The sequence below is a fragment of the Pseudomonas sp. D1-36 genome (assembly GCF_051132205.1).
Lineage (GTDB): Bacteria > Pseudomonadota > Gammaproteobacteria > Pseudomonadales > Pseudomonadaceae > Aquipseudomonas.
Window position 1 is genome coordinate 1261864 of the sequence record NZ_CP071674.1, and the last position, 57671, is coordinate 1319534.

The window sequence follows — 57671 nt, forward strand, 5'->3', positions numbered from 1 at the left end:
TGGCCTATGAAGTCCTCAAATGGGCCGGTGCGCTGTACCTGCTGTGGCTGGCCTGGCAAGCGGTGAAACCCGGCGCCCGCTCGCCGTTCCAGGCCCAGCAATTGCCGGCGGACTCGACCCGCAAGCTGATCACCATGGGCTTTCTCACCAGCGCCCTGAACCCGAAGATCGCGGTGTTCTACCTCTCGGTGTTCCCGCAGTTCATCAGCCCGGAGCACGGTTCACTGTTCACCCAGAGCATCATCCTCGGGCTGACCCAGATCAGCGTCAGTTTCAGTGTCAATCTGCTGATCGCACTGTTCGCCGCCGGCATCGCCTCATGGTTCGTCCACAACCCGACCTGGCTGGCGGCGCAACGGTATTTCATGGGCTTCGTGCTCGGTGCGCTGGCCCTGCGGTTGATGCTTGAGCAACGGCGTTCGGCGTGAGCATCCGACGGCTGAAGGCGGGTGACGCCCAGAGCTATCGGGAGCTGATGCTCCAGGCCTATGAATTCCATCCACAGGCCTTCACTTCCAGCGCCAGCGAACGGGCGACGCTGCCCATAAATTGGTGGGAGTCGCGCCTGACCAGCCGGCTCGAAGTGATCCTCGGCGCGTTCATCGCGCACGAGCTGGTGGGTATCGTCGGCCTGGCCCTGGAGCCTCGGCTGAAGGCGCGGCACAAGGCGACGCTGTTCGGCATGTACGTCGTCGAGGCCCATCGTCACGCCGGGCTCGGCGAACAGTTGATGCGGGCCGCCCTCGACGAAGCCCGTCGCCATCCCTTCCTGCGCCTTGTGCAATTGACCGTCACCGCCGGCAACGACCCGGCCATCGAGCTTTACCAGCGCTGCGGCTTTCTGTTGTATGGCCTAGAGCCGATGGCGATTCGCGTGGGGGACGAGTACCTCGACAAGATCCATATGTGGCTTGAACTCTGATCTCACCGCAAGTTTGAGTGATGGAGCTTTGTGGCAATTACCGCACCGCGCTGACACCGTCGAGTGTGGAAAACGACGTGTCTTTTGCCGTCAGCAGAAAGTCGCGCATATACGGCGCGTCGAGCATGTCGGTGCGCACCGCCGCGTAGAGCGTGGCGAACAAACCTTTTTCCCCCAGCCGCTTGGCCTTCACGTAGCCCCGTGAGCTGTATTCATGCAGCGCCCAATGGGGCATGCCGCAGACGCCACGGCCACTGGCGACCAGTTGCATCATCATCACCGTCAGCTCGGACGTGCGCACCTGGGCCGGTTCGATGTCGGCCGGTTCGAGGAAGCGGGTGAAGATGTCCAGGCGATCGCGTTCCACCGGATACGTGATCAGGGTTTCGCTGATGAGGTCTTCGGGCACGATGTAGGCCTTGCCCGCCAGCCGATGCTGGTTGGCCACCGCCAGCATCGCCTCGTAGGTGAACAGCGGCACGTAGGTGATGCCCGCAAGTTCCAGGGGATCGGAGGTGACGACCAGGTCCAGGTCGCCACGGGCCAGGGCCGGCAGCGGGGCGAAGGCGAAGCCCGAGGCCAGGTCCAGCTCGACTTCCGGCCAGGCATCGCGGAACTGGTCGATGGTCGGCATCAACCACTGGAAGCAGCTGTGACACTCGATGGCCATGTGCAAACGCCCGGCGGTGCCGCCGGCCAGCCGCGCGATGTCCCGTTCGGCGCTGCGCAGCAACGGCAGGGTGGCATCGGCCAGTTGCAGCAAGCGCAGGCCGGCGCTGGTGAAGCGTACCGGCTTGGTCTTGCGCACGAACAACTGCATGCCCAGGCGCTCTTCCAATTCCTTGAACTGATGGGAGAGGGCGGACTGGGTCAGGTGAAGGCGTTCGGCGGCTTCGACCAGGCTGTCGGCTTCGCGCAGGGCGTGCAGCGTCTTGAGGTGGCGGAGTTCAAGCACTGGGTTGCTCCATGAGTAAAACTTGTGATCAACACGAAAAGGTTGAGTTTGTCTCATGTGGGGCTGGCTGTCGACAATGGCGTCATCTTTTACAAGGAGGACATTCCCATGGCCCTGGCCCATACCCTCGGTTTTCCCCGCATCGGCGCCGACCGCGAATTGAACGACCTGGAAGCTGATTGGAAAGGTACGCTGGGCTGGGAGCGGCTGTTCGACGAAATCGACGAAGCCCGCGCCCAGGGCCATCGGGTCAAGCCGGCAGTCATCGGCCCGCTGACGTACCTTTGGTTGAGCAAGGCCAAGCACGGCGGCTTGGACAAGCTCGACTTGCTGGAGCGGCGGCTGCCGGTCTACGGTGATATTTTCCATCGCCTCGATACCCGAGGTGTGGAGTGGGTGCAGATTGATGAACCGATCCCCACCCTCGATCTGCCTCTGCGCGCTTCGGACCCACTGGGCCAGGTGCACCTACAAGATTCTCTCGGCGGGCCTGGTCACTGGCCACGACGACTGGCGTTGCGAACACGAGCAGGCACTTGCGCAGTTGCGACCGGCCCGGGCGCGTTTTGGCGAGAACCTTTGGGTCAGCGCTTCCTGCACAGGCCTAGTCTGGAGCGCGAAAGCCTCGGATTCAAGCGCGGGCTGACGACCGACTACCCCAACGACATCGGCCGGTTGTGTGCAACATCCACTCAACGCTGAGGTCTGTGATTCATGAGGGAAGCTGCATTCTTTGGATCTGAATATGGGTCATGCAAAAATCATTCCCCGTCCCTAACGCTTCATTGTTGATGTAAAGCATGGTCATGGTGGGCGAGGTCGCTACGAAGCTTAGCAGGATTTGCTTTGCAACTTGGAGCGTATCCAGCACCACCTCTGCCGACCGTTCTCCATGGCTGGTTCCCAATTGAAGACGTGTGATCGCTCCGACCGCTGCGTTGTATCGGAAGGCCGAGGAAGACAAGAGGTAGGTGGCTCCAGGTGTCATCCCGGTAAAAGTCCGAGTCAAGAATGTTCCAGCGGAATTGTTTGTCCTGGTTATGTTAAGCATAAAGTAAACGGTCTGGTTGGGGTATGCGTACCACGACAGATCGCTCGAACTGCCGGCCCCACCCCATAGCCATCCGCCCGATAGGCGTTCGGAGAATTTCGCGATGTGCAGTGACAGTCCTTCCAGGACTCGAAACACGCGTGTCGAGCGCTTGCCGCTCCCGTCGACCGCTCGTACGGTGAGGGTGTGGGTTTCTGCGCTGAACAGCCGGCACTGCACCGTCCATTCGTTAGCCGAGTTGACGGGGAAGCGACCGATGGAGACGTTGTTATCCAAGAGCTCTATCTCTTGTCCTGTCGTTCCGGTGCCGCTGCCGGTAATTGTCGCGCTCCGGTAATAGGTCTCGCCTTGGTCGGCCACCACGCCTTCGTCCGTTATCACCGCGGTTATGGTTGGCGTTTGCGTCTCGACCTTGACCGTGAAGGCCCATGCAGGGAACGACGTGGTTCCATCCAGAGCCCTCGCGGTCAGGGTGTGCAGGGCCGGCAAGAACGTCAACGGACCCATGGACCATGTATTACCGGTGACAGTCGCTGAGCCCAGCCGAATATCACCGTCATACAGGTCCACGCCCCGGCTGGGTGTGATGGTGCCGCTCACGGTAATCCGGGTTTCGAACGTATCGCTTCCAGGCGGTATTTCGGTTGCGCCTGCCTTCACTGAGGTGATGACGGGCGCCTGTCCTGCGATGCCGACACGATAGACACGGTCGGGGAAATCGATGTCCGTGCCGGCGTCGTCCCTCAAGTCCAGGGATGCGCTGAATTTAATGATCAGCTGAGTCCCGTCGCCCAGGGTATCGAGGTAGGCACGAGGTACGGTGACCGGCCAGAACCCGTTCGTGATCCATTCAGGGGTCACTTTGCTGCCAGCGCCATTCCAAATCGTTCGATTGCTGGGATTATTATCCGGTGTCCTGCCTTCCAGGCTCATGCGAACCTGCTGTCCAGCCGCAATAAAGGACCAGAGTTTTGCGCGAATAACCGCATCCCCCGTGAAGCTGTTCAGGTTCAGTACGTTGAGTTCTTCGGCATTGTTGATGAAGAACACCGGTAAGTTCAGGCTGGTGGCGGGAAGGGGAGTGACCGTCACAGTAACGGTGCCCGACGCAAAGGTCTCGCCGCCCCGCAGTAATTCGTACCTGAGCGTAAAGGTGGCGTTGATGCCGTTGCCAATGTTCGCAGCGATCACCGACGCGGGAATTGGAATATCAACGCTACCGTCGACTTCTCCGGGAACTGGCGCGAGGTCCGGGGTGCCTTCGCCAGGCTTGCCGGTGAGGATCAACTTGATCATGTCGGTGCTTAGCAAGCCAGCCAACGCGATGCGGACGGTGGCGCCATTGATCGCATCCAGGGGGGCCAGGACCTGACTCGCGCCCATGCCGTCTGCTTCGAGCAGGTTGGGCAGTTGCAGTTCGCCGAAACCGACGACTTTGGCGAACGCGGTTGTGGAATAGCCTTCCCGGTTGAGGGTCTTGAACCGGACATCGTAGGCGCAGCTGACGTCTCTGTCGGCGACGAGCAGGTTATTGGGCACCTGTAGAACCAAGGGTTTGGGCTGGCCGAGCTCTGTTTGGACAATACCAACTGGAACGATGTAGTCGGGATCGGGTGGACTCTTGAAAATAGCGCTCACCTCGTCCCCGGCCCGGTATGACGGGTGGCTGGTACTGATGATTAACGACAAGGGCCGCCCGGCGAGTTTGTCCAGGTCGATCAAGCTGGCATCGTCGTTTTCGTCAGCGAGGTCTTCGCGGAAGATGGGCGCTGGCAAGCGTTCGTTTCGGCGGTCGACATCGATATAGGTTGTCGCCGACCAGATGGACAAAGGATCGGTGCTGTTTTCTATCAAGTCCGTGACGGTAAAGCGGACTGGCAAGGCTCGGCGGTTTTCGATCTGGTCCAGTTCCGATGCCGGGACGATAACCGTCACTGTCGTGGGAGTGATGGACGGTACCGGTGGGGCCTGGTCGGCGGGAACGCTGAAATGGACGATGTGCCCGCCGAAGTCGATGTCGACATGGTCGTACAGCCTGCAGAAGGGGTAGCGGCAATGCACCGTGAGCTGTTGCAAGGTGCCGTCCAAGCCTTCCTTCACTATATCGATGCCGTTGTTTTGCGCGATAGGAAACGCCAGCGCGAGTTCGGAGTGTCCTTCCGTAGCGGGGTCCTGATCGACGTAGCCAGGGCGCACCTCGTGATAAAGCATGGTCAGCGGGCTGCTGAACTCGTCGTTACTGCTTGGGCGCTCCACGCTGTATACCAGCGAATTGACGCCGTTGATGAGACGTTGGGGCGGGACATGCATCGTGAATGGGTCGTTTTCCGTTCCCGGACCCACAAGATGAATGTCGACGGGCGTCGCTTCGCCGTTGAGAAATAGCCGGCACGTTTCGTTGGGTGCCATGCCGTCCCAGGGGTCAATGATGACTGCCAGGCCGGCGGGGTTATCGTCGTAGATCATTTTGGGAATGCCGACCATTGCGAGCCCGCCTTCCACTGGCTCCACCTGTCCAGGGATTATGGGCAACCACAGGACTAATGCCGAGTCGTCCGGGGCTTCAAGAGGTACGACATTCGAAGTGTCGATGAGCAGGAACTCAACCGCCGCAGACGCGTGGAACCCATCACCCGTGGCGGGCATCCATGTGGCAGAAACCCAGCTCCCCACCCATTGGGAAAGCATGGACGGGCTGATGCTGAAAACGACACTGGGCGCTTCGCCTACGGTCTGGTTCAGGGTCAACAGCTGCGGCGGTCCATCGAGTGGCTCGCCGCGCCAGTTGAGCTTGATCTGCTGACCGGCAGTCAAGCCATTGGCCGCGACGTCAACTTCCACCAGGACATCGCTTTCCCCGGTTTTTCCCAGGTCGATCACATTGTCCAGGTCTACATCGCCAATGCGTGGAGCATTGAGCGCGACGCCCATTGTTCCTACCGTTGGCCGGACGCGGATCGTACGGGTCAGGGAGCGGTCGGTCGCTGGATTACCCACCTCATCCCATAGCCTGTAGAACATCAGCACGTCACGATTGCCCAGTTCGGCAATCATCTCCCGGGTCAGGATAAAGACCACAGGTTGGCCCTCTTCCCCAGACTCTACGGTATATGGCAAGCACCAGTTGGCGATTTGCAAATTCAGTTTGTGTCCCGCCCGCATTCCTCGCCACGGGTCAATCGCCACAGGAACATCTTCTGCGCCATCAACTTCGGTGTCAGCGGTTCGAGGTGCCGTTAGCAACCCGTGTCCGGGACGTTGTGGCTCGGGATCTCTCCCCCCCGGCGAACGTTTTCTGGTCAGTATTTTCAGATGTGCCGACTCCGCGCCATTGACCCGATAGAACAGTTCGCTGAAGCCCTCCGGCACTTGTTTGGCATCAATGAAGCCGGACAGTGGCTTGTTGGCGTCATGGTCCTTGGGCACCACGAGCGACAGGACAGGCGAAGACACGTTGGAGAAATAGATATCCACCTTGTCACCGTTGATCAGGTGGGCGGACGGCACATGGACACATAAGCCTGCAGGATCAGCCTTGAGCAACGCCTTATTGATGCCCGAAATTCCCGCATCCAGAACGATAGCGTCGGGAATGTTGAGGGCTCCCATCGACACCACAGCGGGTTTCCCCTGGATTTGCTCATACAGGTTCATGCTGGCGCTCTCTGTGATCGCAAGGCTGAAAGCTATTGCGTTGACCCGTAGTAAACGCGCGCCGGGAGTGCTTGGCTACTGTCAGGTCTGACAGGTAAATGGCCACGCTGGGGGGAGATGAGACGTGCGGTGGTCCAGCGAAGCAACCGTCCTCGCTACGGTTCTTCGCGAAGCTTCAGACTACCACTCGGCAATCTTCATCAAACTGTCACGCAACTGTGGCAGCGCGCTTGAGCGAACTTCATCAGACTCGCGCTCTACTGGGGTTCTGCGTTTTGGTGTTTGTTCATGCGTGTATTCATTTTCCTGGCCGCCTTGTTGTGCGGCTTGCCGTCGTTGGCGGCTTCTCGTTGTGATGTCAATGTCGCGACCCAGCGGGTCGACCTGGATCAGGTAAGCCTGGCATACCAGAGCATCGGGCGTGCGTCCGACCCTGCGTTGCTGCTGGTGATGGGCTTGGGTGGGCAGTTGATCCATTGGCCGGATGAAGTGGTGGTGGCGTTGTGCGAACAGGGTTTTCGGGTGATCCGCTACGACAACCGGGACGTCGGTCTCTCCACTTGGCGCCAGGCGCCCGGCAGCGCCAACCTGGCATTCGAAGCGTTGCGCTACAAGCTCGGTCTGCCCGTGGCGGCGTCTTATTCGTTGACGGACATGGCCGCCGATGGCCTGGGCTTGATGGACGCCTTGCAGGTGCAAAGCTTCCATGTGTTGGGCGTCAGCATGGGCGGAATGATCGCCCAGCACATGGCCGCCATGGCGCCTCAGCGGGTCGAGAGCCTGACATTGCTCATGACCAGCTCCGGCGCCGCGGGCTTGCCGGCGCCCAGTGAAACGCTGGTGCAACTGTTGTCGCGGCGCAGTGCGCCGAATCGTGAAGTGGCGCTCGAACAGCAGGCCGACCTGCTGGCCGCGCTGGGCAGCCCGATGGTGGTCGACGATCGACAGGCTCTGCTGCACCAGGCTGCGGTGGCCTACGACCGGGCCTTCAACCCCGAGGGTGTGAAGCGCCAGATCATGGCCATCATGGCCGAGCCAAGCCGGGTGGCGCTGCTCAATCAGCTGCAAGTGCCGACCCTGGTGGTCCACGGCACGGCCGATCCGTTGCTGCCGGTGATGCATGGGGTGCATCTCGCGGCGCATATTCGCGGCAGCCGCTTGAAGCTGATCCCGGGTCTTGCCCATCGCTTTCAAGAAGCTTTCAAGGAACCATTGCTGGGGGCGGTGCTGCCCTATTTGCAGCAACACCGCGAAAACACCTCGCACTGGGCGCAGGTCGAGCCGGCGCAGGCGCCGAATGTGCTCTAACTGACACCGGGGGGTGCTTTTGTGGCGAGGGGATTTAGCGAAACGTCGCACCGCCCCGCTGGACTGCGCAGCAGGCCCAAAATTTTGGGGTCGCTTCGCAACCCAGCGGGGATAAATCCCCTCGCCACAAAAGGGCTGCAGTGGCGTTACTACCGTGCTTGAGCCTGCTCCACCAACCAGTCCATCAGCTCCCGCAACTGGCCCGACACCTGCGGCCGGCGCGGATAGACCAAGTGATAACCCAGCCCGGTCCTGACCTTCAGTTCGAACGGCATCACCAGCCGACCGGCGCTGAGGTCTTCGCCGATCAGCGACCAGTCGCCAATCGCCACGCCGGTGCCTTGGGAGGCCATGGACATCGCCAGGTCCAGGGTTTCGAAATGCTGGCCTTTGCTGACGTTGCTCAACCGCACGTCGGCCGCGGCCAGCCAGGCGTTCCAGTCGCGCTCGTCGGTGGTGGGATGCAGCAGCAGGTGTTGTTGCAGATCGAGGGGTGAATTCAACGGGACCGGACCTTCCAGCAAGGGGCGCGAGCACACCGGTGTAAGCTGTTCGTCGAACAAGTGCAGGCAGTCAAGCGAGGCGTCGGGCGGCGGGCCGTAAACCACCGCCGCGTCGAATGCCTCACGCTGGAAATCCACGCCGTGCCGGACCGTGGTGGTCAGCTCCACCGGCACGTCCGGGCGCTCTTTTTGCCATTGCAACAGGCGCGGCAGCAGCCAGCGCATCACACAGGTCGGGGCCTTGAGCTTCAGGGTCTGGCGCTTCTCGCCGATCTGCTCGACCGCCTCGCCGATCAGGCCGAACACCTGCTGCACCCGGGGCAGCCACGCCTGGCCCTCGGCGGTCAGGCTCAACCCGCGTGCCTGGCGCTGGAACAACGCATAACCCAGATGATCCTCCAGCCCTGCGATCTGCCGACTCACCGCGCCCTGGGTGATGTGCAGCTGTTCGGCGGCGCGAGTGAAGTTGCAGCACTGGGCCGTGATCAAGAAAGTATGCAACGTCGGCAGCGGTGGGAGTCGTTTCATCTGGATCCAAGCCATGACGTGAGGACATGGCTAGTATGACTTTTTATCCATTGTTGCCGCTACGGCTTGGCCGTCCAATAACGCCATTCCCTCAGAGCAAAAGCGGCCCGCAGGTGTCGTGCGGGGTCCTTTTCAAGATAACAAAAAGGCAATGGCAATGGCGACGTGCGGCGAGGTATTGGTCAAGTTACTGGAAGGCTATGGCGTGGAGCAGGTATTCGGCATTCCTGGCGTACACACCGTGGAGTTGTATCGCGGGCTGGCCCGTTCAAGCATCCGCCATGTGACGCCGCGCCATGAACAGGGCGCCGGTTTCATGGCCGACGGCTATGCCCGTGTCAGCGGCAAGCCGGGCGTGTGCTTCATCATCACCGGCCCGGGCATGACCAACATCACCACTGCCATGGGCCAGGCCTATGCCGATTCGATTCCGATGCTGGTGATCTCCAGCGTGCAGTCGCGCAGCCAGTTGGGCGGTGGGCGCGGCAAGCTGCATGAGCTGCCGAACCAGAGCGCGCTGGTGGGCGGGGTCGCGGCGTTTTCCCACACGCTGATGTCAGCCGCCGAATTGCCAGGTGTGCTGGCCCGGGCCTTTGCCTTGTTCCAGGCCGGGCGTCCGCGGCCGGTGCACATCGAGATTCCGTTGGATGTGCTCGTTGAACAAGCCGATGACCTGCTCGCCAGCACGCCAGTGAGCATCAATCGCGCCGGGGCCGCGCCCAGTGCCGTGGAGCAAATGGCAGCCTTGCTGGCGACGGCCCGGCGGCCGTTGGTGCTTGCCGGAGGGGGGGCGCTGGACGCCGGGACTGAATTGACCGAACTGGCCGAACGCCTCAGCGCCCCCGTGGCGCTGACCATCAATGCCAAGGGCCTGCTGCCGTCCCGTCATCCGTTGCTGATCGGTTCCACCCAGAGCCTGGTGGCCACCCGTGCCCTGGTGGCCGAAGCGGATGTAGTGCTGGCGATCGGCACCGAGCTGGCCGAGACCGATTACGACGTCACCTTTGCCGGCGGCTTCGAGATTCCCGGTGCGTTGTTGCGCATCGACATCGACCCCGACCAGACCGTGCGCAACTACGCGCCAAGACTGGCGCTGGTGGCCGACGCACAAAGTGCTGCGCGGGCATTGCTCGATGCGTTGAAGCGCGGCGTGTCCGGCGCGAGAGACGACAGTTGGGGAGCGATTCGTGTCGAACGGCTGCGGACCGAACTCGATCAGCAATGGGACGTCCCGACCCGCGCCCAGACGGTGTTCCTCGATACGGTATTGCAGGCCTTGCCCGACGCGGTTTTCGTTGGCGATTCCACCCAGCCGGTCTACACCGGCAACCTCACCTTCAATCCCGAACGCCCGCGCCGCTGGTTCAATTCGTCTACCGGCTACGGCACCCTCGGCTACGCGTTGCCGGCGGCCATTGGTGCCTGGCTGGGTGGTGTCGACAACGGCCATGGCCGCCCGCCCGTGGTGTGCCTGATCGGCGACGGTGGGTTGCAGTTCACCCTGCCGGAACTGGCCAGCGCGGTGGAAGCGCGCACGCCGGTGATCGTGCTGCTGTGGAATAACCAGGGCTACGAAGAGATCAAGAAATACATGGTCAACCGCGCCATCGAACCGGTGGGCGTGGACATCTACACGCCGGATTTCATCGGCGTTGCCAAAGCCCTGGGGTGCGGCGCCGAGACGATCGACGGCGTGCATTCCCTGCGCAGCGCATTGCTGGCCGCCAGTCACCGCCAGGGTCCGACGTTGCTCGAGATTGACCAGGCGCGCTGGATGGCGGAGGTGGCCGAATGAATTTCCCGACGACGCAAGACGGCCTGTACATCAACGGCGAGTGGTTGGCGGGCGATCAACCGCTGCGGGTGATCAACCCCGCGACCGAGGCGCTGCTGACCACTGTTTACGGCGGCGATGAATATGCCGTGGATCAAGCCTTGGAGGCCGCTACCCAGGCTTTCGGCCCGTGGTCGAACACCTCGGGTGCCGAGCGCGGCGCGGTGCTTCGGCGTATTGCTGCCAGCGTGCGGGATGCTCGTGAGCGGCTGATGCATTTGCAATCGAGCAACAACGGCAAACCGTTGTTCGAAGCGGCCATCGACGTCGACGACGTGGTCGCGACCTTCGAGTACTACGCCGGGTTGGCCGAAGAACTGGACGTTCGTCAGGACGGTCCGCTGGCGTTACCCAGCGATGATTTCAGCGCACGTCTACGCCGCGAACCTTGTGGGGTGGTCGGCTTGATCGTGCCGTGGAATTTCCCGATGGTCACCACCGCCTGGAAACTTGCCCCGGCCTTGGCCGCCGGCTGCTGCGTGGTGCTCAAGCCTTCGGAAGTCACGCCGCTGCCGGAGCTGGCGCTGGCCTCGATCATCGCCGAATGCGGCTTGCCCGATGGCGTGTTCAACCTGGTCTGCGGCACGGGGTTGGCGGTCGGGGCGCCGCTGGCGTCCGACCCGCGCGTGGCGAAGATTTCCTTCACCGGCAGCAACGCGGTGGGGGTGCAAGTGATGCAACGGGCGGCGGAAACCGTGAAGGGCGTGAGCCTGGAGCTGGGCGGCAAATCGTCCTTGCTGGTGCTGGCCGACGCCGACCTGGACCTGGCGGTGGAGCTGGCCTGTGGCGGCGGTTTCTTCAACGCGGAGCAGATGTGTTCGGCCACCACTCGGGTGTTGATCGCCGATGAGCTGGCCGATGAATTCATGCGACGGCTCAAGGCGCGGGCCGAGGCGATCCGCGTGGCCGATCCATTCGATCCGGACGTGGAGATGGGCTCGCTGGTCAACCAGGCGCAATACCAACGGGTGCTCGGGCACATCGATCGAGGCGTGAGCGACGGCGCAACGTTGGTGTGCGGCGGTCAACGACCTGCGCATCTGCAACGCGGCTTTTTTTTACAGCCAACGATCTTCACCGACGTGCCCCTCGACAGTGCGCTGTGGTGCGAGGAGATCTTCGGGCCGGTGTTGTGCGTGCGTCGTTTCGGCCACCCGGAAGAGGCGATTGCCCTGGCCAATGACAGCCGTTTCGGCCTGGTGGCGAGCGTGGTCAGCCGCGATGCCGAGGCGGCCGGGAAGGTCGCCGACGCCTTGCAGGCGGGGCTGGTGTGGATCAACGCACCGCAAGTGATTTTCCCCCAGGCCGCTTGGGGCGGCTACAAGCAGAGCAGCCTGGGTCGTGAATTGGGACCTTGGGGACTGGCCGCGTTCCAGGAAATCAAACACGTGATCCGGGCGGTCTGAAGGCTGCGAAGCCGAGGCGGCGAATGCCGTGCAAGTCCAGGATCAGACGGTCATCCGCAACCGCGCCAGATCCCGCAACGGCGGCGCGCCAAACAAGCGGCTGTACTCCCGGCTGAACTGCGACGGGCTTTCATACCCCACTCGATACCCCGCCGCCGACGCTTCCAGCCCTTCGGCCAGCATCAACCGTCGAGCCTCCTGCAAGCGCAATTGTTTTTGGTATTGCAATGGGCTCATGGCCGTCATGGCCTTGAAGCGGTGATGCAAGGTCGAAACGCTGAGGTTGACCTCCCGAGCGAGGTCATCGATGCGCAACGGTTGTTCGAAATGGCCGTTGAGCCATTTGATCGCCTGGCTGATGCGATGGCTCTGGCTATTGGCAATGGCGATTTCATACAACCGATAGCCTTGCGGGCTGCGTAGCAGGCGGTAAAGGATTTCCCGGCGCACCAGGGGCGCGAGCATGGCGATGTCTTTTGGCGTATCGAGCAGGCGCGTCAGGCGTAGCACCGCGTCGAGCATCGGCGTGTCCAGGCGTTCCACATACAGGCCACGGCCGGCCGGGCGAGTCGGCACGCCCAGGGGGCCGGCATCGGCGATCAGCGCGGTGATTTCCGCCGGGTCGATGTCCAGGCGCAGCGCCAGGATCGGCTGCTCGGGCGAGACGTCGGCGATGCAACCGCTCAATGGCATCGAGACCGAGACCACCAGGTAATGCAGCGGGTCATAGTTGAAAAATTCGTCCGCCAGGCGCACCTGCTTGCTGCCCTGGGCCATGATGCACAGCGCCGGTTGCGCCAGCACCGGGGCAAACTTGTGTGGCTGGCTGTGGCGCGACAGGTTCAGCGAGCCGATGGCCGTGGCGTAGCTCCCGTCCTCGCTGGTGTTGCGGTCGATGATCGAAGCCAGCTCGGCGCGCTGCTGTTCCAGGTACGTGTCCAGCGGGGCGTGGGCGTGATCGAGTGGCGACATGCCGGGATCCTCATGGCGAAGGGAGCGATAGGACAAAGCATATGTTTGTGCAAGGCATGGCGGTAGTCACATCCTGTTGAAAGCTTGCCTGATCCTGCAAGGCGGGGGGGTGAAGGGCTGTGCAGCCTGGCCGAAACTTGCTTGAAACCTTTTGTTTCAACTCCCGGCAATTCCCACCCATCAGGCACGGATGGGTGAATTCCCAGCCGCAGAATCGTGCAATGAGTCGGCAGGAATCGACTAACGAAGCTGGCGGCAGCCCGCTTAACCTTTGATCCTGTCGCAGCCTGTCCCCGGCTGCCAACGGATGACCTGGGAGGGTTGAACATGACTACACAGATCCCCGTCAGTCACATGGCTTTTGTCCGGGCCCGCGCCGGTTGCTCCAAGCCATTGGGCGCACGCCTCAGCAGCTTGATCGTACCTTCGCGCCAGGCGCCCGGTTGCCTGCACTTTGCCTTGCAACAATCGCAATGCGACGCCGATTTGTGGCTGGTGTCCGGGCTGTGGGTCAACCAACAGGCGATGGACGCTTATTTCAACTCACCGGCCATGGCGATCTTCGCCCAATTGGTGCAAGACCTGGTGGTCAGCAGCCTGGACTTCCACACCTTTCGGGAAGTGTCCGCCGCCCAGGCGACCGAAGGGTGCATGGCGAAGGTACACAAACTGGCCGGTTGAAGGTTTAATGACAGGCATTTCCCACCGCCAGGATGCGAAGTATGGCACGCAAAGCCTTTGAAACTTTTGAAGCTGTTTCCGCTGTTGTTCCCAAGGAAGGTGGCGGCTACTACGCAGCCATCGCCACCAAGGCCATCGGCAGTGCCGAGAAGCCGCGTTTCAATAAAGTGCTCGAAGAGCAGACCTTCGAGACCGCTTTCAAAGCCGATGAAGCGGCTGCCCAGCAGTTGACTCACCTCAAGGGTGTCGACGACGAAGGCGGATTGGTCTGGTAAGCAGCATTTCAAGGATTGCCACAAGTGATCTCACCGCCCATCCTTATCGCGGGCGATGCATCTTGAACAACGCCTCCGGCCCCAGCTGGAAGTAATCCGCCGGCCCGCCGCCGCGCAAGATCGGCTCGGCGGCGGCGGTGTCGTAGACGCCGTCCTTCAACAGCCACTTGGCGATGTGAACGGCGACCACTTCGCCCAGAATCAACCAGCTCGGCACAGGCGCCTTGTCCGCTCGCTGCAACTGGATGATCTGCGTGACCTTGCATTCGAAGGACACCGGGCTCTCGGCGACGCGCGGCACCTGGATGATCCGCGATGCCGCCGGCGTCAGGCCCGCTAGCTCGAATTCGTTGACCTGCGGCGCGACCATCGCGCAGCTCTGGTTCATCTGCTCGGCCAGTGGGCGCGTGGCCAGGTTCCAGGCAAATTCCCCGGTCTGTTCGATGTTGTTGAGGCTGTCTTTGCGACCGACGCTGGAGAACCCAATGATCGGCGGAACGTAGTTGAAGGCGTTGAAAAAACTGTAGGGCGCCAGGTTCAGGCGGCCTTCTGCATCTTGTGAAGAAATCCAGCCAATGGGCCGTGGGCCGACAATGGCATTGAACGGGTCGTGGGGCAGGCCATGGCCTTGGGCGGGTTCGTAGTAGTGAATGTCGTCGGGCATGAAGGATGTAGGTCCGGTGCGTGTCAGAAGGATCCGACGATAGTGCAGCGCCCTGACCCTTTTGTCAGCACCACAAAAAACCGGTGGGAGGTTGCTCGCTCCCACAGGTCTTGGTGTTGCCGGTTGGGATCAGTTGGTCGACGCCGCATCGCTAGGGTCGGAGCCGTCGGCAGCCACGGTGGGCTCGATGGCGTGGTTCTCGTCCTTCTTGGCAACGACGGCGGAACCGGCGCGCTCATGGCTGCTGGCGATGAAAGCGGCCGTGCCGGTACGCTCGAAGCCGTCGTCGGCGAACGCGCTACTGGCCAGTGCGGTGAGGGTCAGGGCGAAGATCAGTTTGGTTTTCATGGTCATACTCCAGGCATCGATAGTTGATGAGCGCAAGGGTGGAGTGCAGCCATTAAGTGGAAATTAATGTAGGAAATGACGCCGGCCCGGAACGACGAAAGGGGCGAACCCGTGCAGGTTCGCCCCTTTTTTTGTACGACTGGCCTGTCAGTCAGTCACGATCCGCGAGTGTTTACGGGTGTCCTTCATGGTGATGTACACCAGCAGCGACACGGCGATGCACGCCGTCACGTACCAGTAGTAGCCGGTCTCCATGCCGATGCTCTTGAACCACAGCGCGATGTATTCAGCGGTGCCGCCGAAGATCGATACGGTCAGTGCGTAGGGCAGGCCGACGCCCAGGGCGCGGATTTCGGTAGGGAACAGCTCGGCTTTCACCACCGCGTTGATCGAGGTGTAGCCGCTGACGATGATCAGCGCGGCCATGATCAGGAAGAACGCGCCCCACCAGGTCTCGATGGTGTGCAGGGTGGTGAGGATCGGCACGGTGAACAGCGTGCCGAGGATGCCGAAGGCAATCAGGATCGGCCGACGACCGATCTTGTCCGAGAGCCCGCCGATGACGGGTTGCAGGCACATGAACAGGAACAGCGTGGCGGCGGAAATGGTGGTGGAGTCGGAGATGCTCATGCCCACCGTGTTCACCAGGTATTTCTGCATGTAAGTGGTGTAGGTGTAGAAGGCCAGGGTGCCGCCCATGGTCAGGCCGACCACGGTCAACAGCTCCTTGGGGTGGCGCATCAGGGTGCGCATGGCGCTTTCCTTGGCCTTTTCCTTTTTGGTGAACGACTCGGTTTCTTCCATGCCGCGACGCAGGTACAGCGCAACGATTGCACACAGCGCGCCGATGGCGAACGGGATGCGCCAGCCCCAGGCGTACAGCTGCTCGGTAGTCAGCAATTGTTGCAGCACGATCAGCACGCCGAGGGCGATGAGCTGGCCGGAAATCAGCGTCACGTATTGGAAGCTGGAGAAGAAACCGCGACGTTCCTTGGTCGCCATCTCGCTCAGGTACGTTGCCGAGGTGCCGTACTCGCCACCCACCGACAGGCCCTGGAGCAAGCGGGCGAACACCAGCAGGATCGGCGCGCCGACGCCGATGGTTTCGTAACCGGGGCTCAGGGCGATGATCAGCGAGCCAAAGCACATCAAGTACACCGAGGCCATCAACGCGCGTTTGCGACCGGCGCGGTCAGCGTACAGGCCCATCAGCCAGCCACCGATCGGGCGCATCAGGAAGCCGACGGCGAAGATCGCGGCGGTGTTGAGCAACTGGGCGGTGGTGTCGCCCTTGGGGAAGAAGGCTTTGGCGAAGTACAGCGAGAACGCGGCGTAGACGTACCAGTCGTACCACTCGACCATGTTGCCGACCGAGCCACTGAAGATCGACTTGATCCGGCTGGCGGTGGTTCTTTCACGGGCGGGCGCGGCAGCCGACCCAATGGGAAGGGCGTTTGAGTTATCCATTGAAGGATCCTTCGTTTAATTGTTTTTGTGGAGCGCGTAGGAACGCAGCCTGCCAGGGCTATAGCAGGAGCTGTGCCAGGTGGAAGAAGGCCGGTCTAGAGGGGATGTGGCTGTTTAGTGAGCGGAAATCCGCTTATTGCAGCCAGAGGTGTGGGCGGGGATCCGCTTATCAACAAGAAATGGGTTGGCTTCATCGCGAGCAGGCTCGCTCCCACATTCGCCCGGTATCCACAAATCCAGTGTGGGAGCGAGCCTGCTCGCGATGAGGCCAGTCCAGACACCACCGATGCCTCAGGGCGAAGAGGTTGAGGGCGTAAATTCCAACTTCAGCTCCCCCCGGTACTGCCCGGAGTTCTTGTCGATCTGATTGAACGGCGGCGTGTCCAAGGTGATGGGCCAGGGCGTACACACCACCGGATACGGCACATTGGGCAGCTTCACGGCGCGGATGTCCGCATTGTTGATGCCGTTGAAGGTCACCGGTTGCCCGGACACATGCTGCGTCTCGCCGAGGTTGGCGGTACGGGTGCGCACCGTGTATTCGATGCGGTCACGCTCGCCGCTGCCGCCGGACGCGTGGCGGACGAAGAAGCGGCCCTCCATGCCGGGCACGGGGTTGGTGCCGGTGACACGGATTTCATAACTCTGGCTGTTGGCGTTGTAGCCGTCGTAGAGGCATGCATCGACCGCGGACCGCCCGGAGACGATACCGCCCGGGGCAGTGCTCAACGGGCGAGTGCGCAGGTTGAGGTCCACCTGCGGCGTGCTGATGCCGTAGGCGGGCAGGTAGATCTGCATGTTGTCGCGGTCGGTGACGTCCAGCTTGAAGTCGACGGTGAAGGTTCTGGCGGCGCCAATCGGCTCCGAGTAATAGCGCTTGAGCTTGATGATCAACTTCGCCGACCAAATACCACCTGAAGGTAGCTTGGCGAGTTCCGATTGCGGAATCCAGACAGTCGACGCGGTGCCCGTGGTTCTGACCTCGTCGCACCAGCCTGACCCGGTTGCGTTCAGTACGTAGTCCTTCTCCCAGATCCCGCAACTGCTGTTCAGCGCATGCATGCGGGTGACGTAACCCTTGACCGACAAGACAGTCGACAGGCCGCTACGTCTCTCGGTAAACCGCAGCGGAATGTCTGTGATGCCATACCTCCCTGTATCGCCTCTGGTCTGACACTGGCCGTTGGCTGGGTTCGTATCGGACAAACAAACGAAGTGCATGGTCGTATAGCCTGCGCCAGGCAAATCTTGCTCTTTCCAGCCATGGACCATTCGGGTCCAAAGGTAGTGATCGGCCGGTGGCGCCGAACGGTCAAAGTTGAGTATCACGGACTGATGATGGTCGCTGGGGATGCTGTCCCCAAGCGTCGGCAATGCGGTGGCTGCAACGATGAGCGCGCTCAGCCGGTGGGCCCAACGGATAAAGAATGTGTTCATTGCGGGTTCTAATGACTGCATTTTTTGAATGGGAAAAAAATCGGCGGCTCCACCGGCCCCATCGCGAGCAGGCTCGCTCCCACATTCGCCCGGTATCCACAAATTCAGTGTGGGAGCGAGCCTGCTCGCGATGAGGCCAGTCCAGACACCACCGATGCCTCAGGGCGAAGAGGTTGAGGGCGTAAACTCCAACTTCAGCTCCCCCCGGTACTGCCCGGTGTTCTTGTCGATCTGATTGAACGGCGGCGTGTCCAAGGTGATGGGCCAGGGCGTACACACCACTGGATACGGCACATTGGGCAGCTTCACGGCGCGGATTTCCGCATTGTTGATGCCGTTGAAACTCACCGGTTGCCCGGACACATGCTGCGTCTCCCCCAGGTTGGCGGTACGGGTGCGGACCGTGTATTCGATGCGGTTGCGCTCGCCGCTGCCGCCGGACGTGTGGTGCACGAAGAAGCGACCCTCCATGCCGGGCACGGGGGTGGTGCCGGTGACTCGAATCTCATAGCTTTGGCTGTTGGCGTTGTAGCCGTCGTACAGACACGCATCGACCACGGACCGCCCGGAGACGATACCGCCCGGGGCGGTACTCAACGGGCGGGTGCGCAGGTTGAGGTCCACCTGTGGAGTAGTCATGCCGTAGGCGGGCAGGTAGATCTGCATGTTGTCGCGGTCGGTGACATCGAGCTTGAAGTCGACGGTGTAGGTATAGGCTCTTTCGATCGGCTGTGAAGCATACATCTTGAGTCTCAAGATCATCTTCGCCGTCCAGATACCGCCGGTGGGTAACTTGGCGAATTCCGACTGAGGAATCCAGAGTGTTGATCCTGTTCCCTCCGATCGGCGGGTGATATCTTCCTCTTCCTGATTGCAATAAGCAGCGCCGTTGGTAGTCAATACGAATATCCTTCCATCCCAGCTCCCATTGCAAAGATTGTTCGGATACTTGCGGTAGAGTTGGCCTTTGACAACGAGTACGTAGCTCAGGCCGCTGCGCCGTTCGGTGAAGCGCAGCGGTATGCTGGTCGTACCGAGCCGTCCAGCTGTCGTCGTTGAGCACTGGCCGTTTGCCGGGTCCGTGTTGGACAGGCAAACAAAGTGCATGTTGGTATAACCGGCCCCCGGTTTGTGTTGTGCGCTCCAGCCATGGATCATTTTTTCCCAAAGGTAATACGTTGGATTCGGCGTTGAACGGTCGAACTCGAGAACGACGGACTGGTAGTAGTCGCTGGGATGAATGTCTGCGAAGGCTGGCAGTGCGGTGACCGCAGCGATGAACGCGATCAGGCGCCGCCCCCAATGTATGGCTCCGCTCATGGCTGGCTCCTCTTATCTAGTGACAACGCGGCACTGCGACGCGCGGTCCAGCGTCCCAGGCGGTCGGGGTCGTTCAGGTCCTTGGGCAAGGCATCCAGGGTGGTGCTTTCGCAGGTCAGCGTGCCGACCCGCCGCAGGCTGCTCTGGGCGGCGCGGGTCTGTACGGTGCAGGCGTGTACGCCGTTGAGGTCCAGGGCGAACAAGGGATCGGGGTGGTGATTGAGGTCGACGACGAAGCTGCCGTCCTCGCCGGTTTCCATCATCGATGCATTGAGGATCGCGGCCTGGGCCAAGGGCTCTCCCCGAGCATCCACCAGGCGGCCGACGTAGGTATAACTGAGGGTGGACTCGATCCGTTGCACGGCCAGCTTGCCCGGTGGCAGGAACCACTCGCGGTTGCCGTTGCCGACGTTCACCGTGCTGAGGTTCTGGCGCGAGGCATCGGCGTCGCTGATGCGGGTGTGGGTGGCTTCGAAACCATTGACCGGGATCAGCCGCTTCTCACCGAAGCCGATGCTGGTCTGGGCGCCGTAGCCGCCGCTGACCTTGGCCGCCGCGCCCGTGGCATTTTCCACCGGCGCGGCGATGATGCCCACCGCCGCGCCGGGGCCTGTGCCGCCCTGGCCTTGACCCCAGAAGAAGCCGTCGCGGCCCAGGGCCAGGGACGAAGAATGGTTGCCGCTGAATCCAGGTCGCGAGTCTTGTTGGTCGCCGCCACGCTGGGCCACCGTCAGGCTGGTCTCGCCCCAGTTGCGCTCGATACGCCCGCCCAGCTCGGCGTCCCAGCGGCCCAGGTCATCGTAGCCAACGCCGGTGTTCACTTCGTTCCTGCCCTGTTCGCCGTCCCAGGCGCGGGTATGGCCCAGGCTCGTGCGCAGGCTGTCGGGGGCGTTCTGCTCGCGGCGCGCGTCCAGGCTGATGTTGCTCTGGCGGTAGCCGCCGGTGGGCGAGCGTTCGTTGTGGGACAGGCTCAGGCTCAGGTACAGGCCATGATCGGTCTCGCGGTTGCCGCTTGCATTGCGGAACGCGCCGACGCGATGGATGAGCTGGAACGGTCCCAGGGCATGGCCTCGGGAAAAACCGACCTGGAAGGTCCGGGCCCATGTCGAGGTGGTCAGGTCGCGGGTCGGGTCGTCTTCTTCGGGAAAGTCGTTCCAGTAGGAAAACGGATTCACCTGGGCGTAGCGGTTGTAGTTGTAGCCGGCACTGAGGGTGCCACCGGCCAGCGGCAACGAGGCGCTGGCGGTCAATGATTCGTTGCAGCCGCTCTGCTGGTAGGCGCGGGTGGTGCGCTCGCAGGATGGGCTCTTCAGCGAGTAGCGGTACACACTCCAGGAGATCCCGTGGGTAAAGGTCATTTGTTGGCTGTTGCCGCTCGCGCCGTCGTTGCCGCGCAACAGGGCGCCGGACAACGACCAACTGCTGGCGCCCAGCGTGCCGGCCCAGTCCAGGCGGCTTTCGTTGTAGAACGCCGAGTCCAGCCAGGTGATCGCGCTGGTGAGCGCCAGGTCATCGCGCAACGGAATGCGCAGGCCGGTCTGGGCCACGCCGGAAGGGTCTTGTTCGTACAGTGAATGCTCCGCCGTGCGTCCGCCTTGCAGGAACCATTGCACGGTGTCGTCACCCAGGCCATTGCCGTCGGTACGGCTGAAAGGCACGGTTTCGGTACGGGTCACCTGACCGTTTTCGATCACCCGCAAGGTCACCGGATAGCTGCCGTTGGGGAAGGTCCGGGTGTCGACATTCTGCACGCCGGCATCCAGGTAGGACGTCGACAACAGCTCCTCGCCACGGAACGCATCGACGCGCGAGCGTTGGGTCAGGATCAGCGAGATGGGCGTGCCTTGGCCGACGACCTCGCGGTTGAGGTAGGCCAGGGTAGTGCCGACTCGGGCACCGTCGATTCGCCCCAGGGGCAACAGGCTGAAGCTGAAGTTGCCGCCCTCGGCGCTGGACAGGTTGCTCATGTCCATGCGCCCGGCCTGGGCGTAGTGTTCGCGCTCGAAATCCTGGCGGTAGTAGGCGTTGTTGAATTCCAGGCTGCTGTCGCTGCCGCGCTTGTTCTGGTAGGCCTGGTAGTTCCAGGTAAAGCCAAAATGGCTGCTTTCACCCAGGCCTACCGCGCCCAGGCCGCTGGCGCCCAGAGCGCGGTAACTGTCGGCCTGGGCGATATTGATGTTCTGTCGATGGACCAAGGCGTTCGCGGCCTCGGTCGGAGTGTGCAGGCGCAGCGCCGCCGTATCGCTGGCCGGCAGCCAATCCTTGCGCATGAGTATTTGCAGGCGCGCGCCGGCCTCGTCGAGAATCACTGCCACCGCGTCGGTGTCCAGGTAACCGCAGCTCGCTTCGCTGGCCAGGCCGTAGGAGCACGCCAACTGGCTGTTGCTGGGCAACGGTTCGGACAGCAGCGGCAGCAACTCTTCGGATGACGCCGATGCCCCTGCCTCGATCAGCAGGGCTGCGATTCGCTCGGGTTGTTGGAATTCGATACGGCCGGGGCGCACCACGACAGGGTGCAGGCCGAGGTTGCGGTTGAGCAGTTGAAGTTCGAGTTGTTCCACCTGACCCTCGACCAGGGCCTCGAAACCGGCCGGCACCTGGGGCAGATCGGTGGACGCGACCGATACGGCATCGGCCAGCGCCCAGGTCAGGGAGATGGAGAGTGCGGTGAAGTGGCGTTTCATACAGGGCCTTGACGAAGGAAAAGGGAAGCACGACGGCGCCGTACTTCCCTCTTGAGGAAAAACCGGCGGTGCTTACGGCTGCTGGGTCAGTACCAGGCTCACGATGCCTTCGTAGCGACCGGCATTGGTGATTGCGCCAGCTGTTGTCTGACGGATGTCCAGAAGTTGCTCGACCGAGCCGCCGGTGGCGTCACCGCCAGGGAACAGGTCGGCGGCGGGCAGCGTGACGCCAGTGGTGTTCAGCGCTCGTCCGCCATAGCTGACGCTCAGCGGGATGCCGGTAGCGGCGGGGTTGGTCATGTTGGCCAGGACCGGATTGGTGATCAGGCGCAAGGTCATGTCGTTGTCGGTGTCATTGCTGTAGATGCGCGTACCCAGCCGAGTCGGTTGCAGACCGGCACCTGGCAGATAAGCCATCTCCATGGACGCCGGCAGCGGGCTGCCGTCCGACTGGAGGATCTCCAGGGTCGGGTCGACATCGGCGTAGACCAGCAGGCTCTTTTCCACCGCCATGGCGGGCAGCGAGGTCAGGGCGGCCAGTGCCAATGGGGCGAATTTCATCAATTTCATGGGTGTTCCTCTTTTGCTGTGGGTGAGCGGGGGCCCAACCACGTGCGCTGCACGTAGCTCGGGTCAATAACGTTGGGGTTACGGCTGAATGGCGAGGGTGCGCGGACGCCTGTCGTCGCTGGTCACGAAACGTACGATGACATTGCCGTTCGAACCGGGGGCGGAGACAGGCAGGGTGTTGCCGGGATACAGGCTGCGGTTGATATCATTCCAGATACAATCCTTCTCACCCGCCATGTCGGTGCAGCGACCGACCTGCAACACTCCGACGCGAAGAGTGCCGTCGTTGCGCAGCTCATTGCCCTTGGGTTGCAGCTTGATGCTGGTGCGGCGCTCGTCGGGTAGTAGCCGTACCAGGGCGCCCCAAACCAGGTTGACGCCGACTTTCGGCTGCACGCCTGACTGTTCCAGGACGTCTTCGTCGATCAGGTCGGGCGCTCCCACCGGCTCGAAATAGACTCGGTAGACAGTTTCCTCGGTGGGCATCGATTGGGCGATGATCCGGACCGTGCGACTGGCGCCGGGAGCCAGTACCGTGCGTTGCGGCGAAACCACGATGCCCAGCGCATCCGCCGGCGACAGCGGGCTTTCATGTTCGTCCGGCGTGCCGGGGCGCTGGATCTGGGTGACGCTGACCTTGATGTACTGCACCTTGTCGGACTTGGAATGGAGTTGGATCTGGCCAATGCCGTCCTGCTCGGTCCCGATGGTACTGTTCATCGGGTAGACCACCATATTCGCGACTGCCGGAAACGACAGGGTGACAGCGAGTGTCATGAGCGCCAACTTGCCCAGCACAGTCCAGCGACGGGTAAACGTTTGATTCGAATGCATTTCAGACCTCAAACAGCGAAGATGTACGGTCAACGTTTCACTGCACTGAGTGCAGCGCGCCTGTTTCAACCAGACCTGTAGAAAAACCGGCGCCTCGACAACGACGCACAGGAACACGCGTCTTGTTTCTTTTCATTTTCAGGCTCCTGCTATTTCCTGTAGGAAATTTCCGGAGTAGATTCATGCTCAATGCACCCAGCGTGCGTGCTACTGCGAAATGGATAGGATTCCGAGTGCGCGCAGTCTCAGCACGGCCAAGGTGCCGATTCCTGTGAGGCGATGATGGTCGTGGTTTATGTCGGCGATTTTGGTGGGATATATCCACCATGTCAATAGTTTTGGTGGAATATATCCACGTTCGCCTGCGCGAAGAGATTGACCGTTGTGGTGTTTCGTTGGCTGCCGCCTCCCGGGCGGCGGGCGAAGCGAGCCCGCAGCGCTTGAAGGAAGTGGTTTGCGGGCGGCAGAAATGCCCGGCCGATCTGGTGGCGAAACTGGCGGCTATCGGAGTGGACGTCCGATACGTCCTGACGGGCGAACGCGTCCAGGCCGCGCCGGCACTGGCGCCTGATGAAGAGCTGTTGTTGGAAAGCTATCGCGCGCTGGATGTGGCGGGGCGCAAGCGCATGATCGCCCGTCTGATCTCGGGTTAGCCGACGGCGCTGGAGGTTCGTGCAAGGCTTGGCGATGGCTTCGCGGCCAGCCGCCACGCCTCCTTAGATGTCCCGCACAAACATTTCCCGACTCAAACCATGCCGCTGCATCTTTTCATTAAAGGTGCGGCGCGGCAGTTGCAGTTCCTCGAGCACGGCTTTTACGTCGCCTTTATGCCGCGTCAGCGCGGCGCGCAGGCATTGGGCTTCGAACGCTTCCTGCTGGGCCGCGAGGGACTGGCCCGGTTCGGTGTCCAGGGCAGGCGGCCGGTCGAGTCCCAGCACTTGGCGTTCGGCGACGTTGGCCAGTTCGCGCACGTTGCCCGGCCAATCGTGGCTGAGCAGATGGCTCAGTTGCGGGCCGTTCAAGGGCACGGCGGGGCGGCCGAGGCGTTCGGCGGCGCCGTGGGTGAAATGCTCGAACAGCAATGGAATGTCTTCGCGCCGTTCACGCAAGGGCGGCAGGCGCAGCTCGGCGATGTTCAAGCGGTAGGCCAGATCCTCGCGAAATCGCCCGGCCCGGGCTTCGTCCAGCAAGTCTGGCTTGGTCGCGGCGATGATGCGCAGGTCCACGTGGATGCTCTGGTTGGAACCCAGGCGTTCGAGCTTCTTCTCCTGCAGGACTCTCAGCAACTTGGCCTGCTGGGCCAGCGGCATGCTTTCGATTTCATCGAGAAACAGCGTGCCGCCGTCGGCGTATTCGAGCTTGCCGATGCGTTTGCCTTGGGCGCCGGTAAAGGCGCCGCTTTCATGACCGAACAGTTCAGCCTCGAACAGCGGTTCGGGGATGGCCGCGCAGTTCAGCGCAACGAAGGGTTTGCTCGCTCTCGGGCCGAAGTCGTGCAGGCAGCGGGCGACCAATTCCTTGCCACTGCCGGTTTCGCCGCGGATCAACACGTTGACCGGCAATGTCGCCAGGTCCAGCACGTGGCGCCGCAGGTTCTGCAAGGCGCGGGAGACGCCCAGCAGCGTGGTGTCGAGCCTGGCCCGAGCGTCGGCCTGCTCGTGCAGGCGGCGGTTTTCCAACACCAGGAAGCGCTTGTCCAAGGCCCGACGCAGGCTGCTTAGCAGCGCTTCGGGGCTGAACGGTTTTTCGAGAAAGTCATAGGCGCCGTCGCGCATGGCTTCCACGGCCATCGGCACGTCGCCGTGGCCGGTCAACAGGATCACCGGCAGGTCCGCGTCGCGCTTGCGCACTTGCGCAAGCAATTGGAGACCACTGAGACCGGGCATGCGTACGTCGCTGAGGATCACGCCAGCGAAGTTGTCCGGTAACCGCGCCAGGCAGTCTTCGGCGCGGCTGAACAACTGCACCTGGAACCCCGACAGGCTCAGCCATTGCTCCACGGCCGTGCGGATGCTGTTTTCGTCATCGACGACTATGACCGAATCAAGCATGCAGCTGCGCCTCCTGATCGATGGGCAAGGTCACGCAGAATACCGCGCCGTTGTCATGATTGTCCGCTGTCAGCCGCCCGCCGGATTCGTGGATGATCGCAAATGAAACCGCGAGCCCCAGGCCGAGGCCATCGCCCACCGCCTTGGTGGTGAAGAACGGGTCGAACACCTGGGCCAGATGTTCTCCGGCGATCCCGGTGCCGCTGTCGCTGACGGTCAGGCGCCACAGTTGTTCATCGGCTTGCAGGCGCACTTCAAGGCGCTTGAGGGGCTGTTCGACCATGGCGTCGAGGGCGTTGCGCAGCAGGTTGATCAACACCTGTTCGAGACGGATGGCATCGCCGCGCACCCACGCCGGACGCGTCAGGTGCAAGACGGTACTGACGTTTTCGTCCCGCAGGCGTGTGTCGAGCAATTGCAGGGCCTGGTCGACTACCGCCGCCAGGTCAAGGCGTTCGCGAAGGCCGCTGGGGCTCTTGCGGGCGAAGGTCTTCAGGTGGCCGGTCAGGGCCGCCATGCGGGTCAGCATGTCGTCCACCGGCTTGAGGGCTTTATAGGCATCGTCGACGCGGCCGTGCTCCAGCAGCAGGCGCAGGGTCGCCAGTTGCATGCGCTGGGCGGTCAACGGCTGGTTGATCTCGTGGGCCAGCGCCGCCGACATCTGCCCCAGCGCCGCCAGCTTGGCCGATTGCACCAGGCCGTCCTGGGCGGTGCGCAATTCTCGGGTGCGTTCGTCCACCAGTCGTTCGAGTTCCTGGCGGCTGCGCTGGCGCAGTTTCGCCAGGCGCCAACGCTGGTTCAGAAACAGCAACAGAAACACCAGCGCCAGCCACAACCCGGCGGCGGCGAGCCCGGCGTTGCGCAGGTCTTCGAAGGCGATCTGTGGTCGACGCAGCAAATGCAGGGTCCAGCCTTCGCCGGCCAACGGCAGGGATTCCCAGAGGTACTGCGCCGTACCCTCGGGCGCCTCGACCCGGGTCAGGTGGCTGTTGTCGTCAAAGCGTCGCAGCGGATCGAAGGCCAGGGGTTGCAACGGTTGCTTGTCGTACTGGCGCGTGGCCTTGAGCTCGGCGCGGTCGCTGTCGGTCAAGGGATGCAGATGGCGATAGCGCCAACCGGGGCGATTGGCGATGAAAATGACCCCGCGCGCATCACTGACCAACAGGGTGTCGCTGCCCTGGCGCCATTCGCGCTCAAGCTCGGGAAACTCGAGCTTCACCACCATCGCGCCGAGGAACTCGCCGCTATCGCCAGTGACCGCGCTGGACAGAAAATAGCCCGGGATGCCGCTGGTCACACCCACCGCATAGAAGCGCCCGGTGCCTTGGGTGCGGGTCTGGAGGAAATAGGGACGAAAGCCATAGTTGTGGCCGACGTAGCTGCTGGGCAACTGCCAGTTGCTGGCGGCGATCGCCAGGCCGGTGTGGTCCAGCAGCTCCAGGGTCGAGGACTGCGCGGCGCCGTTGATTTTTTCCAGCTTGCGGTTCAAGGCATCCTGTTGCGCCGCGCTGACCGGCCCCTTGAGGGCGTCACGCAACTGCGGGTCCAGCGCCAGCACGGCGGGCAGGGCGCGGTAGCGTTCGATCAAGGTGTGCAATGAGTTGGCGTACAGCGCCAATTGCTGGCTCGCGCGGCTGGCGTCTTCTTCCAGGGCCACGCGCTCGGCGTGGCGCACGGCCAGGGTGGCGGCCAGGGCGGCGCCGATGAGGATCAGGGCGATGGCAAGTAACAGGCGCAAGGTACGGGGAGTCGGCAGCATGCAGGCGCGAACCGGTAGAAGTCGGGGCCGAACCATACCATGTTGCTTGCGTGCGCCAAACAGGCTTGGCGTGCTGGCTCCCGATGGTTTTTGTAGCCCGATTGTCCGCGCCGCCGTGTTGTGTCCAGACACAAGTTTCGGCTGGTTCCGACGGGCCGCATCGTTTAGCTTCCCGGGCTCACTTGTCACGGACGACGGCAATACATGACTACCCTGCAAACATTGGTCACGAAGACCTCCCTACTGACCAACCCCCAGCAATGGCTCGTCCATTCGATGCCCGATTGGCTGTCCGGGCTTTCATCACAACAACGCACGGCACTGGCAAAAGCCGTAGGCCCGATACCACCGGGGCTCGCCCAGGCCAGCGCCGCGGATCGGGATCACCTTAAAAGCGCGTTGCAAGCCAGTTGGACATCCCACGGCAAACTGACGCAAATGCTCGGCCGGCTCCGGTCGATCGAGGCATTCGCCGAGCCGCTGTTGGTCGCCGCGTTGAAAAAGCGTTGCAACCTGACGCTGGACGTCAGGCAAACCTATGTGCGGCTCTACATTCCCGAGGGGGTGGCCGTCGCCTACAGGATCCGCACGATTTCCCTGCTGGATGCTGCCCTGCAAAATTTCGAGGCAAAAGAGGCGCGCCCGGGCTACTTCGACGAAGCGTCCTGCTTCATTAGCCAACCCACCGCGAGTGGACAGTTCGATATCTTGTCTGTTGGCTCCACCTTGACCTTGCCGGTGTTCGTCGCGCTTTGCCGGGACTTGGACATTGGCGGGCGCTATCAGGCGTACCTGAAGAGCCTTCTGATTGACGAGCCTGTCGGCAGTGCCGTGGCGCAGGAGTGTTTCCAGAACGATGACAGGGATGCCTTCCGGACGGCCGCGACGTTGGCGCGAATCAAAGGCGATATAAGCCCGCAGGTTTACCAAGCTTTGCAAGGCTTGATGACTGGCCAGCGAAGTGTCAGCCATGGCGGCAAGACGCAGTATTGCCACGACCTTTACCTACTCGACACTCGCCTGACCGGCATCGTGATGATCGCCCCGGATCTTGAGCAGAGCCGGCAAGTCGAACCGGTCGTGGTCTATATCCCTCACGATCCCGAGCATCCGCTAAAACAGTACAGCTCCACGGCGGCGTTCCTGGCAGCGCTGGCCGTTCGATTGCGCGCGCAACGTTACCAGCAGTTTTTCAGCCGCTTCATTTCCCTGGCCCACCGCGAACGTTTTTTCGCCGCGCTGGATGCCCGGTTGTTCAAGGCCCGGCGTGAGCCGGTGGAAAATCCCACGCTGCGGATGACTTGCCGGCGGGTAAAGGACGATCTTTGGGACCATGGGTTCGAACAACGACTCAACCAGATCTTCCAGGACGCTCGCCTGATAGCCGTGCCGACGGGGGACGAAGATCTCAAGTCCCGGTGGGCTCGCTGGGACAGTTTCATGCAGGTGGCCGAGACGGTGCTGGAAATGGCCGCTTTTACGGCAGCGTCGTTTGTGCCGGTACTGGGCGAAGCATTGATGGCCTATACCGCCTATCAACTCCTCGATGACACGTTTGAAGGCATCGTCGATTGGTCCCAAGGCCGACGTGCCGAAGCGGCCGCGCATTTGCTCGGGGTGGCCGAAAACATGGCGCTCATGGGGCTTTTCGTGGCGGGGGGGAAAGTGGTGGGGGCTGTGCGTTCCACGCGGCCTTCATCGTTTGTCGAGCAGATGAAAGTGGTCCAGAGCCACGATGGGCAGTCGCGTCTATGGCACCCCGATCTCGCGCCCTACGAGCAGTCGTTGGACCTCAAGACGAACGCTCGGCCACAAGCCAATGGCCTTTATCTTCATCAGGGACAAGAGGTGCTGTTGCTCGGCGACCGGCCGTTCGTGGTCGAGCAGGCCGCGGACACTGGGCAGTATCGGATTCAACATCCCGTGCGCGTCGATGCGTATGCGCCAAAGCTCGCCCATAACGAGGCGGGTGCCTGGGTTCATGAGGGCGAACGCCCGCTGAGCTGGCAAGGGCCAACACTGATGCGGCGCCTGGGGCACAGCGTCGAGTCTTTTTCGGATGAAACCCTGGAGCAGATCCGTATCGTCAGCGGCGTCGAAGAGGCAAGCCTGCGTCAACTCCACGTCGAACATGCCCGACCTCCGGTGTTGCTGGCCGAAACCGTCAAGCGCTTCCGGGCCGCGCAGGGCAGTCCAACCGGTATCGAGCCGGTCGACGAGGCGGGCAGTGCTGGCGCCCAGGTCTTGCGCAGCGAGTTTCCCCAGTTGCCCCGCGCGGTGGCGGACGAGCTGCTGGTTGACGTCACCGAGGTGGAGCGCCGGCAGATGAGTGAGCGAGGGTACTTGCCTCTGCGCCTGCGCCAGGCGGCCCGTACGGCCATGGGCGAATGGCGAATTGTCCAGGCCTACGAAGGCTTGTATTTGCCCACGAAGGGCAACCCCGACACCTGGCGGTTGGCGTTGCACAGCCTGGAGCATCTGCCGGGTTGGCCGGCGCAGGTGCGTATCGAGATTCGCGACGGGGCGCTGGAGGGGCCGCTGCTCGACAGCGTCGGACCGTCGTCATCGGTGGTGCGCAAGGTGCTCGTGCCGGTGGAAGAAGCGACGCCTGGGTTGTTTGGCGAGCAAGGTAACTCGGTGGACAGTGCCGACGATTTCTATACCGAAATCCTGAGCGCCTTGACCGAGGCCGAGCGTCGGGCGTTGGGTTACAAGCTCGGCGATGGGTCCTTGCTGGGGAAGGCTGTTCAACAAGCGCCGCTAGACCGGACGACGTTTCGCAAAGTCCTTCTGAACGCTGCCGGGACGGCGGAGGATCCACCGATAGTCGCACGTTTGCTCGGGGAGCAACCGGGCTATGGGCGGCTCGATGAGCAATTGCTTGGAACCGGTGATGCGTTGAGTCTGGAGGCGCGGTTCAAGGTGCTGTATCCGGAAGCGTCGACTCAGAGTTTTGCCCGGTTTGTTGAGTCATTCCACTCTGAACAGTTGGCAATACAAAACCTCGTGGGTCGCGAATTGGAGCTTGAGGGGCTGAGCAACTCGCTGGAAAACTGGGTGGCGATCAAGAGGGGCGATGTGGTTGCCATTGATCAGCTCTACCACAAGGGAAAACTCGCTTCGGCGCTCAAGCAGTGTTGGCGGGCTGGAGTGGATACGCCGCCTCAGGGGTATATTCTGAATCTGGATTACTTCTGGTCAAGTAACACTTTCGATTGCTTTCCAACCCTGGAAACGGCGTTCCCCCATGTGAGCGAACTGAAGTGGCGCCATGGCGCGCTGGATACTGATCTGACAGCGTTTCTCGGTTATTTCCCCAATCTCAAGACGCTGGACCTGAGTCATAACGATCTGACGGTGTTACCACGGCTAGAGCCCCATCTTGCAGATTTGCGGGTGTTGGACCTCGCACATAATCAATTGAGTCTCACCGCTCAAAACGTCGCTGACCTGGGAGGCTTGAGTCGCCTTGAGGTGTTGAAGTTGGGCAACAACCCCGCCTTGAACCTGCTGCCCGACATCACTCGCATGTCGGAGCTCGCCATGCTTGACTTGCAACAGACTGGTGTTACTGAGTGGCCGCCAGGTTTACTGACTGTCACACGACCCCGCTCCTTCGAGCTGAATCTGGAGGGTAATTCCATAGACCGTATTCCAGAGGTCACGCCCGGCTCCGAACAGGCCCGGTTGATCGCCCGGACTCGCTTGAGTCGCGACCAGCTTCCAGAAGACAGTTTGCGCCAATTCCAAGGCTATATGCGTTCGGTGGGTTATGACCCGGCGCGCAGCTATCCACCCAAGGGCGAGGAAACCAGCCAATACTGGCTTGAGAGCCTTGCCGATGACGCGCGAGTTTCCCGTCAGCGTACCTGGGACGAGCTTGAGCGCGAACCTGGCGCCCAGGGTTTTTTTGAGATGTTGGAGCAACTGACAGAGGCCGCCGATTACGTCGAAGAGGACTATCGTCCTCAATTGATAGGGCGAGTCTGGAGAATGCTCGACGCCGTGTCCGAAGACGCGACATTGCGCGAGGAGCTGTTCCGCATGGCGATCAACCCGGATTCCTGTGCCGACGCCGGGGCGCAGTTGTTCAACGAAATGGGCATCAAGGTTTTGGTCCATGAAGCGTATCGGGCGAGCGATGCTACTCAGGTCGAGGCCAAGCTGCTGGCGCTGGCCAAGGGCAAGTCGCGGTTGGATCAGGTCAATGAAATTGCCCGCGCGACGATTCAGAATCGATTGCAGGCGGGTGAGACGTTTATCACCCTGGACGAGGACGGGGAGTTCTCGGGAAGCATCGATGAGGTGGAGGTCTACCTGGCGTTCCAGACCGGATTAGCGGAGCGTCTGGGTTTGCCATGGCAATCGCAAGGGATGTTGTTCAGATGTGTTTCCGGCGTGGATGACGCTGCCATGGACCTGGCTTATCAATCGGTCCTGGAACTGGAAACCGGCGACGGATTGGTGGACCAAATCATTGGGCAGCGGTTTTGGCGGACCTATCTTAAAGGTCGGCACCCACACGCCTTTGAGCGCAATGCCTCGGTGTATCAGCAGAAAGCCGAGGCCCTGTTGGATCAGCAAGTCGCGGGCTCGCTTTCGCAAGCCGACTACGAACGAGGCATGAGTGAACTGGCCCATGAACGGAAGGCCTTGTTACGGCAACTGACATTAGATGCGATGGCAGGGCCTAGTTGATGTACGGCCTGGCCAGGTCATTCCACTGTGAATGAGTTGTCTGCACCCATTCGGTCACGATGTCAAATTTCAGCAGATCGTCTGCGGCGTCCGAGGGGCCTCTAAGGATATTGGTGCAGTTGAAGCAGGCGGGAAAGCCTCGACCCAGTTCTCGCTTGCTGCCGGCAATCTTTTGGGTGACGACAATTATCTGCGATGGATCCGTCGCCCCGGTGATGTTCTGCTGGATATTCAGCGCGACGTTCGCGCCGATGCTTTCAGCATGCAGGCCGGGAAGTCCTGCGACCTTAGGAAGGTAGTTGTTGCCCGCACTGATGTGATTTTCGAGCCGCTGTTTGACCAAGGGATGCAACACCGGGGCTTCGTGTTCAATCCCCGTCAAGTTCGTCGGCGTTGGGTTTGATCCCGTGTAGAGTTTCATGGGGCGTTTGGCGTCCCTGAACGTTTCAATGAGCTTGTTTTCCAGGAAAGCTTCGTAACGGGTGATATCTCCAAACTGGAATATGCCCCCCGAGGTCAGGAAATCTTCCTCGGTGTTCTGAACGGGATCACGGGACACCCGAACCCCCTCGGACATAAGTTCCAATGAGTCGGGTAGTGGAATGTTGTAGAGGTCAGTCAAGTAACGGGTTTCGTCAGGGTTATTGCCAGGAATTTCAAAGCCAGCATGGGCACTCAGTATGTCTCTACTGGTTTTAGCGAATAACTCTGCCTCTGGATGTTTTTGGTAATGCTGTTCCCGCGCCTTGAGTTTTTTGGCATTTGAACCCTTGATCTGGTTCTCATCAAACGGGGCATCTCCGCCTTTCAAGATGTGCTGAGTGCGCCGGGTCATCTTGTCCATGAGCTGCTCTCCTTTTATCAGCCCCAGGTTGTCGCTATAGCGAACAGGGTTATTCCCCACCATCGCATACAAATTCAACCCATCCACCGGCCCCGCCGGGTCCGGGTTGATCCAACGCATCATCCATGCTGCGTAATAACGAAACCCGTAGTAATAGAGCCCACTGGCATCGCGCTCCTTGCCGGAATAACGAACGGTCTTGTAACTGGCCTGCACTTGGGAATCCGCCGCCCACCACGCCGTGCCGCCGAAGGGGTAGTAACCTTCATGGCTGATGAGTTGCGCATCCTGGTCCAGTTCCATGACCAACGAGCCCAGATGATCTTCAAGGCAATAGCGCAGTTGGCCTTGTTCGATTTCAGCCGGCCGGCCTTTGACCCAATACAATCCGCGCACGTTGGAGGCAGGGCCTTGGAATGTGCAGACGTGCAGTTCTTCGCTGTCATCCAGGATGCGGATTTCCAGGCCAGGCAAATAACGCACGTCCCGCACATGGACGACGGATGCGGCCTGGGTGGTCTGCCGCTTGTGCATGCGAATGCCCTGAGCGTCGTAGCTGTAGTATTCGGCGTCGTCCTCGGCGTTGTGACGGTGGACCTGGGTCACCTTCTGCAATTGATTGCGCCAGTTCCAGGTCAAGCGTGGTCTGGAGGAGGGCAGGCTCAGTTGATTGCCACCGGCATCGAAGTCCAGATTGTCGCCGGGAGCTGCGTCGCCCTTTTGCCATTGCCGGCAGCGGTTGCTTGACGGGTCCATGGTCAGGCGCAATGTGTGCGCCTGCCCCGGCGTGGCGCTGCTGTGGATCAGTTTCTCCAGATTGCCGCCGTGGTCATACTCGTAGTGTTGGGTGTACGGAGTTCGCAGGGTCAGGTCTGAGGGCGGGACGAGCCCCGGCAATTGCGGTTGCGTACCTGCCCCGGACATTTCCAGTCCCGTGGCGCTTTCCAGGCGATAGAGGCTGTCATACACAAAGGTCCGAACGCCTTCGCTGCGCTGGTTGGCGTGGTAACGCACGACATGGGTGTGATCGGTAATGGAGGTGACATTGCCGACGAGGTCGTAGAGGTAACTCAAGTGTTGGTGGATATCGCTGCCTTTCGTGGCCTTGAGCTCAATCAGATGTCCGCCGGCCGGGTCGTAGGCAAAGGTTGTCTTGCTGCCGTTACCGGCTGTATATGCTTGACGCTGGCCCTCGGCACTGTGTTGGAATTCATGAGCAATCAGCTCTTCAGTCGGGCTGCCGGCCCATTGCAAATGCACGCGCTTGGGTTGGCCGGCCACATCGAACTCGATGCTTTGCTTATGCCCCTTGGCATCCGTCTGGTTCAGGGCTCCCCCCACGGCGTCGTAGCGCCAGCGTGTGTCGTAGCGGGCAGGCTCCAGCAAACGCTCGCGGCCTGCTTCATCGTCCGGCCAGTCGGGTAGCTCCAGCGTGTCCAGGAACCGTTGCCCTTGATCCAGCGGCAAGCCTGCCAGCGAAAAGTCGTCAACGGTGACCAGCCCGGCCGTGTCGTAGTGCTCCACCAATTGACCGCATCGATTGTGCAGGGCGTCTTCGGTCGAACGACTGGCGTAGCGCAGGCGGCCAACCGTGGCCCAGGCTTGGTCCGGGCCGCGCTCGCGGATCAGCGTGGGCCGCAATTGCGAGTCGTATTCGGTTTGCTGCTCGCTGCCACGGGCATCCCAGCTGTGCAGGCGCTGGCCGGCCAGGCCAGGCAGTTCGCAACGCAGCCCAGCATCGATGTTTTCAGTGCGCAGCGGTGTGCCCGACAGACTGTAAATGCTGTGGAGGTTGACGGTTTTCGTGCCGTGGAAGCGAGGGTCCCATTGGTCGACGATGCGTCCGGCGAGGTCATATGCCTGGGCCGTGACCAGCCGTTGGGTTTCGTCGCTGGTCGAACCGCGCAGGTAATCCACCCGCCGTACCGGCCCAGCCCAGCCGTTGAACACCGCCACGACCGGCGTCTTTCGATGAACCTGGGGGGTCATTGGGCTGGCCCCGGATCGGTATCGTTGTAATCGTGATCACACCGGTACCACGGATGGTAGACATGCCAAGCCTCGTGCCCCTTGGCATTGATGACCTTGACCAAGCGTCCGATCGGGTCATAGAACTGCTGGTCGTGATAGCCGTGCTCGCGCAGCGAGGCGTCCTTGATGTAGCGCCAGGCATCGGCGAAGTAGGGGCGATAGACACGGGTCACCAGCCCCTTGTTGTTGTACTCGACCCGTTCGCTGACGCGCCAGCGCGGGTCGGCCTCGTGCTGTATCGGTTTGTCATCGGGGCCCAACAGCAGCGTGCCGTTCTCGGCGACGGCGTAGGCGACGCCGGGCTCCACCAGTTGTTTGGTTTGCAAAGCGCGTCCGAATCCATCGACGGCGCTCAGGGCGATGCGGATTTGTTGCAAGGGGTCGTCCGGGTAGCGATCGGCGCTGAGCACGACACTGTGGGCCGGCTCTTGGGTGGTGGCCTGGATGAGCGCCCACAGCAGTTCTTCGCCGGCGGTGCGGGTTTTAAGCCGGGCCAGGCGCACCCGCGCCGAGGCTCGGATGTGGCCGCTGGGCAGCAGATATCGGGCATTGATCCATTCGTCGCGCTGCGCCGGCAGGACCAGCGACAAATCGAGCTCGCCCATCCAGCTCAGGTTGTCGATGCGCGCTGCGCTGGCGATATCACCCAGGGTGGCTTCGGGGTCCTCGATGGCGTGGCCGGGCGACAAATCATCGGGTGGCTCATAGCCATCGATGGGATAAAAACCTGCGGGGATGCCGTTCTCGGTCCCATGGAAACTGACGCCCAAGGGCACGCCGGAGGGACCATAAAGCGCCTCGCGCACGTTGTCGTTGGCGTCAATGATGCGGCAGGGCAACAGCGAGTGATAGTCGTACTCGACGTGGGTCGCGCAGCCGTCCGGCACAGTGACGGTGATGGGCATCAAGTGAAAAGAGTCGTATTCGGTGCTTGTCAGGCCATGACTCTGGGTTTCTTGCAACGCGCTGATATGGAAGAAGCCTGCGAGTGGCCGGTAGGTGGCGAAACCGACTTTCTTCGACCAGAGATTCCGGGCCTCGTCCTCTTCTGGGTCTTCAGGCAGGAACAGCCTCATCGGCTCGTAGCCGACCATTTCCAGTTGTTCACGGATATCGAACGGTTCGGGCACGACGTCGTAGGCCTCCAGCGCCTGCTTGTCGAACTCGGCCACTTCCAACGGACCGCGCAAGGCTTGGAACGGGGCATCACTCAAGTAGGTTTGCTCCTCGAGAGCGATCAGCACGCGGGCCGTGTTCCAGTGCTCGCTCTCGTGGTGTTCGAGGAAACACTCGTAGCTGACCTGCTGCGGGTTCAGCCCTGCGGGGAGTGAGCCTTTTGGCAATTGGAACCCATTGGTCCGAGCGCGCCAGGGCAGGCCCAGCCGTTGACGCGGCGGTCTTTCTTTCTCGAAAAAGTGCTTATAGGCGGCCAGGCTTTCGGTCAGGTGATACACCTGTTGCTGATCGTCGTGGGCGTCGCGCCACCAGATATCCTGGTCTTCGTCCCCGAAGGGTGGATCGTCCGCCGCGCTCAGGCGCCGCGCGTAGTGGACGACGAAGCCGTGCTCCAGCTGACCGTAGCGGTTCCAGCCGAGGTTGACGATGTGCTGGGTTTGGGGGTCGTTGATAAAACCATCGTATTGATGGCTGATCATTTCCAGTTCCAGTACCTGAAGGCTCTTCTGGCGGTCATGGGGGGAACGCAGTAAATAACGTCGCCGGGCCACTGTTTGGGGCTTGGTCATGTCGGGCGACTCGCCCTCGTGGGTCTCGCTGCGCAGTACGTGACCGCCCAGGGCGTAGGCCATGTCCCGAGCGGTGTCCGGGTCGGAAAAGATAACTTCGTCAGCCTTGTCCTGTTCGTGGAGCCGGGTCAGCAATGTGCGGCCCAGGGGCGGCGCGTCGGGGTCGGCGTCGAAACAGTCCTTCAGGGTTTGGTCGACGGTGCGACCGGTGTGGAACCAGGTCTTGACCAGCACCGGTGCGGTGAAACCGCTGTCGCGCTCAACCGAAGGCAACTCGCTGTCGAGCTGGTACAACCGGCCAAATCCCCGGAACTCACGGTGATAGCCGTCGTAGTCGCCTTCGTAGTAGGTGAAGCGTTGGGTCAGGCAATTTCCAGTGATTTCGTCCTCCTGTTGTTGCCGGGCCACCAGTGGCAAAGCCATGGGCAGGTAGCAGTCCAGCGCTTCGCCCTTCGCCGCGCGCTGAGCTTTTTCGTCCAACCAGAACTGCGCGCTGCTGCGGTGGGCGAGGGTGCTGTTGCAGCCCATGTTGTTGTTGGTGGCGTTAAGCAGGTAGGGCCGCGCGGCGACAAAATCGTAGCGCCAATGGCGCGGTTTCATGTCCGCGCTGTGATGGGGAATACTCAGGAGCAGGCTGGCGCAGCCCAAACCTTGCAGATCGGCCAGGGTGACCTGGCAGAGGTTGTCGTAGCGCATGCCTTGCGGCCAGGGCACCCGCACGGGTGTCTGTTCAAGGCAATTGCCGCCATGGTTCAAGTAGATTTCGAAACAGTCGCTGCGCAGGTAGATCAGCGCCGGCGCGCCGGAACCGTCCAGGTCGGCGATCCGCACCCGTTCGGCGTTGAACTCGGTGTAGGTGAAGGGCAGCGCGCTCATCACAAAGCCCTTGCCGAAACGCCCATGGCCCAGGTTCGGCCAGCACTTGATTTCATTGGAGCGGATACGGCACAGCTCGCTGCTGTCGCTCCCCAGCATGTTGGCGAACAGCACCAGTTCGCTGCGTACATCGCTGAACAAGGGCAGGGTGCTGTCCGGTTCATGGGGAACGTCCACGCCGGCGGCGAACCCGTCCTGGCGCAGGTTGGCGTAGAGCCGCACGCTTTTGGGGCCGACCATCGCCAGGGAGCGCAGGCCGTCGCCGGTCAAATCGCCCAATTGCGCGGCGGGGTGCAGGAACTCCGTGGGGAAGCGCTTGAAGTCGTTGAACGTCGACCAACTGCGGTCCGGGTTGAGCGTGTAGAAACCATTCATGCCGGGTTGGGCGATGACCCAATTGAGGCGGCCATCGCCGCATAGATCGGTCAGCAGTTGCATCACCGGCGTGTTGTCGGCGGCGATTGGAATGTTTGGCAGAAGTGTCCACGGGGTGTAACCGACTTCGTCTGGATCCTCACCGGGGGCGCGCTCGGGCTCGCGGTAGTACCAACCGTTGCTGTAGCGGCATAAAAAGCCGGGAATGCCTTCGCCGTAGAGATCGACGCACTGGTAGCGTCGGCTGTCCTCCAGGGCGGGCATGTTCTCCAGGGCAAAAAAAACCTTGGGTATCAGGTTCGGCTCGAACGCGTTGTATTGGAGTTCTACGGGGGGCGTGTATTCCACCCGATCCCTGGCGTCCCAGTGCTGGTAATGAGCGGCGGTCAACAGGCTGTAGCACAGGGGGGTGCTGGTGTATTCCAACAGCAGCCGGCGCACCAGCGCGGGTTCGTTGTGGGTTTCGGCGGGGAACTGATGGAACATCAACACCTGCTGGCAGAGGCGCCGCGTGCCCACCTCGAAACCATATCGATACACGTGCAACGGGTCGCTGCGCAGTTGCCAGGCGTTTTCGTCCAGGGCCGACCAAGCGGGTTTTTCATCCAGACCGAGGGCTCGTTGGCCATAATCGAACAGCAAGTGGAAGTGCCAGGGGAGGTTCGCCGGGTCTTCATCTTCGAAGCAATACAAGGTTTCGCTGGCCGTGGCGTTGCCGTAGCACACCCGCCGCAGGTAACGCTGGGCACGGTAGTCGTGAGGGCCTTGCGAGGGGCAGGGGTCGGCCTGGTACTCGTAGTAGATGTGTTCGCCCAGGGGGCTGACCTCTTCCAGCAACAGCCACTCGGCGATACGCGAGGGGACTTGCGGGTCGGCAATGCGCGAGTTCGGGCTTTTCCCATAGCAATACACGTGGCCGTTGCTGCCCTGAACTCGCCAAAACGGTGGGATGTTGAAGCTCGTACACAGTTCATAGATGTCGAAGGTGCTTTCGATTCTGGGGTAATAACGCACGACCTCAAAAATATCGTCGCGGACTTTGCGGCTGGTCTGTGCTTCAAGATCCGGCCAAAGATCCACCCCGTCCGGGCCGACCATGACGTCGTCTTGGCTGTAATGCGGGACGCCTTTGCTGGTCTTGCGCCGAATGCTAGAGATCGACAGTTGCATGCCGATGCCGAACACACCGTTGCCGCCCTGGCTGTTGTAATGCAGGGCCAGCGCCGGCGTCAGGTGACGGGCACTCGATATCGGCAGGGGCAACTCGAAGGAAGCGGCGCCCCGCGTGCCGACCGGGCCGAGGCTGTTGCCGAAGGTGGCGATTGACGCACTACCGGCGATTGTTGGCGTGATGATTTGAAGGGGGGCTTGTTCGGCCATTTGTCGTTCATCCCTTTGACCTTGGCCGGGGGCGATTCCCGGCCAGGATGAGGATGCCAAGGGAGAGCGGGGGTGTAACCTGTCAGATCTGACAGGTCGGTGGGTTTGCCCGATGAATAGTGTGCTCAATGACTTTGTGGGAGCGAGCCTGCTCGCGAAAGCGGCGGTACAGCCAACATCTTCACCAACTGACCCACCGCCATCGCGAGCAGGTTCGCTCCCACAGGGGGTTGTTGTGCGCCTATAAAAAAGGCCGATGAGCGTGTCGCTCACCGGCCTTCTTCAGCGCGAGAAAGTGCGTGTTACTGCACTTCCACCGCCAGGCTTTCGCTGATCTTCTGCTGCCAGATCGCCGGGCCTGTGATGTGTACCGACTCGCCTTTGCTGTCCACGGCGACAGTCACCGGCATGTCCTTGACCTCGAACTCGTAGATCGCTTCCATCCCCAGTTCGGCGAAGGCCAGGACTTGGGATTTCTTGATCGCCTGGGCCACCAGGTAAGCGGCACCGCCAACGGCCATCAGGTAGACGGCCTTGTTGTCCTTGATCGCTTCGATGGCGGTCGGGCCGCGCTCGGATTTGCCGATCATGCCCAGCAGGCCGGTTTGTTCGAGGATCTGGCGGGTGAACTTGTCCATCCGCGTGGCCGTGGTCGGGCCGGCCGGGCCAACCACTTCGTCGCCCACCGGATCGACCGGGCCGACGTAGTAGATGAAGCGCCCCTTGAGGTCCACCGGCAGGGTTTCACCCTTGTTCAGCATCTCGACCATGCGCTTGTGCGCCGCATCGCGACCGGTGAGCATCTTGCCGTTGAGCAGCACGGTTTCGCCCGGTTTCCAGCTTTGCACGTCTTCCGGGGTCAGGGTGTCGAGGTTCACGCGACGTGCCGACGGGCCGGCTTCCCAGACGATTTCCGGGTAGGCGTCCAACGGTGGCGCTTCCAGCGAGGCCGGGCCAGTGCCGTCCAGCACGAAGTGGGCGTGGCGGGTGGCGGCGCAGTTGGGGATCATGCACACCGGCAGGGAGGCGGCGTGGGTCGGGTAGTCCATGATCTTCACGTCGAGCACGGTGGTCAGGCCACCGAGGCCCTGGGCGCCGATGCCCAACTGGTTGACCTTCTCGAACAGCTCCAGGCGCATCTCTTCGATGCGGTTTTGCGGGCCGCGGGCCTTGAGCTCGTGGATGTCGATGGATTCCATCAACACTTCCTTGGCCATCACCGCGGCTTTCTCGGCGGTACCGCCGATGCCGATGCCGAGCATGCCCGGTGGGCACCAGCCGGCGCCCATGGTCGGAACGGTCTTCAGGACCCAGTCGACGATGGAGTCGGACGGGTTGAGCATGGCCATCTTCGACTTGTTCTCTGAACCGCCGCCCTTGGCCGCCACGTCCACTTCCACGGTGTTGCCCGGGACGATGGAGTAGTGAATGACCGCCGGGGTGTTGTCCTTGGTGTTTTTGCGCGCGCCTGCCGGGTCGGCGAGGATCGATGCGCGCAGGACGTTTTCCGGCAGGTTGTAGGCGCGACGCACGCCCTCGTTGATCATGTCGTCCAGGCTCATGGTCGCGCCATCCCAACGCACGTCCATGCCCACGCGCACGAACACGGTCACGATGCCGGTGTCCTGGCAGATCGGCCGGTGGCCGGTGGCGCACATGCGCGAGTTGATCAGGATCTGCGCCATGGAGTCACGGGCCGCCGGCGATTCTTCGCGCAGGTAGGCCTCGTGCATCGCCTGGATGAAATCCACGGGGTGGTAATAGGAAATGAACTGCAGGGCGTCGGCAACGCTCTGAATCAGGTCGTCTTGCTTGATCACGGTCATGAGTCGCGCTCCTCTCTAAGACGGGAACATTCAATAAGGTGCCGCCCGCTTGGGTGCATCGGTCGACGGACGGCACCTCTTAAGGCACGCCGGGCATGCTGGCGCGACGCTAAAAAGGCGCGGCAGTATATCGCAGGCAGGGAAGCCTGTGGGGGCGAGGTTGCTCGTGATCACGACGGATTGAACCATTGGAAAGTGGAAACCTGTGCGAGGGAGCTTGCTCCCGCAGGGCTGCGAAGCGGCCACGGATTTTGCGGTTGCTGCGCAACCGAGCGGGAGCAAGCTCCCTCGCCACGGGGGCATCGGCGAAGCCTGGCGATGCGTCAATCTGGGCCATTGCTTTGACGCCATTTTTCTGAGCCAGAATTGAATGGTCATTTGTCGAACACGCCACTAAAGTGGCGTCTGGCCTGTAGCGTAGGACAGCTCTATCAGTTCCTCTTTCCCATGGTGAGTCACCGATTGACCCATAACGCCATTCAACGTCTTTTGCTCAAACGCTTCGCCCTGGCCGCCACGACTTATGCGCTGGCACTGGTGTTGCTGTGGTTGGCGTTTTTCAGTGGCCATTACCTCGACTCGTTGCGTGGCGCCATCATCGGCACGCTGTTGGTGGTGCTGTGCCAGGCTGGTTTGTTCGCGCTGTTCATCACCGATCGCAACCTGCGCTTCGCCGACCCCAGCCTGACGGAAATACAGGTCTGGATCGGCCTGGGCTGGCAGACCTGGATGATGGCGCACCTGGACCAGGCCCGCGGCGTGTTCCTGGTGTTCTATGTGCTGATCCTCTTGTTCGGGCTGTTCCACCTGACGCGGCGGGCCTTTGTGCGCTGCGCCACGCTGGTGTTCATCAGCTTTACCGGCATCACGCTGTGGGACGGTTACTTCTTTCGGCTGCCCGATCCGACGCTGGCCGGTCTGCAGGTGTCCGTGCTGTTCATCGTGCTGGTGTGGCTGGTGTTGTATGCCCGCTATGTCCAGACCTCACGCCAACGCATGCGCCAGCGCCGGTTTGCCTTGCAGGCGCACCAGGATACCCTGCGCGGCATGATGCGCCAGCTCGAAGACCTGGTCGCCACCGACGAACTGACCGGGCTGTTCAATCGCCGGCATTTCCTGCGCCTGGCGAGCCGCGAACTCAATACCCTCAGGCCCGGCGTCGCCCATGGCCTGGCCTTGATCGACCTGGACCATTTCAAGCGCATCAACGATTTGCACGGCCATGCGGCAGGCGACCAGGTGCTCCAGGCGTTTGCCGGTGTCGCCACGGCGTGCCTGCGTGAAGGCGACGTATTGGCCCGCTACGGTGGCGAAGAATTCGTAATGTTGCTGCCCGCCTGCGACCCCGCGCGCCTGACGGCCTGTTGCGAGCGCTTGCGGCTGGCGTTCACCCAAGTGGAATTGACCGACCTGCGGGTGGGCACTCTCAGCCTGTCTGTGGGCATGACGATGCTGGAAATGGGCGATGACCTGGACAGCGCCTTGCAGCGCGCCGACCAGGCCTTGTACCGTGCCAAGCGAGACGGCCGCAACCGTTGTGCCGCCGCCTGGGAGAACGTCGATGCCTGAGTTGAAAGTCGCCGGCCGGCAATGGTCGGTGGCGGCGGGCAGTAACCTGCTGGATGCGTTGAACCAGGCAGGCGTGGCCGTGCCCTACAGTTGCCGCGCCGGCAGTTGCCATGCGTGCCTGGTGCAATGCCTGAGCGGCGACGTGCGCGACAGTCGCCCCGATGCCCTGGCCCCGGCGCAGCGTGATCAAGGCTGGCGACTGGCGTGCCAATGCCAGGTGGTGGAGGACGTGCAAATCCACACCTTCGACCCACAACGCGACGGCCAAGCCGCCAAAGTGGCGGCGGTGGATTGGCTGGGCTCCGACGTGCTGCGCCTGCGCATTACCCCGGAGCGACCGCTGCGCTATCGCGCCGGACAACACCTGGTGCTGTGGGCTGGTGACGTCGCCCGGCCATATTCCCTGGCGAGCCTGCCCGAGGAAGACCGCTTCCTGGAGTTTCACCTCGATTGCCGCGCGCCCGGGCAATTCATCGACGCGGCGCGACAATTGAACAGTGGTGACCCGATCCGTCTCGGGGAACTGCGCGGCGGCGCGTTGCACTACGACCCCGACTGGCATGAAAAACCCCTATGGCTGCTGGCCTCCGGCACGGGCTTGGGGCCGCTGTTCGGCATCTTGCGCGAAGCGTTGCGCCAACAGCATCGGGGCGCGATCCGGTTGGTTCATGTGGCCCGCGATGCCGCCGGGCATTATCTGGACAAACCCCTGGCGGCACTGGCGGCCAAGCATCCGAACCTGAGCATCGAGCTGTTGACCGCAGCCGAGGCGCCAGCGACGCTCGCACAGCTGCGCCTGGCGTCGCGCCAGACCCAGGCGTTGGTTTGCGGCCATCCGGATTGGGTCGAGGCGTTTGCCAAGCGCTTGTACCTGGCGGGGTTGCCGAGGAATCAATTGTTGGCGGATGTGTTTGTTACCCGTGACAATGGCGGCGTCTGACCGATCGCCATCGCGAGCAAGCTCGCTCCCACATAGGATTTGCGGCGCACACAGAACCCCTGTGGGAGCGAGCCTGCTCGCGATAGCGCCCGTCCAGACACCCAACGTCCAAAGGCAAAAACAAAAAGCCCCGCCATTCACATGGCGGGGCTTTTTGTGTTCAGCGACCGATCATCAAACCATCGGGTCGCCAACGTGCAGGATCTTCATCCCGTTGGTGCCGCCGGTGGTGTGGTAGCTGTCACCCTTGGTTAGGATGACCCAGTCGCCTTTTTCCACGACGCCGCGTTTGGTCAGTTCGTCGATGGCTTTCTGGCTGACTTCGTGCGGCTCCAGCGAAGCCGGGTCGAACGGAATGGTGTACACGCCACGGAACATCGCGGCGCGCGCCTGGGCTTCGCGGTGCGGGGTGAAGGCGTAGATCGGCACCGAGGAGCGGATGCGCGACATGATCAACGGCGTGTAGCCACTTTCGGTGAGGGCGATGATCGCCTTGACGCCCGGGAAGTGGTTGGCCGTGTACATGGTCGCCAGGGCGATGCTTTCGTCGCAGCGGGTGAATTCCTTGCCGATGCGGTGGCTGGAGGTCTTACCGGTCGGGTGCTTCTCGGCGCCGATGCAGATACGCGCCATGGCCTGCACCGCTTCGAGCGGGTAGAGGCCGGCGGCGCTTTCGGCCGACAGCATCACCGCGTCGGTGTAGTCCAGCACGGCGTTGGCTACGTCGGACACTTCGGCGCGGGTCGGCATCGGGTTCTGGATCATCGACTCCATCATCTGGGTCGCGACGATCACCGCTTTGTTGTGGCGGCGTGCGTGCAGGATGATCTTCTTCTGGATGCCCACCAGCTCGGCGTCGCCGATCTCCACGCCCAGGTCGCCACGGGCCACCATTACGGCGTCGGACGCCTTGATCAGGCCGTCCAGCGTCTCGTCGTCGGCCACGGCTTCGGCGCGTTCGATCTTCGCCACCAGCCAGGCGGTGCCGCCGGCTTCGTCGCGCAGTTGACGGGCGTATTCCATGTCCGCCGCGTCACGGGGGAAGGACACGGCGAGGTAGTCGACTTCCATTTCCGCGGCCAGCTTGATGTCGGCCTTGTCTTTATCGGTCAGGGCCGGTGCCGTCAGGCCGCCGCCGCGACGGTTGATGCCTTTGTGGTCCGACAGCGGGCCACCGATGGTCACGACGCAGTTCAGTTCGGTGGCGGTGGCGGTCTCGACGCGCATCACCACGCGCCCGTCGTCGAGCAGCAGTTCGTCGCCCACGCCGCAATCCTTGACCAGGTCCGGGTAGTCGATGCCGACCACCTGCTGGTTGCCTTCGGTCAGCGGATGGCTGGTGGAGAAGGTGAATTTGTCACCTATCTTCAGCTCGATGCGCTTGTTGGCGAATTTGGCGATACGGATCTTCGGGCCTTGCAAGTCGCCCAGCAGGGCAACGAAACGGCCGTGCTTGGCGGCCAGGTCACGCACCAGCTTGGCGCGAGCCTTGTGCTCGTCGGGGGTGCCGTGGGAGAAGTTCAGACGGGCAACGTCCAGGCCAGCCAGAATCAGCTGTTCGAGAACTTCCGGCGAGTTACTGGCCGGGCCAAGGGTAGCGACGATTTTGGTGCGACGGACGGACATGCAAGACTCCTCAAGTTCAAGCGCCAGCGAAGGCTACTATGGTCTTTGGGTGTAGTCATTGTTCATATGCACTACTTATTCGTTTCTTTTTCGAAATGAACATTCCTGAAAATTTTTGCGCCTTTAACTGCTTAAGCCGAACATCGCTCTTGTGGCGAGGGAGCTTGCTCCCGCTCGGTTGCGTAGCGACCGCAAAAATCCGGGGCTGCTCTGCAGCCCAGCGGGAGCAAGCTCCCTCGCCACACACGTGTTCACCGTGGAGGTTTTTCGTGCTGAAGATTTTCCCCGCCAGGTCGATACAGAGCTCAAGACAGGAGAACCTCCCCATGCGATTCGTGCTTTTTATTGCCCTGGCCCTGAGTATCACGGGCTGCACCCGTTGGTCGATGAACCACCACATGAACCTGGCCTACAAGGCCTATGAGCGGGGCAACTGCGAGCAGGTGATGCTCGAGCTGTCCAAAGTCGACCGCGCCAGCCGTGCCCGTCGCTACATGCAGCCGGAAGTCTCGATGATGCGCGGCCAGTGCCTGGAGCGGCAGAAGCTCTACGTCGACGCGGCGCAAACCTACCAGTTCATCCTCACCCAATACCCCAACAGCGAGTACGCCTACCGCGCCCGCGCACGGCTCGAAACCCTGCAGAGCCTGGGTCATTACCCCACCCGCAGCGCCTCGGCGATCCGTCCCACGTCGTACTGAATTTGATTTATTCGAAACCCTTCCGCGAGCCAGTTGTCGACCGATGACTGGTATCGAATCCGGCTGGCCGATGCTCGCGCTTGGACTATAGTTGTACAAAACGTGGCTAGAGCCAGAACTCTAATTTCGAAGCGTCACCTGTCACCGGTAGCATTTGGCCGGCCAGAGGGTGTCTGGCATCGGAGTCGGGGAGAGCGGGCAGGGATGAGCCCGTTCCGAAGCACTGGATTGGCCGGGTTATCGGCTACTCAAAAAGTGATACAAGACATGTACAAAGAGCGGCAGATTGCACGACATCAGCTGGCGTATTTCCTTGAGGTGTTCAACGGCATAAACGGCAAACCCATTGGTTTTTTGGGCAACGTTTCGGAAAACGGCCTGATGCTCATCAGCCATTTGCCCTTGATGATCGGTGCGGATTTCGACCTGCGCCTGAAACTGCCCGCCGAGGAAGGACCGCAGCAGCAGATCCGTTTGAAAGCCCATTGCCTGTGGTGCCGCGAGGACGTGACACCGCAACATTTCGACGCGGGCTTCAGCCTGCAGTGGGCACCGCCTGAATACGGACAACTGGTGAGCGCATTGCGGCAGTACTTCAGCTTCTATCAGCTACCAGAATCGGCGTGAGCCCGGTTTTCCCGTTTGTCATCAATCCTGTGGGAGCGAGCCTGCTCGCGATGGCGGTCTTGAAATCGCCATCGCGAGCAAGCTCGCTCCCACAGGTTCTGCATTAACTTCTAGATACTTATTCAGTCGCCTGTGCCTGCGTAGCCTTTAGCGCTGCACCTTCGCCTCGCCATCCAACAACTTCTCCAGCAACAACACCCCCATCTCGCCCATCTGATGAATCGCCAACGCCAGGTTGCGCGGGGCGCCTTCCAGTTCTTCCGATAAATCCAGAATCAGCGTGCTCACCGAGCAGAAGGTTTCGTAGCTGTGTACCAGCAAGCCTTCCGGGTCGGCATCGGGGGCGACGATGAAACAGTCCAGTTGTCGTTGGTTTTTGGCTGGTTGGGTGGGGTTGGGTTTCAGGTAGTGGTCGAGGGCTTTTTTCGCGGCTTTGTCGAGCTTTTGCTCGTCGACGGTTTTACGGGGAGCGGGTTTTGGGGGATTGGGGGTTGGTTTGATCATGAACGTTTTTCCGTAATTAAGGCTGCCACCCGTTTCGCGACTAAACGAGGGGTGGCGGCTGGACGCAGGTTAGTCGACCGGTGGAAAAACGAAGCCCGGCGCGCCCAAGGGCGCCCTGCGAACAGCCACCATCAAGTGCGGGACTTTGGCCCGACTGGATGACGCTTGTGCACACGCGTTTTTCATAGCCGAGCGACTATCCGCTCCCGTCGAGATCACGATAGAGCTGGAATACGGCGACAGTTTTTTAGCGGGTGCTCCGGATGCCCAGGTCTGTCTTAAATACGTGCGGGGGAGTGAGTCCGAGAACCTGGTGTTTGATCCGCCGTTGGGAGAACTTTTGGTAATGGAGCGGGGGAGCAGTCCGTTGAGGTGGACTGTTTCAACCAACACGGTGCGAGACTATTCGTTTGCGTTGCAATTCTTGATGCCCTTGTTCAGAGAGATTTCCCCGTCTCCCCCAGTTTCTGGCACTGTCTTGCGTAAGATCTGACGTTATGTTCGATCACTTCCATTGGCTTTGGGCAACGGCTACCGGGACAGTGCTTTGTTTTTTATGACGACTGAATCGTCTGTTGCCTACAAATCCCCACCCTTCTTCCACCCCAGATACAACGTCACCAGCTCGGCCCCCAACTCCCCGGGCCGAGCTTGCAACACCGCCATCCCATGGGCACTCAACCGTTCATGCAACGTCGCCCGCGCACTCAAATATTCCACCGTCCCGCAATAAGCCAGCGCGTCAGACACGGTGTGCACCGGCGCTTGGCGCAGGCGGTCGAGGGCTTCTTCGCGCAGGCTTGCCACCAGCACGCGATGGCTTTGGCCCAGGCGTTTGACGGCGGCCAGCAATTCTTCGTCGTCCTCGTCCCGCAGGTTGGTCACCAGCACTACCAAAGCCCGGCGTTTCTGCCGGGCGAGCAGTTGGGTGACGGCGGCCTGGTAGTCGGCGGGGTGTTGGCTGCTGTCCAGGTCGTAGACGCTATTGAGCAGGACGTTGAGTTGATCGCTGCCCTTGACCGGGGCGAGGTAGCGGGGTTGTTCGCTGGCGAAAGTGCTCAGGCCCACCGCATCGCCCTGGCGCAGGGCGGTGTAGCTGAGCAGCAGGCAGGCGTTGAGGGCGTGATCGAAATGCGACAACTCGCCGTCCTGGCTGCGCATGCGCCGGCCGCAGTCGAGCATGAAGATGATTTGCTGGTCGCGTTCGTCTTCGTATTCCCGGGCGATGGGCGTGCGGTGGCGGGCGGTGGCTTTCCAGTCGATCTGGCGCAGGCTGTCGCCTTCGCGGAATTCGCGCAATTGATGGAATTCCTGGCCCTGGCCGCGCCGCTGCCGCTGGCGGATGCCGAGGTGGCTGAGCCAGTTGTCCACCGCCAGCAGTTCGCCGTCGTACAGACGGGCGAAGTCCGGGTAGACGCGGGTGCTGTCGAGCGCGTCGATCAGGCGTTTGTCGCTCCACAGGCCCATTGGGCTGGGCAGGTTGATTTCGCAATGTTCGAAGGTGAAGTGCCCGCGCTTGAGCGGGCGGACGCGGTAGCCGAGCTGGGTGAGCCGGCCGGGTTGTAGTTGTGCTGAAACAGGCAGTTGTTCGAAGTCCAGGCCATTGGGCACGTGATCGAAAATCTCGATTTCCAATGGCTGGGGCAGGTCGTGGCGGATGTCCAGGCGCACTTCGCTCCATCGGCCCAGGGCCAGGCTGCCGGGCAAATGGCGTTGGACTCGGGGCGAGGGCAGGCGCCGGACGCGCACCGCGTCGAGTATCGACAGGGCCAGCAGCGCCAACAGTAAGCCCCAGTGGATCGACAGCAAAGTCGAGGGCACCGCGATGCCCAGCGCGCGCAGTGCACCCAGCACAATGCCGACGGTCAGCAGGATCGCGAGCCAGGCGAGCAGCAGGCGGGAGGGTTTCATGGGGGCGTGCCCTTGCAGGAGATGTTGGCCTTGGCAAAGAAATTTACTGCAGTGAGGTTTCCTGTGGCGAGGGAGCTTGCTCCCGCTGGACGCGCAGCGTCCCCTTGCGGTGTGTCAGATAGAACTTGGGGGCTGCTTCGCAGCCCAGCGGGAGCAAGCTCCCTCGCCACAAAAAGCATGCCTGGTACAGAAGACATTCCTGCCATAGAAGGTATTCCTGGCATAAAAAGCACGCCTGGCACAGACGCCTTCATCACAACCTTGGCGCCGACACTTGATCGAGCAACTGCCCCAGCACCTGGTCCACCGAAAGCCCTTCGATGTCCAGCTCCGGCGCCAGCCGTACGCGGTGGCGCAGCACGGCCAGGGCGCAGCCCTTGATGTCGTCCGGCACCACGAATTCGCCGCCGCGCAACATCGCGCGCGCGCGGGCGCAACGCACCAGGGCAATCGAAGCCCGAGGCCCGGCCCCCAGGGTCAGGCCCGGCCAGGTGCGGGTGGCGCGGGCCAGGCGCACGGCGTAGTCGAGCACCTGGTCGTCCATCGGCAGCTCGCTGGCGATGCGTTGCAGCGCTTGCACGTCCTTGGCTTGCAACACCGTGCGCAACGGCTGAACGTCGAGCATGTCGGCGCGGGTCGAGCGGCTGACCTGGCGCACCATGTTCAATTCCTGATCGGCGTCGGGGTAGTCCATGCGCACCTTGAGCATGAAACGGTCGAGCTCGGCCTCCGGCAACGGGTAGGTGCCTTCCTGTTCGATCGGGTTCTGGGTCGCGAGCACCATGAATGGCTGGGCGATCGGCAGCGCGCGGCCTTCGAGGGTGACCTGGCGCTCCTGCATGGCTTCGAGCAACGCCGCCTGGGTCTTGGCCGGTGCGCGGTTGATTTCGTCGGCGAGCAGCAGGTGGGTGAACACCGGCCCCTTGCGCAACTTGAACTGCTCGCTCTGCAAGTCGTACACCGCATGTCCGGTGACGTCGCTGGGCATCAAGTCCGGGGTGAACTGGATACGCGCGAACTCCCCGCCAAAACAGCGGGCCAGGGCGCGCACCAGCAACGTCTTGCCCAGCCCGGGAACGCCTTCGAGCAGGACATGACCGCCGGCGATCAGCGCCGTGAGCACATCATCGATCACGGCTGCCTGGCCGACCACGGCCTTATGCAGCTCGGTGCGGATCGCCTGGGCCAGTTGACTGGCGCGCTGGCGTTGCTGGGCGGCGTGGGCCTGGCTGTCTGAGGGCTCGTTCTGTTCAGTCGTCAATTCTGGCGTTCTCCTAACGGTTTATAAGGCATTCCTAAGGGTTTGCAAAAGGCCGACCTGACGGCAGAAGTCGGCGCTGGACAGGCGTCGTTTCGGCCGGGGGCTGAGGGCCTGGCTGATGGTTCGCGTGGGTTGGCGCGTCAGACGTGCTAGCACTTGCCATTGTTCGGCGACCACCAGTTGTTCGAAACCCGGATGAAGCTGGCGCGCCCGGCGCAGCACGTCCTGTTGCAGGCTGTGCAACAGGTGTTGCTGGCCGTTGTGGCGCAACTGGAAGGCGGCGCTGGCTTGCAGGTGTTCTTGCAGTTGGCGTCGCGCCTTGGGCGCCGGTTGTTGCAGCGGGCCATGGCGCACCGCCGACCGCCACAGCCAAAGGGCGATCAAGGCCAGCAGCGCCACGATGGCCTGAGGGAAGTAGCGCAGCAGCAGGGTCAGCAGGTTGTCGTGGTCGGTATTGAACAGCAGCGTGACGTCGGTATCGGCGCTCAGGTACCAGAGCAGCCAGGCGTTGTCGTACTGGTCGATCTGGTCGTTCTTCCACAGCTCGGCGTCGGTCAGCACGGTGATCGTGCCCAGACCGTGGTTCAGTTGCATCAGGTGAGTCGCCGCCGCGCTGTTGGCCCAGGCCTGGGCGAGGTTCAGCGGGTCTTCGAGGTGAAAGTCGGTGTCGAAGCCGATGTAGGCCGGCGCCTCTTCGTCTTCCAGGTACAGTTTGGTCAATTCGGGGTAGGGATCCTTGATCAGCTCCGGCTCCGGTGCCTTGAGGTCCTTGCTCAAAAGTTGGCGCAGGCGCACGCGGTCCAGCAGCAGGTCGCCGCTGCTGTTCGTGCTGTCGTCCCACAAGGCCTCGGCGACGAACAGCAGGCGCCCGCCGGCGCGGGTCCAGTTCATCAACTGGTCGACGTCCCGTGGCGTCATGTTGCTGCGTTCGCCCAACAGCAACAGGCTGCGTTGGTGCGGTTCGAGCGTGGGCAGCACGTCCAGGCTGTTGGCGTGTTCAACATTGATGCCTTGCTGGCGCAAGAATCGTTCGGCGGCCAGGTACGGGTTGGCCTGGGCTTCGGGGGAGGGGCCGTGCTCGATGGTTTCCTGATAGGGCACGGCCTTGAGGTACAGGTACACCGCCAACGCACAGGTCAACGCGGCACCGACTGCGCCGATCACCCACCCCGTGCGCTGGCTCATCGGGACGCTCCGGGGCCGAACAATTCGCGCCAGCCATTGCACAACTGCTGTTGCAGATGGGCGGGCGGAGGGCGGTGTCCATAGGCAATGTTCTGCCAATGCAGGGTCAGGTGCCTGCTGAAGGCCATCAGCGGTTCGTGCTGGAGCTGTTCAACCCGTTGCAACACCTGGCCTTCGGTGTCGGCCGGCTTGAGGGGCATGTTGAACTCATGGTGCAAGCGGCTGAGCAGCGCTCGATACAACAGGCCCAACGCCTCGCGTGGCGAGTCGGACCACAACTGCTCGGCGCTGGCCGCGACATCGTTTGGCAAGCTCTCTTCGCGGATATCCAGGTCAAACATGCGTGCCGGCGCGGGGCGCTCCGCCGGCAGGCGTTTCGTTGGCCGGTAGTTGGCGAGCGCCTTGAGCCGTTCACGATAGCGCCAGGCCAGCCAGACGATCGCGCCCACCAGCGTGGCCCAGAGCAGCGCCTGGATCAGCGCAGCGATCGTTTCGAAGCGTTTGGCGCTCCAGTTGAGCATCGATTTCAGCCAGCCGGGGGCTTCATCGGTTTCGGCCGATTCGGTGGCTTCTTTGCCGAATCGATAGCGCGTCACGGTTTCCGGATTCTTGAAAGGGGGTGCGTCAAGGATTGCCTTGATGCTCTCGCGGGAGGCTTGGCTGGTGACGGGTTGGTTGAGCAGGCGAGGGCTCTGGGGTGCGTTGCTGTTGTCATCGGCCCATGCGGGTGGCGCCAGCGGCAGGAGGGTCAGGGCGAGCAGCGCCAGGGCAGGCGCTACGGTGCCCAGGCGTTGGCGCAGGCGGCGGAACACCAGCTCGATGTCCCAGGCTTCCAGCAGGGTGCGTCGATTCAGGTAGAGGCTGAAGCCGCAGGCGACGTAGATCGGCTCCCAGACAATCAGCAGCAGCGGATAGAGGACATTGAGCAGGTGTTCGAGCCACAGCCAATCGTGTTCGGCGACGGCGATCAGGGTTTGCCAGTCCCATTCCAGTTCGACTTGTTGCGGCACGAATAGATAGAACAAGGCCATCAGGCCGAACCACAAGACGGTCTCCAGGTGCACGCCGAGGATGGTCAACCATTGCGCGGCGCCGCCGTTGCGTTGCAGCAGCACGCGCAAGCGCTGCTCTCGTGCCTCGCCGGCGAGCCCTTCGAGTTGTACGACGGGCATCAGGAAGCTGCGACTCAGGCTCAGCCGGCGCCAGGTCAGGCTGGCCAGCAATTGTGGCTTGAGCAGCGTCGGCCATTGGCGCAAGGCCTGTTTCAAGGTCGGCGTCTCGCCAAACAGCGCCTTGGACAAGATGTACAGGGGCAGGCGTTCGAAGGCCGGTTTCAGCCACCAGAATATAAACACCACCAAGGAGGGCGAGTCCCACAGCAACAAGGTCAGTAGCGCATACACCGGCAGTGTGACGATGGCCCAGCTGGCCATCAGCAGCCGCCGGTGCTGCTGGGTCATCAGTACGCCGAGGTCCATGGCTTCCCAGGTGGTGCGTGGGCGGATCGCTACCGTGACGTCACTCAGGCGCATGCTGGCCTCGCCCGGCGAACAGCAGGTAACCGATCACCAGCAGCCACAGTAGCGCGCCGATGGTGTATTTGGTGGAGGGTGTCGCGGCGCTGGAGGACCAATAGGCCTCGACGAACGCTGCAATGAGCAGGAAGAGGATCACCCCGGCGATGATCAGCACGCTTTTGCCGGCGGCCAGTCGCAAGGCTTCGCCCCGCGTGAGGCGTCCCGGCGCAATCAGCGCCCAGCCCAGTTGCAGGCCCGCGGCACCGGCCAGGGTGATGGCAGTCAATTCGAAAGCGCCATGGCCAATGACGAACGACCAGAACGTTGCGCCCGAGCCGATCTGGGTCAGGTGCCCGGCCACCGCGCCAATGGTCAGGCCATTGAAGAACAGGAAGAACGCGCTGCCCAGGCCGAACAGCAAACCACTGGCGAATGTCTGAAAGGCAATCCCGATGTTGTGCATGATGTAGTAGCCGAACATCACCCAATCCTCGCTGGCGGCCCGCTCGATCGAGCGCCCCAGGTGCCCCGCCGCCGGGTCGTACATGCCGCGGATCTGGCTGACTTCCTCGACGCTCAGCAAGCTGTAGACCAGCTCGGGGAACAGGTACACCAGCAAGCCGACGCCGACGAGGCTGCCGATGAACATCAGGCCCGCCGCCAGGACGAATCGCCATTGTTCGCGCACCAGGCGGGGGAAGCCGGCCAGGATAAAAGTCGACAGGCCGGTCGAGGGGTGGCTGCGGTCCCGGTAGAGTTGCTGGTGTCCGCGCAGCGCCAGTTGCTGCAAGGTATCCACCAGCAAGCTGCTGTAGCCCCGGGCCTGGGCCAGCGCCAGGTGTTGGCAGAGCTGTCGATAGGCGTGGGGAAAGTCGCTGCTCTGGGGGACATTGCGGCGGCGCTCCAGTTGGTCGAGCAGGCGGGACAGGTGTTCCCATTCCCCTTGGTGGCAGCTTTCGAACAGGCTTTGCTTCATGTCGGCCCCAACAGGCCGCGGGCGATGCCATTGAGTTCAGCCACGGCCCCGGTGGGGTGCACCTTCAATGGCGCGGCCAGGATTGCCGCCAGTTCGGTGACCCTGGCGTCGGACAATTGTGCCTGGCGCTCGGCGAAACCCAGCACGGCGCGTTGTTCCACCAGGGCCAGGGCAAAGGGCGGGCGTAGCGGCCGGGCCATTGGCAGTTCGGGACGCTTGACCGGTTGCTCGCGATAAACCACCAGCGTGCCAGCGGCCAGGTCGCCCAAGCGCTTGAAGGTCGGGTGTTGCAGGCAGCAGAGCGCTCCAAAGGTGTAGCCGAACGGCAACATATCGACGAAGCGCAGCAGGTTGCGGATCAACGAGGCAGACCAGCCGATCGGCCGACCATCATCCTGCACCACGCGCAACCCCATGATCTGCTTGCCGGGGGAGCGGCCCTGGTTCAGCACCTCGAACAACACCATGTACCACCAGCTGACGATGAACAGCAGGATCGAGCCCAGGCCGATCCCCAGTTCGCCGAAGAACGCCAGGACGACAAAGAACAGGCCGAGCACCAGCCCGCGTATCACCAGGTCGATGGCGAAGGCCAGCGCACGAGGCATCAGCCCCGCCGGGCGCAGTGGCAGGTCGATGCCTTCGGGCGTTTCGACCTGGTAACGTGTGTCCAGTGGCGGCGGTAGCGGCGCGTTCCTTTGCAGTGCTGGTGTCTCGAGCATGGGCAACCTGTGATGGCCGTTCGAACGTTCGATCTCGGCGCAGATGCTAGGGTCTGTATGAATGTGTTCGCGGAAGGCCAGACAAGGCGAAACGGGGGAGGAAGTGGAATGTACAGGAGTACATGAGCATTCCGAGCCCCGTTTCAACGCAGTATGGGCGAGTGCGGATACATTTCGTACAGAGCCTATCAGTCTTCGGGCGGGCGCACGATATGGCCGTGTATGTCATTTCATGGCCTGCAACAGGATTAAAGGCGCGAAGGCTGGCGGGCGCAGGGTACGAACGCCTAGACTTCGCCAGTCCTCAGCCCAGGAACACCCCGTGACTTCCATCTTCTGGTACGACTACGAAACCACCGGCATCAACCCACGATGCGACCGCCCCTTGCAGGTGGCGGGAATACGTACCGATTTCGACCTCAACGAAATCGACGAGCCGGTGAACCTGTATTGCCGGCCCAGCGATGACATCCTGCCCCACCCGGCGGCCTGTGCCATCACCGGCATTACGCCCGCGTGCCTGGCGGAAAAGGGCTTGAGCGAAGCCAACTTCATGACACGCGTCCATGCGCAATTGGCTGCGCCTGGGACCTGTGGTGCCGGCTACAACACCTTGCGCTTCGACGACGAAATGACTCGCTACAGCCTGTATCGCAATTTCTTCGATCCGTATGCTCGGGAATGGCAGGGGGGCAATAGCCGCTGGGACCTCATCGACCTGGTGCGCGCCGCCTATGCGCTGCGTCCCGAGGGCATCGTCTGGCCGCAGGAGGATGGCCGCGTCACCCTCAAGCTCGAACGCCTGACGGCCGCCAACGGCATCGATCATGGCCAGGCCCATGACGCGCTGTCGGACGTGCGCGCGACCATCGCCCTGGCCCGGTTGATCCGCGAAAAACAACCCCGGCTCTACGACTGGTTGTTCCAGTTGCGCGGCAAGCAGAAGGTGATGGACCAGATCCGCCTGTTGCAGCCGATGGTGCATATATCCGGGCGCTTCTCGGCGGCGCGAAACTACATTGGCGTCGTGCTGCCGCTGGCCTGGCACCCGAAGAACCGCAACGCCTTGATCGTCTGTGACTTACACCTGGACCCCCAGGGCTTGCTTGACCATGACGCGCAGCTTTTGCGCCAGCGGTTGTACACCCGCCGCGAAGACTTGCTCGACGGTGAGCTGCCGGTCCCCCTTAAACTCATCCACATCAACAAATGCCCGGTGGTTGCGCCGCTGGCTGTCTTGCGCGCCGAGGACCAACTACGGCTGCAGCTGGACATGGAGGGCGTGCATCAGCGGGCGCTGCGGCTAAGTGACGCACAACACGTCTGGCAAGACAAACTCCAGGCTATTTACGGGCAAGAAGACTTCACTGCCAGCGAAGATCCCGAGCAGCAATTATATGCAGGGTTTCTCGGTGATCGAGATCGCCGTTTATGTGAACAAGTTCGCATGGCGGATCCGTCTGATTTGGCCCAACAGCAGTGGCCATTCGATGATGAACGCCTGCCGGAATTATTGTTTCGATATCGTGCGCGCAACTTTCCGGAGACCTTGGATCCAGCGGAACAACAGCGTTGGACACTTTTTTGCCAGCAACGCCTGTCTTTCCCTGAATGGGGCGCGCCGAATACGCTGAGCAATTTTGATGAGGCGATGACAGAGTGGATGGACCAATCTTCGCCGTTGCAGCGCGATGTGCTGATGCAATGGCAGGGCTACAGCCAACAATTGCGCAAACGTTTTAGCCTCTAAACTGCCACGCAGCTATTGAAAGCCAGGGTAAAAACCCAGGCATAAAAAAACGCCAGCAAATCGCTGGCGTTTCTGCTTGCAGGCTCCACCTCTTAACGCGCGGCGCCGCTGGCGAGGCTTAGCCCAGCAGGGTTGCCCAGCCTTCTACCACGTCACCGCCCCACTTGGCTTTCCACTCTTTCAACGTCTTGTGGTTGCCACCTTTTGTTTCGATGACTTCGCCATTGTGCGGGTTTTTGTATTGCTTAACTTTACGAGCACGTTTGGTGCCGGTCGTTTTTACCGCGCCGCGGGGTGCTTTACCCGACTTGGCTTCTGGATCCAGCAGGGCAATGATATCGCGCAGGGACTTGGAATATTCGCCCATCAGCGTGCGCAGTTTGCCTTCGAATTCCAATTCTTTTTGCAGTTTGTCGTCTTTGGAGAGGTCGGCCAGACGTTGTTGCAATTCTTCAATAGCTTGTTTTGTGGCGTTGTATTCGGTGATCAGAGACATGGGGACTACCTTATGTAGGACGCTGGTGACAAGGAGACAGTGAAGCAATAGTAATCAGACAGTTTCATCAAGTAAACATTTAAGCCGTGTTTATTTAGTTAAATAGTGCGGGTGCCATGGAAATGGGCATCGCAAATAAATACTCGATGCTGTCTTCATATCCGTTCACACAATTGCGGCGCAGCCACAGGCCACGTCGCGCGCAGCCTCGGTGGTCCCGGGCGGGCAGGGTGTGCGATCGATACTGCAGTTTTGCTACGCAATGGCTAGAATGGCCGCCTTTTTGCGAAGTTCTGGAGTTCCCCTCATGCGCACTTTTCGGCTGGTGATCGCTTGCCCGGACCGCGTCGGTATCGTTGCTAAAGTCAGTAACTTTCTGGCGTCCCATAATGGCTGGATCACTGAAGCGAGCCATCACTCGGACAACCAAAGTGGCTGGTTCTTCATGCGCCACGAGATCCGCGCCGACTCGCTGCCCTTTGGCCTCGAAGCCTTTCGCGAGGCATTCGCCCCGATTGCTGAAGAGTTCTCGATGGATTGGCGTATCACCGATACCGCGCAGAAAAAGCGCGTGGTGCTGATGGCCAGCCGCGAGTCTCATTGCCTGGCTGACTTGCTGCACCGCTGGCACAGCGATGAGCTGGATTGCGACATCGCGTGCGTCATTTCCAACCATGACGACTTGCGCAGCATGGTGGAGTGGCACGGCATTCCTTATTACCACGTCCCCGTCAATCCGCAGGACAAGCAGCCGGCGTTCGCTGAAGTCTCGCGGCTGGTCAAGCAGCATGACGCTGAAGTGGTGGTGCTGGCCCGCTACATGCAAATCCTGCCGCCATCGCTGTGCAGCGAATACGCGCACAAAGTCATCAACATCCACCACAGCTT

General features: G+C 61.8%; 41 protein-coding genes and 1 pseudogene (2 of these 42 only partly in view). 16 read left to right on the plus strand and 26 right to left on the minus strand.

Translation table 11 applies throughout. The annotated features are described in order from the left end of the window. Both J3P76_RS05615 and J3P76_RS05620 read left to right on the plus strand, forming a co-directional pair. On the plus strand, positions 1–428 hold the 3' portion of the coding sequence (locus J3P76_RS05615) for a LysE family translocator (RefSeq protein ID WP_047230397.1). It extends 211 nt beyond the left edge of the window; 428 of the gene's 639 nt are visible here — the last part of the coding sequence; the start codon falls outside the window, past its left edge; its stop codon occupies positions 426–428. Then, a complete protein-coding gene (locus J3P76_RS05620) occupies positions 425–922 on the plus strand; it encodes a GNAT family N-acetyltransferase (RefSeq protein ID WP_420765321.1) in 498 nt (165 codons plus the stop codon). The genes J3P76_RS05615 and J3P76_RS05620 overlap by 4 nt, the downstream gene beginning before the upstream one ends. Positions 923–959: 37 nt before the next feature. On the opposite strand, the gene metR is transcribed toward J3P76_RS05620, so the two are convergent. Beyond that, positions 960–1877, minus strand: a complete 918-nt coding sequence (gene metR / locus J3P76_RS05625) for a transcriptional regulator MetR (RefSeq protein ID WP_420765320.1) — start codon at positions 1875–1877, stop codon at positions 960–962. A gap of 165 nt (positions 1878–2042) precedes the next feature. On the opposite strand from metR, the pseudogene J3P76_RS05630 reads away from it, so the two are divergent. Next, positions 2043–2478 (plus strand): annotated as a pseudogene (locus J3P76_RS05630) (5-methyltetrahydropteroyltriglutamate--homocysteine S-methyltransferase); the annotation flags it as partial. Positions 2479–2589: 111 nt separating this feature from the next. On the opposite strand, the gene J3P76_RS05635 reads toward J3P76_RS05630, so the two are convergent. Beyond that, a complete protein-coding gene (locus tag J3P76_RS05635) occupies positions 2590–6582 on the minus strand; it encodes a hypothetical protein (RefSeq protein WP_434701646.1) in 3993 nt (1330 codons plus the stop codon). Between the two features lie 288 nt (positions 6583–6870). On the opposite strand from J3P76_RS05635, the gene J3P76_RS05640 reads away from it, so the two are divergent. After that, positions 6871–7890, plus strand: coding sequence for an alpha/beta fold hydrolase (locus J3P76_RS05640; protein ID WP_434701647.1), 1020 nt, complete (start codon positions 6871–6873; stop codon positions 7888–7890). 149 nt (positions 7891–8039) lie between these two features. Here the strand turns inward: J3P76_RS05640 and J3P76_RS05645 are convergent, their stop codons facing one another. Continuing rightward, a complete protein-coding gene (locus tag J3P76_RS05645) occupies positions 8040–8921 on the minus strand; it encodes a LysR substrate-binding domain-containing protein (protein WP_434607521.1) in 882 nt (293 codons plus the stop codon). A gap of 157 nt (positions 8922–9078) precedes the next feature. Between J3P76_RS05645 and J3P76_RS05650 the strand changes: the two genes are divergently transcribed. Further along, positions 9079–10716: a 5-guanidino-2-oxopentanoate decarboxylase gene (locus J3P76_RS05650; RefSeq protein WP_434701648.1), complete on the plus strand. Its 1638-nt coding sequence runs from the start codon at positions 9079–9081 to the stop codon at positions 10714–10716. Beyond that, positions 10713–12161 carry an aldehyde dehydrogenase family protein gene (locus J3P76_RS05655; RefSeq protein ID WP_434701649.1) on the plus strand — a complete coding sequence of 483 codons (1449 nt, stop codon included), beginning with the start codon at positions 10713–10715 and terminating at the stop codon, positions 12159–12161. The genes J3P76_RS05650 and J3P76_RS05655 overlap by 4 nt, the downstream gene beginning before the upstream one ends. A gap of 42 nt (positions 12162–12203) precedes the next feature. Here the strand turns inward: J3P76_RS05655 and J3P76_RS05660 are convergent, their stop codons facing one another. Beyond that, positions 12204–13133: an AraC family transcriptional regulator gene (locus tag J3P76_RS05660; protein WP_420765315.1), complete on the minus strand. Its 930-nt coding sequence runs from the start codon at positions 13131–13133 to the stop codon at positions 12204–12206. A gap of 327 nt (positions 13134–13460) precedes the next feature. Here J3P76_RS05660 and J3P76_RS05665 point away from each other — a divergent pair, with 327 nt between their 5' ends. Continuing rightward, on the plus strand, positions 13461–13814 hold the full coding sequence (locus J3P76_RS05665; RefSeq protein ID WP_420765314.1) for a putative quinol monooxygenase: 354 nt from the start codon (positions 13461–13463) through the stop codon (positions 13812–13814). A gap of 41 nt (positions 13815–13855) precedes the next feature. Continuing rightward, positions 13856–14089: a hypothetical protein gene (locus tag J3P76_RS05670; protein WP_434560385.1), complete on the plus strand. Its 234-nt coding sequence runs from the start codon at positions 13856–13858 to the stop codon at positions 14087–14089. A 43-nt stretch (positions 14090–14132) separates the two neighbouring features. Here the strand turns inward: J3P76_RS05670 and J3P76_RS05675 are convergent, their stop codons facing one another. From J3P76_RS05675 to J3P76_RS05710, 8 genes are all read right to left on the minus strand, one after another. Next, positions 14133–14753, minus strand: a complete 621-nt coding sequence (locus J3P76_RS05675; protein ID WP_434607514.1) for a flavin reductase family protein — start codon at positions 14751–14753, stop codon at positions 14133–14135. Between the two features lie 129 nt (positions 14754–14882). Further along, on the minus strand, positions 14883–15101 hold the full coding sequence (locus tag J3P76_RS05680; protein WP_420765311.1) for a hypothetical protein: 219 nt from the start codon (positions 15099–15101) through the stop codon (positions 14883–14885). A 147-nt stretch (positions 15102–15248) separates the two neighbouring features. After that, positions 15249–16568, minus strand: coding sequence for an MFS transporter (locus tag J3P76_RS05685; protein ID WP_420765310.1), 1320 nt, complete (start codon positions 16566–16568; stop codon positions 15249–15251). Between the two features lie 291 nt (positions 16569–16859). After that, a complete protein-coding gene (locus J3P76_RS05690; RefSeq protein WP_434701651.1) occupies positions 16860–18005 on the minus strand; it encodes a CfaE/CblD family pilus tip adhesin in 1146 nt (381 codons plus the stop codon). A 159-nt stretch (positions 18006–18164) separates the two neighbouring features. Further along, on the minus strand, positions 18165–19325 hold the full coding sequence (locus J3P76_RS05695) for a CfaE/CblD family pilus tip adhesin (RefSeq protein ID WP_434701653.1): 1161 nt from the start codon (positions 19323–19325) through the stop codon (positions 18165–18167). Then, positions 19322–22009 carry a TcfC E-set like domain-containing protein gene (locus J3P76_RS05700; RefSeq protein WP_434701654.1) on the minus strand — a complete coding sequence of 896 codons (2688 nt, stop codon included), beginning with the start codon at positions 22007–22009 and terminating at the stop codon, positions 19322–19324. The genes J3P76_RS05695 and J3P76_RS05700 overlap by 4 nt, the downstream gene beginning before the upstream one ends. 72 nt (positions 22010–22081) lie before the next feature. Continuing rightward, a complete protein-coding gene (locus J3P76_RS05705; RefSeq protein ID WP_434607504.1) occupies positions 22082–22579 on the minus strand; it encodes a CS1 type fimbrial major subunit in 498 nt (165 codons plus the stop codon). 78 nt (positions 22580–22657) lie between these two features. Further along, positions 22658–23413, minus strand: a complete 756-nt coding sequence (locus J3P76_RS05710; RefSeq protein WP_434607502.1) for a hypothetical protein — start codon at positions 23411–23413, stop codon at positions 22658–22660. A gap of 326 nt (positions 23414–23739) precedes the next feature. On the opposite strand from J3P76_RS05710, the gene J3P76_RS05715 reads away from it, so the two are divergent. Next, the gene (locus J3P76_RS05715) at positions 23740–24066 is read left to right on the plus strand and encodes a hypothetical protein (RefSeq protein ID WP_434627792.1); all 327 of its coding nucleotides are present in this window, start codon (positions 23740–23742) and stop codon (positions 24064–24066) included. A gap of 63 nt (positions 24067–24129) precedes the next feature. Here J3P76_RS05715 and J3P76_RS05720 read toward each other — a convergent pair whose 3' ends face one another. Next, positions 24130–25464, minus strand: a complete 1335-nt coding sequence (locus J3P76_RS05720) for a sigma-54-dependent transcriptional regulator (protein WP_434607498.1) — start codon at positions 25462–25464, stop codon at positions 24130–24132. After that, positions 25457–27223 carry a sensor histidine kinase gene (locus tag J3P76_RS05725; protein ID WP_434627789.1) on the minus strand — a complete coding sequence of 589 codons (1767 nt, stop codon included), beginning with the start codon at positions 27221–27223 and terminating at the stop codon, positions 25457–25459. The genes J3P76_RS05720 and J3P76_RS05725 overlap by 8 nt, the downstream gene beginning before the upstream one ends. Positions 27224–27427: 204 nt before the next feature. Between J3P76_RS05725 and J3P76_RS05730 the strand changes: the two genes are divergently transcribed. Then, complete coding sequence (locus tag J3P76_RS05730; RefSeq protein WP_434701655.1) at positions 27428–31921, plus strand: NEL-type E3 ubiquitin ligase domain-containing protein; 4494 nt, start codon at positions 27428–27430, stop codon at positions 31919–31921. Here J3P76_RS05730 and J3P76_RS05735 read toward each other — a convergent pair. From J3P76_RS05735 to J3P76_RS05745, 3 genes are all read right to left on the minus strand, one after another. Then, a complete protein-coding gene (locus J3P76_RS05735; protein WP_434701656.1) occupies positions 31914–34754 on the minus strand; it encodes an RHS repeat-associated core domain-containing protein in 2841 nt (946 codons plus the stop codon). The genes J3P76_RS05730 and J3P76_RS05735 overlap by 8 nt on opposite strands. Beyond that, positions 34751–39172 (minus strand): SpvB/TcaC N-terminal domain-containing protein, encoded by a 4422-nt coding sequence (locus tag J3P76_RS05740; RefSeq protein ID WP_434701657.1) that lies wholly within the window; start codon positions 39170–39172, stop codon positions 34751–34753. Before J3P76_RS05740 ends, J3P76_RS05735 begins: the two co-directional genes overlap by 4 nt. A gap of 302 nt (positions 39173–39474) precedes the next feature. Continuing rightward, positions 39475–40998, minus strand: a complete 1524-nt coding sequence (locus tag J3P76_RS05745; RefSeq protein ID WP_434607486.1) for a fumarate hydratase — start codon at positions 40996–40998, stop codon at positions 39475–39477. A 462-nt stretch (positions 40999–41460) separates the two neighbouring features. On the opposite strand from J3P76_RS05745, the gene J3P76_RS05750 reads away from it, so the two are divergent. Both J3P76_RS05750 and J3P76_RS05755 read left to right on the plus strand, forming a co-directional pair. Further along, positions 41461–42567 carry a GGDEF domain-containing protein gene (locus J3P76_RS05750; RefSeq protein ID WP_420765296.1) on the plus strand — a complete coding sequence of 369 codons (1107 nt, stop codon included), beginning with the start codon at positions 41461–41463 and terminating at the stop codon, positions 42565–42567. Beyond that, the gene (locus J3P76_RS05755; RefSeq protein WP_434607483.1) at positions 42560–43507 is read left to right on the plus strand and encodes an iron-sulfur-binding ferredoxin reductase; all 948 of its coding nucleotides are present in this window, start codon (positions 42560–42562) and stop codon (positions 43505–43507) included. Before J3P76_RS05750 ends, J3P76_RS05755 begins: the two co-directional genes overlap by 8 nt. Before the next feature lie 174 nt (positions 43508–43681). Here the strand turns inward: J3P76_RS05755 and pyk are convergent, their stop codons facing one another. Beyond that, positions 43682–45133: a pyruvate kinase gene (pyk, locus tag J3P76_RS05760; protein WP_039591415.1), complete on the minus strand. Its 1452-nt coding sequence runs from the start codon at positions 45131–45133 to the stop codon at positions 43682–43684. A gap of 326 nt (positions 45134–45459) precedes the next feature. On the opposite strand from pyk, the gene J3P76_RS05765 reads away from it, so the two are divergent. After that, complete coding sequence (locus J3P76_RS05765; protein WP_434701658.1) at positions 45460–45834, plus strand: tetratricopeptide repeat protein; 375 nt, start codon at positions 45460–45462, stop codon at positions 45832–45834. Positions 45835–46101: 267 nt separating this feature from the next. Continuing rightward, positions 46102–46461 carry a PilZ domain-containing protein gene (locus J3P76_RS05770; protein ID WP_420765292.1) on the plus strand — a complete coding sequence of 120 codons (360 nt, stop codon included), beginning with the start codon at positions 46102–46104 and terminating at the stop codon, positions 46459–46461. A 147-nt stretch (positions 46462–46608) separates the two neighbouring features. Here J3P76_RS05770 and J3P76_RS05775 read toward each other — a convergent pair whose 3' ends face one another. The 7 genes from J3P76_RS05775 to J3P76_RS05805 all read right to left on the minus strand — a co-directional run bounded on the left by J3P76_RS05775 (position 46609) and on the right by J3P76_RS05805 (position 54537). Further along, the gene (locus J3P76_RS05775) at positions 46609–46965 is read right to left on the minus strand and encodes a DUF6124 family protein (protein ID WP_434701659.1); all 357 of its coding nucleotides are present in this window, start codon (positions 46963–46965) and stop codon (positions 46609–46611) included. A gap of 579 nt (positions 46966–47544) precedes the next feature. Next, on the minus strand, positions 47545–48876 hold the full coding sequence (locus tag J3P76_RS05780) for a DUF58 domain-containing protein (protein WP_434607476.1): 1332 nt from the start codon (positions 48874–48876) through the stop codon (positions 47545–47547). A gap of 253 nt (positions 48877–49129) precedes the next feature. Next, positions 49130–50137, minus strand: coding sequence for an AAA family ATPase (locus J3P76_RS05785; RefSeq protein ID WP_434607474.1), 1008 nt, complete (start codon positions 50135–50137; stop codon positions 49130–49132). A gap of 21 nt (positions 50138–50158) precedes the next feature. After that, entirely contained in the window at positions 50159–51322 is a 1164-nt protein-coding gene (locus J3P76_RS05790; protein WP_434607471.1) for a DUF4350 domain-containing protein, read from the minus strand. Beyond that, entirely contained in the window at positions 51319–52854 is a 1536-nt protein-coding gene (locus J3P76_RS05795; protein ID WP_434607468.1) for a DUF4129 domain-containing protein, read from the minus strand. Before J3P76_RS05795 ends, J3P76_RS05790 begins: the two co-directional genes overlap by 4 nt. Next, complete coding sequence (locus J3P76_RS05800) at positions 52841–53815, minus strand: stage II sporulation protein M (RefSeq protein WP_434607466.1); 975 nt, start codon at positions 53813–53815, stop codon at positions 52841–52843. Before J3P76_RS05800 ends, J3P76_RS05795 begins: the two co-directional genes overlap by 14 nt. After that, on the minus strand, positions 53812–54537 hold the full coding sequence (locus J3P76_RS05805; protein WP_420765279.1) for an RDD family protein: 726 nt from the start codon (positions 54535–54537) through the stop codon (positions 53812–53814). Before J3P76_RS05805 ends, J3P76_RS05800 begins: the two co-directional genes overlap by 4 nt. Before the next feature lie 322 nt (positions 54538–54859). Between J3P76_RS05805 and sbcB the strand changes: the two genes are divergently transcribed. Further along, positions 54860–56287: an exodeoxyribonuclease I gene (sbcB, locus tag J3P76_RS05810; RefSeq protein WP_434607463.1), complete on the plus strand. Its 1428-nt coding sequence runs from the start codon at positions 54860–54862 to the stop codon at positions 56285–56287. Positions 56288–56405: 118 nt separating this feature from the next. On the opposite strand, the gene mvaT is transcribed toward sbcB, so the two are convergent. Then, complete coding sequence (mvaT, locus tag J3P76_RS05815; RefSeq protein WP_420765277.1) at positions 56406–56783, minus strand: histone-like nucleoid-structuring protein MvaT; 378 nt, start codon at positions 56781–56783, stop codon at positions 56406–56408. Positions 56784–57090: 307 nt separating this feature from the next. Here mvaT and purU point away from each other — a divergent pair, with 307 nt between their 5' ends. Further along, positions 57091–57671: the 5' portion of a formyltetrahydrofolate deformylase gene (purU, locus tag J3P76_RS05820; RefSeq protein WP_420765276.1), read on the plus strand. 268 nt of this gene lie beyond the right edge of the window; 581 of the gene's 849 nt are visible here — the first part of the coding sequence; it begins with the start codon at positions 57091–57093; the stop codon falls past the right edge of the window.

What these genes read in the sequence shown, in the direction of transcription:
- J3P76_RS05635 (WP_434701646.1), bottom strand. Translation starts at nt 6,582, where the DNA reads ATGAACCTGTATGAGCAAATCCAGGGGAAACCCGCTGTGGTGTCGATG.
- J3P76_RS05640 (WP_434701647.1), top strand. Translation starts at nt 6,871, where the DNA reads ATGCGTGTATTCATTTTCCTGGCCGCCTTGTTGTGCGGCTTGCCGTCG.
- J3P76_RS05645 (WP_434607521.1), bottom strand. Translation starts at nt 8,921, where the DNA reads ATGAAACGACTCCCACCGCTGCCGACGTTGCATACTTTCTTGATCACG.
- J3P76_RS05650 (WP_434701648.1), top strand. Translation starts at nt 9,079, where the DNA reads ATGGCGACGTGCGGCGAGGTATTGGTCAAGTTACTGGAAGGCTATGGC.
- J3P76_RS05655 (WP_434701649.1), top strand. Translation starts at nt 10,713, where the DNA reads ATGAATTTCCCGACGACGCAAGACGGCCTGTACATCAACGGCGAGTGG.
- J3P76_RS05660 (WP_420765315.1), bottom strand. Translation starts at nt 13,133, where the DNA reads ATGTCGCCACTCGATCACGCCCACGCCCCGCTGGACACGTACCTGGAA.
- J3P76_RS05665 (WP_420765314.1), top strand. Translation starts at nt 13,461, where the DNA reads ATGACTACACAGATCCCCGTCAGTCACATGGCTTTTGTCCGGGCCCGC.
- J3P76_RS05670 (WP_434560385.1), top strand. Translation starts at nt 13,856, where the DNA reads ATGGCACGCAAAGCCTTTGAAACTTTTGAAGCTGTTTCCGCTGTTGTT.
- J3P76_RS05675 (WP_434607514.1), bottom strand. Translation starts at nt 14,753, where the DNA reads ATGCCCGACGACATTCACTACTACGAACCCGCCCAAGGCCATGGCCTG.
- J3P76_RS05680 (WP_420765311.1), bottom strand. Translation starts at nt 15,101, where the DNA reads ATGAAAACCAAACTGATCTTCGCCCTGACCCTCACCGCACTGGCCAGT.
- J3P76_RS05685 (WP_420765310.1), bottom strand. Translation starts at nt 16,568, where the DNA reads ATGGATAACTCAAACGCCCTTCCCATTGGGTCGGCTGCCGCGCCCGCC.
- J3P76_RS05690 (WP_434701651.1), bottom strand. Translation starts at nt 18,005, where the DNA reads ATGAACACATTCTTTATCCGTTGGGCCCACCGGCTGAGCGCGCTCATC.
- J3P76_RS05695 (WP_434701653.1), bottom strand. Translation starts at nt 19,325, where the DNA reads ATGAGCGGAGCCATACATTGGGGGCGGCGCCTGATCGCGTTCATCGCT.
- J3P76_RS05700 (WP_434701654.1), bottom strand. Translation starts at nt 22,009, where the DNA reads ATGAAACGCCACTTCACCGCACTCTCCATCTCCCTGACCTGGGCGCTG.
- J3P76_RS05705 (WP_434607504.1), bottom strand. Translation starts at nt 22,579, where the DNA reads ATGAAATTGATGAAATTCGCCCCATTGGCACTGGCCGCCCTGACCTCG.
- J3P76_RS05710 (WP_434607502.1), bottom strand. Translation starts at nt 23,413, where the DNA reads ATGCATTCGAATCAAACGTTTACCCGTCGCTGGACTGTGCTGGGCAAG.
- J3P76_RS05715 (WP_434627792.1), top strand. Translation starts at nt 23,740, where the DNA reads ATGTCAATAGTTTTGGTGGAATATATCCACGTTCGCCTGCGCGAAGAG.
- J3P76_RS05720 (WP_434607498.1), bottom strand. Translation starts at nt 25,464, where the DNA reads ATGCTTGATTCGGTCATAGTCGTCGATGACGAAAACAGCATCCGCACG.
- J3P76_RS05725 (WP_434627789.1), bottom strand. Translation starts at nt 27,223, where the DNA reads ATGCTGCCGACTCCCCGTACCTTGCGCCTGTTACTTGCCATCGCCCTG.
- J3P76_RS05730 (WP_434701655.1), top strand. Translation starts at nt 27,428, where the DNA reads ATGACTACCCTGCAAACATTGGTCACGAAGACCTCCCTACTGACCAAC.
- J3P76_RS05735 (WP_434701656.1), bottom strand. Translation starts at nt 34,754, where the DNA reads ATGACCCCCCAGGTTCATCGAAAGACGCCGGTCGTGGCGGTGTTCAAC.
- J3P76_RS05740 (WP_434701657.1), bottom strand. Translation starts at nt 39,172, where the DNA reads ATGGCCGAACAAGCCCCCCTTCAAATCATCACGCCAACAATCGCCGGT.
- J3P76_RS05745 (WP_434607486.1), bottom strand. Translation starts at nt 40,998, where the DNA reads ATGACCGTGATCAAGCAAGACGACCTGATTCAGAGCGTTGCCGACGCC.
- J3P76_RS05755 (WP_434607483.1), top strand. Translation starts at nt 42,560, where the DNA reads ATGCCTGAGTTGAAAGTCGCCGGCCGGCAATGGTCGGTGGCGGCGGGC.
- pyk (WP_039591415.1), bottom strand. Translation starts at nt 45,133, where the DNA reads ATGTCCGTCCGTCGCACCAAAATCGTCGCTACCCTTGGCCCGGCCAGT.
- J3P76_RS05765 (WP_434701658.1), top strand. Translation starts at nt 45,460, where the DNA reads ATGCGATTCGTGCTTTTTATTGCCCTGGCCCTGAGTATCACGGGCTGC.
- J3P76_RS05770 (WP_420765292.1), top strand. Translation starts at nt 46,102, where the DNA reads ATGTACAAAGAGCGGCAGATTGCACGACATCAGCTGGCGTATTTCCTT.
- J3P76_RS05775 (WP_434701659.1), bottom strand. Translation starts at nt 46,965, where the DNA reads ATGATCAAACCAACCCCCAATCCCCCAAAACCCGCTCCCCGTAAAACC.
- J3P76_RS05780 (WP_434607476.1), bottom strand. Translation starts at nt 48,876, where the DNA reads ATGAAACCCTCCCGCCTGCTGCTCGCCTGGCTCGCGATCCTGCTGACC.
- J3P76_RS05790 (WP_434607471.1), bottom strand. Translation starts at nt 51,322, where the DNA reads ATGAGCCAGCGCACGGGGTGGGTGATCGGCGCAGTCGGTGCCGCGTTG.
- J3P76_RS05795 (WP_434607468.1), bottom strand. Translation starts at nt 52,854, where the DNA reads ATGCGCCTGAGTGACGTCACGGTAGCGATCCGCCCACGCACCACCTGG.
- J3P76_RS05800 (WP_434607466.1), bottom strand. Translation starts at nt 53,815, where the DNA reads ATGAAGCAAAGCCTGTTCGAAAGCTGCCACCAAGGGGAATGGGAACAC.
- J3P76_RS05805 (WP_420765279.1), bottom strand. Translation starts at nt 54,537, where the DNA reads ATGCTCGAGACACCAGCACTGCAAAGGAACGCGCCGCTACCGCCGCCA.
- mvaT (WP_420765277.1), bottom strand. Translation starts at nt 56,783, where the DNA reads ATGTCTCTGATCACCGAATACAACGCCACAAAACAAGCTATTGAAGAA.